Source organism: Helicobacter trogontum (genome assembly GCF_000765905.2).
GTDB lineage: Bacteria > Campylobacterota > Campylobacteria > Campylobacterales > Helicobacteraceae > Helicobacter_A > Helicobacter_A trogontum.
Map to the genome: position 1 here is coordinate 57,672 of NZ_JRPL02000005.1, position 57,671 is coordinate 115,342.

Genomic DNA, 57,671 nt, shown 5'->3' on the forward strand with positions numbered 1-57,671 from the left:
TGTTGAAAAATGTGAAGAAAGATTGAAAAGCATTATAAAATGATGCATGTAAAAGTGTTTTACTTTTACAATCCCTTTGATTTTCATTTAGATTCCATTTGAGACTTGTTTTAAAGCTTTTTTGAGACACTTTAGTATAGATACTTTGTGAGATTTTTGCAGGTCTGTTTAAGAATTTGTGTCCTCTTTTTGATATCTCCTAAAGGCTTCATTTAAAAAAGAGATATGCGAAATCTTTTTAGAATCTCTAGTTAAAATGTCTTATTATTTTCTTTAGAATCTTTGGCTTAAAAGCTTAGATTTCATTACAAAGACTAGAAATTTAGAGCATAAAAGGCTTTTCTTATAAGCTAGACTTGTAGAGCTTTAACAAGTCTTTTTGTGAATTATGCTAGATTCTACTTTTAGATGTCAGTGTAAAATCTTTTTAAATGTCTTTGCAAATCTGCACACATTCTGTGTGAATCTTTTCTCACTTTCATAATTCTTTGGTATTTTTATACGCTTGTTTTGTATTTTCTTGCGATAGAAAACTCTAAAAGCATTTACCAAAAATGCAATTTTTTAGATAATATCGGTCTTCTAAAGATTCTATAAGGTTTTTATTTGGAAAATTTCTTTCGCATTTTTGTTTTTTGTCTAATCGTAGGACTTGGTTTCTATTTTACTTTTCCTTATGGCTTAAGTAGTGCTGATTTACATGCAACCTTTAAAAGCATTGGAATCACATTGATACTTACCACTGGCGGAGTTTTTATAAGTATTATTGTCGGTGTTTTACTTGCGTTTTTACGTATGCTGCAAATACGCATTTTAAACTTTCTTATTGATGAATATATCGATATTTTGCGTGGCACACCTCTCCTTATTCAACTTTTAGTGTTTGCATATATTGTATTTGCAACACTAAATGATAACTTTTTGGCTGCCCTTGTTGCTATCGGTTTAAACTCATCAGCATATATAGCAGAAATAGTGAGAGCTGGAATACAAAGTGTGGATAAAGGACAAATGGATGCTGGTAGAGCTATGGGGCTAACACATTCTGCAACAATGCGTCATATAATTATGCCTCAAGCGATTAAAAATATCTTACCTAGTCTTGCAAATGAATTTATTGTTGTTTTTAAAGAAACCTCTGTTGTTGGGCTAATCAGCGTGAATGATTTGACAATGCAAGCAAAAGCGTTACAAGCCGTTTTATATAATCCAACACCATATATATTTGCAGGGGTATTTTACTACATGTGTGTGAAAATATTTTCATGGCTTACGCAACTTTTGGAGAGGGAGTTACACAAACATGATTAAAGTACATAATCTTGTAAAAAGTTATGGTGAAAATACAATCTTGCATGGAATTACAACGCAGATTAAAGAAGGTGAAGTGGTAGCCATAATAGGTCCTAGCGGTGGTGGGAAAAGCACCTTTTTACGTTGTCTTAATCTACTTGAAACTCCAACAAGCGGACAAATCATTGTTGATGGCATAGATATTATGGATTCTAAAACAGATATTAATAAGGTGCGTCAAAAGGTTAGCATGGTTTTTCAACATTTTAATCTGTTTCATAACAAGAATGTGATAGAAAATCTTATATTGGCACCCATCCAAACAGGAATTATGACAAAAGATGAGGCAATGCAAAAGGCTAGAAGCTTATTAAAGCGTGTTGGACTTTTAGAAAAAGAGAGTATAAAACCATCAAAGCTTTCAGGTGGACAAAAACAACGCATTGCCATTGCTCGAAGCTTATGTATGAATCCTAACGTCATCTTATTTGATGAGCCAACTTCAGCCCTTGATCCAGAAATGGTTGGCGAGGTGTTAGCATTAATGCAAGAACTTGCAAAAGATGGTATGACAATGGTTGTCGTTACACACGAAATGGGCTTTGCAAAAAATGTTGCAAATAGAATCTTATTTATGGAGCAAGGACAAATTATTGTTGATGATACTCCAGATAAGGTTTTTAATACACCAAAAAATGAACGCTTGAAAGAGTTTCTTAACAAGGTTTTAAATCATTAGAAAGGTTGTTTATGAAGAAAATATTGCAGTTATTATGTGTTGGTTTTATATTCTTTTTTGTTGCTTGTAGTAAAGAGAATACATGTGGTGGGAATGATAAGGAGTTACGGGTTGGTTTAAATGCGGAATATCCGCCATTTGAATATAAAAAAGATGCAGAAATTGTGGGCTTTGATATCGACTTGCTTGATGCAATTAGTAAAAAGGTGGGTTTTACATATACCTTAAATCACATGAGTTTTGATGGTCTTATACCCGCATTAAAGGCATGCAAAATTGACATGATTATATCAAGCATGAGTGCAACACAGGAACGCATGAAACAAGTAGATTTTAGTATCCCATATTATGAAGGTGAAACTTTATATATAAAACGAAAAGATAATAATGAAATAAATGATAAAGATTCTATCAGAGGGAAAAGAGTTGGGGTATTCCTTGGTACAGTGCAAGAGCAAGCTGCACAGAAAATGAAGAATGATTACAAGATTAATGTGGTCATGAGTGAAAGTATTTTAGGTGCTATATTAAACCTTAAATCTGGCAAAGTTGATGTGGTATTAGCAGATTATGCAACCGCACAAGGTTATCTTAGAGAGTATGGAGAACTTATAGGATTCTATCGTGAGAAAGATGGTAGCGAGGGATTATCTATCGCATTTGATAAGGGTAAACACGCAGAACTATTGGCTAAAATTGATAATGCTATAAAAGAGCTTAAGGAAAGTGGGGAGTATGATAAACTTCTTATTAAACATAATTTAAAAGATGCAAACTTGAAATAGTTTCATGAGATATTGTGCAGCAAGGATAAATTTGGAAACAAAGCTTAGTGATAATGATTACACGAGAGTATTATTATAACCTGCTTATATGAGAGCCTATTGATGTAGTTGCAACAATAGTGTTTCTTGAGTTAAAATAAACTTATTATTTTTAACTCAAGTTTGCGTGTATATTTGCTCTCCAGTCTAATAGTCCTCTTGTAAAGCTTAGAATTTATTTACTTTAATCTCTTTATCTTGTGTATTGTTTATTATAGACACACCAATTCATTCCTTAAATCTTAAGCTTTTTTCTGCTCACTTTGAAATAAAGTGTTTTATTTTTTATTACAAGCAAGGTAGCTCATTTATTAATTCTTCCCCAAATGCTAATAAATCAACTTGCAACGCTACAAATAACATGCAGAATCCTATATTTATTGCAATCATTGCATTAAAATTGAGTAGTTTGTCACTAAACATAAACAGCAAGGAAGCAAGTAAAGATTCTAATCTATACAAAAAGACTTCTTGTGTATGCCTCACAAATCTATCCATATCCATTTATATGTTATGTTTCATCAGCATAATGGATTATATAAAGTCGTTTAACATCTTGCTTCCTCTATTTAAACTACTTGCAATGTTTCTTCTACAGAGTTTTTCACCTCTGTATCCTTAATCATGACATTCTCTACACATTATATAAAAGTTTATGTTTGATTGCAGAGTAAGTTTAGTCTCTTCATAGCTTTTAGAATCATTTAAAATGTTTTATTCTTTAGCAAAACCACACTACTGCAATCACGCTTTGCCTTAAGAACAAAGCTTTAGCATTTATAAAAGCAAACAAAAAACGGCACATATGCAGTATTTAAGCTTAGCAAGATGGAAGCAATCATAAGCACCTTTAGTAAAAGACTTTTATATAATCCCCACATAAAAATACCCAAGAAGGGTTGGTTTAAAGATAAAACTTTTTACAACAATGTCTCTATAAAAACGTCTTCATACAATTTTAAAAGTATTAGAGGATACAATACGTTTTAATTTAAGCTTATAGAAAGCCTTATATAACATGTAGATATATTCATGCAATCAGTCCTATCTAGACTTGCAATAAGGTATCATAAAATTTTGGTAGCAGGAGAATAGGAATTTATAAGTAAATAACTCTTATATAAATATATCTATTAGGTTAAAAGGGTAATAAATCTTGAATGAAAGGTAAGATTTATTATCATGAAGTTATACATCTGACTCTCAATGCTTACTTAAGTTAAAGCTCATTCAACCCTACCCTACCGCCAAAACACTTATAAGAGAGAATTTAAAAAATCACAAAAAACTCCCCTTCTATTGAATAACCCCGCCATATACAATAAAAAACAAGATATCTTTATTGCTCTATCTTCTCCATTAGCCCATCATCATCAATCGACACCTCAAACATATCAGAATCCTGGGTAAAAATCTTATTTGTTGCAGGCGGAAAATGACGTGTCAGAATGATTTGATTGCTATCTTTCCAGCTTGATTCTGTTGTGAGTTTTGCAATACCTAGCTTTTTTTCTATAGCCTTTCCTTTTTGCATATTTTCTGTGCGTAGCTTCTGCAACTGCGTTGCCATATCTTTTTGTTCTTTTATCTGGCGTAACAAAAGAACATAAAATCCTAATGTCTTTTTTGTCTCTGAATCAAGCTCAAAGCCCTCTTTTTTACTTCGGTCAATAACTGGTCTTAAGTTATCAATGATTGGTTTTAATTTTTGCATTTTATCCGCTAATGCCCTGCAAAATGCCACGCGTGCATTAATATTGTCCTTGAGTAATGTATCAAAATAGATAACACTTGAGAGTTTTTCTCTATTATCAAAATTTGCAAAGACATCAAAACTTATTTGATTTTCATTGCCATTAATCGCCTTTAAATGAAGTTTCTCACAGAATCTAATGTGTGTATTAGAATGCAAGTTAGAAATCACAATGCTATCGCCAACGACCTTTGCCCCTTGTGCATCAAGCACATTAATGCTCCCGCCATATACCTTGCCACCCTCTAATTTATCAATATCAGCCTCTTTTGCGTATAATACCCCTTTGTGGATATTAATACTCGCTTCATCTGCATATAATGTCGCACTTTGATGTGTCTGTCCATTAATTGTTAACTTTTTTGCCTTGATTACGACTTTTTCGCCCACAGTACCTTTAATATTTACCACTTCAGCTTCAATAATTGCACCATTCTGGACAGCATCCTTTGTCTTATCTGGGCAATCAATATCCACTTCTGCCATTTTTTCAACACCACCTAAAATACTATTTGTGCGTCCAATTTGTTGAAAGGTGCCTATGTCAATTAACCTCAACCCAGATTCTGCAAATTCCACAATACCATGCCCATCTGCCTCATATTTGACGACTTGACCTTCTTCTATTTTTCGAATGCCACTACCAGCTTCAGGTGGAGCTTTGTAGCGAAATGTCCCACTTTCAAATTCCTTAGAATCTTGATGTGACTTACCATCTCCACTCTTTGGCGTATTTAAATGCAAGTTCTTCATATCTATAAATTCACCTTGCAAGTTTCTACCAGATGTTGGTATAGAATCTTTTAAAAAAAATCCGATAGGATCACCCTCTACAACTCCATAAAGTGCGTTTGGTAATGGACTTCTATGATTTTCTCTACACCACTTTTCTTCTAAAAGATTGGTAAAGCCCTGCTTTTTTATATCAGCTTTCGAACGCAAAAAAATAAACCTTCGCTCTTCCATAATTGTGCATGGCGGTGTAAAATTCTCATTTATAATCTTATCTACACGCATTTTGATTTGTTCTATATTTGTAATAATAATATCTTTTTGTATAAGAAATGCGACAATATGATCTATGAGTTGAACTTTATATTGCTCTCTATTGTCAATAAAAAAACCCTCTTTCACAATCAAAATGGCTTCTAAATGGCGATAACTAAAAGTAAAATTTAACTTTGAAAAATCATATTCTTTTGGTGTAATTTCAATATCAAATGTCTGATAAATCTCATCACTTGTTTGATTATAAGATTCTTTAAAAAAAGTTGGGGCTAATACTTTATCATCTCTTTTTAGCATTGTATGCACTTGTGCAACGTGAAAGTTGCAATCATTAAAACTCAATTCAGAATCAGCACAAAATTGCGTAAGTTCCTTAACCCAATCACGCACACCCTTGAGTTTCTTTTTCGCAAAAAAAGTCATTGCTTTAACCTTAAAATCAAATTTTGTTTGTTACAATAATCAACCCAAAAAACATCATATATTCTACTATATTTTTGTAAAGAGTATAAAAATGTTAGAAAAACATTCACGAGATATAGATACCAAAATGAAAAACAATAAAAAACAACAAAATATTAAAAAAAATCATACCAAAACAAATAAGCTTAAACGATTTTTTCTTACAAATGCATCTGGAATCTTGTGTTCACGTATTTTTGGATTCTTGCGTGATGCTATGCAAGCAGCAGTTCTTGGAACAAGTATTTATAGTGATATTTTCTTTATTGCTTTCAAGTTTCCCAACATGTTTCGTCGCGTTGTAAGCGAGGGAGCATTCGTGCAAAGCTTTTTGCCATTTTTTCTTAGTGCAAAGAAAAAAGGGGCATTTAGTGTGAGTATTTTTTGGATTTTTATTTTTTTTATTTTGATACTTAGTATGCTTGTCATGTGGTTTACGCCTTTTATTACAAAGGTTCTAGCCTTGGGCTATGATGAAGATAGAATTGCACTTGCCATGCCACTTGTACGTATCCATTTTTGGTATCTCATACTCATTTTTATTGTGACTTACTTAAGCACGCTGTTGCAATATAAAAATATCTTCTGGGTAAATGCCTATAATACAGCACTTTTAAATATTGCTATGATTGTTGCGATGCTGCCCTATCAATTTCAAACGACATTAACAGATAAGGAGCTTTTTCAAGCTGTATATGTGTTAAGCTATGCAGTGCTTATTGGTGGTATATGTCAAATAGTTGTTCATTTTTACCCGCTCTATAAAGCAGGATTATGGAGGTTGCAATACGTTGGCATATTAGCATTAAAAAAATGGTGTAAAGATTCTCATATAACTATAAGTCCTAAGGGTATAAGCTTTAAAATGATAAACGATGAGAGTAAAAACCCTCATCCAAACACATCGACACATGATCATATTGTACATCCCTTAGCATTTTTTGTAAAAGCAAAATATAATATTTTACGCCTACTTATTGATATCAAGGCATTTTTTAAGGCATTTTTTCCCGCTATGCTTGGAGCATCTACTGCACAAATTATTGCAATTATTGATTCAAGCTTAATTACACTTTTGCCAAATTCTGATGGTGGTGTAAGTACATTAAACTTTGCAAATAGAATCTTTCAACTCCCTTTAGCAATCTTTGCTATCGCAATCTCAAGTGCTTTATTCCCAACCATCGCAAAGGCAATTGAACGAAAAGATGAAAAAATGGCTTTATGGAATCTAAAAACAGCTTTTTGGTTTCTACTTATTACTCTTTCAGTTTGTACGCTTGGTGGCATCATGCTTAGCAATGAAATCGTATGGCTTTTATTTGAGCGAAAAAACTTCACACGCGAAGACACTTTACAGGTTGCATGGGCATTTATTGGCTATATGGCTGGACTTTTAACATTTGGCCTAACACGTATCTTCTCTCTTTGGCTTTATGCTAAAAAGCAACAAGCAAGGGCTGCAAAATACTCTGTTGTTGCACTTGCAGTTGGCACACTGCTTTCTGCAATTTTTATTTTTAGTATGCGTTATTTAAATATCACAGATGGCATACTTTGGGATTTGCGTTATTTTTTGGTTGCACTTGCTGGAAGTATTGGGGGGCTTGTACTTTTGGTTTTTAATATAAAAGCATTTGGGATTCACAATTTTTTAGTTATAATTCAGCATAAAAAATACACTCTTTATCTGCTTATTGCGCTTGGAGTAACCTTTATTGTATTGCAAGTCTTCAAGCACTTTTTTTACATTGCATGATGCGAATAAAATGAAAAGATATTAACAAAGGATGATGATAATGAAAGTTTATGATTCAAGGCATAAAGACAAGCTAGAACTCACCCCACTTAACACAAACGAAATACGTATGTATATATGTGGTCCAACCGTTTATGACGATGCACACTTGGGACATGCTAGAAGTGCAATTAGCTTTGATTTACTCGCAAGATTCTTGGAAATACAGGGCTATAAGGTAGTGGTGGCAAAGAATTTTACAGATATTGATGACAAACTTATCAATAAATCATTTCAAACACAAACACCACTCAATGAATTAGCAAAACATTATATAGAAAAATATTTGCAAGATATGGAATCTTTGAATGTAAGAAGATCGCATTTTGAACCTCGTGCAACAGAGTTTTTAGAATCTATGTCAAGCTTCATAGAATCTTTAATGCAAAAGGATATTGCATATCGCTTACCAAATGGAGATATTTGCCTTGAGGTGAGTAAGGATAAGGATTATGGCACATTAAGCAAACATTTTGATGATACAGATTCGATACACAGGGTTGAAGCAGAAGAAGGCAAAAGGGATCAAAGGGACTTTGTATTATGGAAAGCATATAAAGGACAACACGACATAGGTTATGAAAGCATATTAGGTAAAGGGCGACCAGGTTGGCATATTGAATGTTCTGCCATGATTGATTCTGTACTCGCATATAAAGACAAAGAATTTTGTATTGATATACATGCTGGTGGGCAAGACTTATTTTTTCCTCATCATGAAAATGAAGCCTCACAGACTCGTTGCCTTCATAATAAAGAACTTGCAAAGTATTGGCTGCATAATGGCTTTGTGACTATCAATGGCGAGAAAATGAGTAAAAGTTTAGGCAATAGTTTTTTTATTAAAGATGCTCTACAAGTATATCATGGTGAGATTTTACGTAATTATTTGATAGGCACACACTACAGAAGTCCTCTGCATTTTAATGAAGAAGATTTATTGCAATCTAAAAAAAGGCTTGATAAGATATATCGTCTTAAAAAACGACTTGATTATGCAAAAGTGTCTCTGCCAAAGCTCCTACCGCTTAACACTTCTTTTACTAGTAATTCCACATGCAACAAAGATTTCATAAATGCAGAAGAATGGGATCAATTTCTCACTACTTATAGACACAATCTCTTAAAACAAGCAGCAAAAGATTTCAGTGGGAAGTTTATGGAATCGCTTAATGATGATTTAAATATTTCACTTGCTCTAAGCGTAATTGAGGAATTCATAAAAGAAGCAAACGAACATCTTGATAATCAACCAAAAGATAAAATATACAAAGAACAGGCAAAAGCTAATTTAGCTTTAATTGATTTTGTGCTTGGACTTGGTGTGTTGAGTTATAGTGAATATTTTCAGCTTGGTGTAAATGAGGAGGAAAAACTAAAGATTGAAGCCCTCATTAAAGAAAGACTAGAAGCAAAGCAAGCAAAAGATTTCACAAAAGCAGATTCTATTAGGAGTATTTTGGAGAATATGGGTATATCCATAATGGATAAAAGCAAGGATCATACGGAGTGGGAAAAATTTTAATTTATAATGTTTCTTGTATGTGAGGCATATAGCTCCCAGATCGCATGTAAGATCCTTATCTTAGCACTAAAACATAAGGATCATTATATCAAGTCAGCAGCATAGATTAATTTGCAACAAGATTGTATAGGATCATAGAATCTATGTTTAAAGATATTAGCCCTCCCATTACAGGTCATTTCATTGCACACAGCATAGCTGATACATAAAGCTTAGATACCTATAGATATGAAACTAGAAGTTATAAAATCACTAAACCCAAACTAACAGAGCACAATGTTGATTTTTATAAAATCTTATGATACTCTAAAGACTTTTGCAACTTCACCAAATCCCCTAAGAATTCCACCAAATCGCAATAAAATTACATGAGTATAAGCAAAATATGATAAAAGAAATTGCACAAAACTTCCAAACGATACATACAAGCACAGAATCAAACAGAGCAAAACATTCAACACACCAAACGCTAAATCTAACAACAAACTACACACTAAACTCAAAAAACCAACATGAAAATTTACCTAAAACTTCTTTCTATTTGCATCTTGTAAAATTTCTTGCGCGATTTGTTCAACTCCTATGCTAATTTCTTGTGTTTTATATGTGGTTTGAGTGTTGTGGTGTGTTATCTCTTCTAGTTTTATGATACTTTCATTAATATGTGCAATCCCCTCCATCTGCACTTTAATAGACTCGCCCATATCATTAATACTTTGCACAAGTAAATTCACACTCTCTCCTATTTCACCAAGATTTTTTTGTGTGCGTTCAGCCAAATTCCTTACCTCATCAGCTACGACTGCAAAACCTCGTCCATGTTCTCCAGCCCTTGCTGTCTCAATCGCTGCATTGAGTGCTAAAAGATTTGTTTGATCGGCAATTTCAGCAATAAAGCCCAGAATCTTTTTAATATCGCTACCCTGTTGCACAACTTCTTGAGCTTTCGTATCAATACTCTGCATAGATTGAGAAATCTCTCTTACTGCATTTGCTGTTTCTTCCAATGATTTGCTTTGCTCTTCAGAACTTTGACTCATTGTCGTTACAGAATCTTCAAGCTCTTTTGCCTTTAGATTTAGTGATTTTGCAAAACCAAGACTAGTAAAAAGCATCTTGCGTATCTCCTCTCCCAAATGCCCAACCCCCTCATTCATTGCTTGAAGTTCACCCTGTAAATCCTGTGTTATATGATACTCTTGCTCTTGAAAGTTGTTTTCAGTATATTGCCTCAAAATCACAAGCACACGCGAAACATGCTCATCAAGAGAAGTAAGCATTTCATTAAATAAGACACCAAGCTGTGTGAGTTGAGGACCGTTTGCATTTATTTGAATTTGCAAATGTAAATGCCCCTGCTTAATATTCTCAGCAGCCTGGAAAAATTCCTCTAAACTTTTTGCATCTCTTACAATATTTTGTTGAATTATCTTTATATTGTCATTAATTGCTTCTGCCATTTCTTGAAATTCATCACCGCTGCGAAGCTTAAGAAGACTTACACTTTTTTCTTGTGATTTAGGAAGTCAAAAAACTCTAATAAATTATCTTTAATGCGTCCAATAGGCTTGAGCAAATACGCTAAAATCAAATAAAGCACAACAATAAGAATAAGTGCAAAAATACCAAGCATAATAAAAACTGGTCTATTGTTCTTGCTAAGTGCATTGGCGATTCGAGATTCTGGGATAATCGAACAAAGTAGCCATTGTGTTTGCGATTCTAATTTACAGGTGGCAATATTAGTTCCAATTTTAAAGGTTGGCGAATCTGTATTAAAGTCACTCTTTATGGCTCTTGACAACTCATCGCTTTGCAAAATCTTATTTTCGTCATTACGACTCACATAATTACCATTTATATCGACAACAACAATCTCTTGTTGACTTGTATTTTTATCCTGTGAGTGGATATAAGCATTTAGTGATTTAAGTGAAATGTCTGCACCTGCCACACCAATTAAATGTCCATTTTCAATAAGTGGGGAAGCAAAACCAATGACAGGAATCTTATATGAATTTTGAATCCAAGGCACACTTAGTACTTCATCATTCAATGATTTTTTAGGGATTTGATACCAACTCCTTGAGCGTGGGTCATAGCCATCTTGTGGATATTGGTGTTTACCATTACTACGTAGCATTCTGCCATTAGATTCTAAACCAATATAAGCGAGATTAAAGTCTCCTGATTCTTGAATAAGGTGAAGATTTTGTGTCATTTGAGTCTCATCTAAACCACCAACAAGAGATTCTTTTGCAAGTTTATTAACAAGACGCTTTTTCTCATCAACATAAATATTAATGATGTTTTCTAGCTGTGCTACTTGCCTTTTTTGTGTCTCATATTCAATATGAGTAATAGTTTTTTGTGAGTTAAAATATACAAGCCATGCCAAAACACTAAAGCTTACAAGCACCATCAAAACTGTGCTAATTGACACCTTTGCATTAATCCCGAGTTTAAGTCTTGACATCACATACACCTTATAATAAATAGCAATAATAACTAAGATACATAATACACAAAAAAGATAACAAATTGTCTCTTTTATAATATAAAATCACAACTAATTATTAATATTAATTTATTTGACATACTCCAAGCACATCGTAACGACTAGATAGGGTTGTCATATTCTAAAGTTCAAACTTTAACAATACAGCACAAGCACAACCATGAATCCACTATTGATAATAACAGACTATCCAATACATAATAGTAACACTGATAAAAATTTAAAACAAACTCTAAAAAATGTTAAAGATACGCTATAAAACCCCAACTATCTCGTATCTTACATAGCCAAGCTATCATGATACAACTAAAATATAACACAAATGCAGCCCAGCAATGCATGTTTATCTATGATTAATAGTATTTATAGCTTTTATATGCTATGATTCAGTCCTTATAAAGAGCGAACTAAACTAAACTGCAGGGTGCTATAATAAACATAAACATTACAAGAGAGAAATATAAAAATGAAACAAGATTCTAAAATTTATATAGCAGGACACACTGGACTTATAGGCTCAGCAGTGCTTAAAAAACTGCAAAATATGGGATTTAATAATCTCATTACTAAAACGCATGATGAACTAGACTTGCTAGATCAATCTTTGGTTCGTGATTTTTTTGAGCGGGAAAAACCAGAATACGTGTTTTTCTGTGCTGCTAAAGTTGGCGGCATGTTAGCACAATTACATGAGAGGGCAAACTTTTTGTATGAAAATCTCACTATGCAAAACAATGTAATTCACTATGCTGCAAAAAACAATGTGCAAAAGCTGTTGTATCTTGGTAGTATCTGTATTTATCCAGAATTTGCTCCCCAGCCTATAAAGGAAGAATATATTTTTCAAGGTGATTTGCAATATAATAATGAACCTTACGCAATAGCAAAGATTAGCGGTATTAAATTATGTGAATTTTATAGTATTCAATATGGCGTACAATTTATACCTATTGTGCCTGTTAGCGTATATGGTTCAAATGATAATTTTGACTTAGCAACCTCTCATGTTCAAGCAGCCATCTTTAGAAAAATATTTTTAGCAAAACTACTCTACGAGAATAGATATGATGAATTATTGATGGATTTAAGTCTAGAGAGTATCAATGAAGCTAAGGCGTATCTCTCTAAATTTGGCATCAATGATAGGCATGTAACGCTTCTGGGAACAGGAAACACGAGTAGAGAATTTTTGCACTGCGATGATTTAGCTGATGCTAGTATCTATTTAATGCAATATAAAAATTTTACAGATATTGCACAAAATATTAATGGAAAAATAAAAAACTCTCATATTAACATTGGCACAGGAGAGGAAATTACAATTAAAAATTTGGCATTAATGTTGCAAGATATACTTAATTATAAAGGGCAAGTTTTATTCGAAAGCACGGGAAAAAATGATGGAACATTGCGAAAAAGCATAGATTTAAATAAAATACACGCATTAGGTTGGCAGCATAAAATTACATTAAAAGATGGCTTAAATATGATGTATAACGATTATATAAATAGGGTTTATAGCTAAAAGTTTTATATTGCAAGAAAGGAAGAGTATGGTAGGTTATCCATTGGCGTCATCCACTTGGGATGAGCAAGAATTACAGGCAATTAGGGAAGTCATTGACAATGATATGTTTACAATGGGTGAAAAAGTAGCTGAATGTGAAAGAAACTTCGCAAAATTTGTAGGATCTAAGTATGCCGTAATGACAAGTTCAGGTTCAACAGCTAATTTAATAGCGACTGCAGCCTTATTCTATACAAAACACAACAAATTGCAAAGAGGCGATGAAGTTATTGTTCCTGCTGTGTCGTGGAGCACAACATATTATCCTCTTTATCAATATGGGCTAAAATTAAAATTTGTAGATATTGATTTGGAAACACTAAACTATGATTTAGAATCGCTACAAGATGCTATCACAGATTCTACAAAAATGATTATGTGTGTCAACTTACTGGGCAATCCAAACGACTTTGATAAGATACAGGCAATCATAGGTAACAAAAATATCGTCTTGTTGGAAGATAATTGTGAATCAATGGGTGCAGAATATAAAAATAAGCAAACTGGCACATTTGGTATCATGGGGACATTTTCTACATTTTTTTCACACCACATAGCAACTATGGAAGGTGGTTTTGTGGTTACTGATAACGAAGAGTTGTATCACATTTTACTTTGTCTAAGGGCACATGGATGGACTAGAAATTTACCAAAAGATAACTTGGTGGCACCAAAAAGTGATAGTTGGTTTCATGAGTCATTTCGCTTTGTTTTACCTGGATATAATGTACGACCCGTTGAAATGAGTGGAGCCATTGGCATTATGCAGCTAAGAAAGCTTCCTATTTTTTTAGAATATAGAAGAAAAAATGCAGAAATTTTTTGTAGGTACTTCCAAAATCACCCTGATTTTATTATTCAAAAGCAAATTGGACTGAGTTCTTGGTTTGGTTTTTCCTTCATCATTCGTCCAAATTCTTTGATAAAACGAGAACACATACTTCAACGATTGGACAAAAATAACATAGAATATAGACCAATTGTTGCAGGTGATTTCACACAGAACGAGGTGTTGCGTTATTTTGATTATGAGATACATGGTTCTTTAAAGAATGCAAAACATTTGCATAATCATGGATTTTTTGTGGGAAATCATCAAACAGATATTTCTGATTCCTTGCATTTATTAAAAACAGTAATAGATGGGGGGGGGGGTAAGAACACTTTAGTTTTCTGCACCAAACTTTATCCTGTCAATAATTACACGGATAATGAATACTCCTCCCATATAGCACTTCGCTTTACAAGGAGTGCATGAAATGGCAATAGAATTTCATATTACAGAATCCAAACTACTACAAGGTGTACACATTATTACTCCTAATAAATTTAGAGATTTACGCGGTGAGATTTGGACGATTTTTACAGAAGATTGTATAGGTAAACTAATACCAAATAATATAAAGTTCAAACATGATAAAATCATTACCTCATGTCATAATGTCTTGCGTGGTATACATGGGGATGTAAAAACATATAAACTAGTCACCTGTGTGTATGGTGAGGTGCATCAAGTTGTAGTGGATTGCAGAAAAGATTCACCCACCTATCTCAAATGGGAAAAGTTTATTATTAACGAAAATAATCAACAAATAATTTTAATACCACCAAACATGGGAAATTCATATTATGTAAGCTCAAACAATGCAGTCTACTACTATAAACTTGCTTATGATGGAGAATATCTTGACGCACAAGACCAATTTACATACGCATGGAATGATGAAAAAATAGGGATTAGCTGGCCTACAACACAACCAATTTTATCTGAAAGAGATATCCTAGCAAATAGCCACAATAGATAAGTAGAAGGTTTGCCATAGTACTTCTAATTGCAGAACAAGTCTTAATAAAGATGACAAGTGCAATTTGTATCTTATAGCAACCACTACTATTTGCAAACACAAATACTTACAAGAATTTTTATCTATGTAAAATACTTTATACAACTTCAATATGCCATAGCAAGTATTGATGTTATAACAAATATAAATCCTAGAACTTATATATTCAACACAAGCCATATTTGAAAATCACCCTACCCTCAACTATTAAAAATTAGCCCCTACTTGATCATGCCTTAAGATTGTAATTTCTATACATCTGATAGCCAAAGTTTTCTCTCAAGTTCTACACAATGAGTCGGCATTGATACAAGATGTTACCTCTCTTTTTCACCCATTAGTCAAGTATTTTTTTGTATATTTTTTATGTAAATTGTATAATAGATTCTAAGTTCATGTTTATTAATAATATATCTTATCAAATATAACATAAACCCATTTAATAATATGATGACACGGATATAGGTAGGCTAAAAAGTGATACCTATGATACAGATGATTACTTTTAGGATTAAAATTTTATACATGCAATAGCTATCTTAGACAAAAACGCTGCTAATTGCTTTTTTAGCTACATGTCTTACACTAAAGTATAAAATATCAAACTTGCAACAAAGATGATTTAATTTCTCTTGGCAAACTCAATTAAGGTTTGTATCCTTTTGATACTCTCATCTTTATCCAGGATACAAAGACATGCACCTAGATCAATACCACCCTTTTGCCCTAAAAGCCCAAGTCGCAAAGCCTGCATGAATACACTAGGCTTTATTGTAAGTGTATTCGCATATTCTTGTATAATGGCTTTTATATTGTTTATATCTAGCGTGATGTTATTGAGCTTATCTACAAACTGACTTAAAGCCTGTTCTAAAACTGCTTTATTTTCTTCTACAAATAGCTTTCTGTATAATGAGATGTCGTAACACGCTTGTTGCGATTTTTCTATATCTTCACCCTCATAAGGCAATGGTGCATGGATAATCTGTTTGATTGCATGTCTCATGCTTACAAGCTCAGTTACACGCGTTTTTAACTCATCTAAGAGTATATTTTTTTGCCCACATGACATAGAATCTAAAATCTCTACATTAAGTATTTGCATTAATCTCTCATTATCCATTGCCTTAATGTATTCTGCGTTTAACCAATATAGTTTCGAAAAATTACATCCAGAAGGATTGCTATTGATTCTATGTGGATCAAAGCACTCAATCATCTCCTGCAAACTGAATATTTCCTTATCACCATGCCCATATCCAAGCTTGAATAAAAAGTTAAGTAAAGCCTCTGGTAAAACGCCATTGTCTCTATATTCCAACACAGATAATGCACCATCCCTTTTGCTTAGTTTTTTACCCTGCTCATTACAAATCATTGGGATATGATAGAATCTTGGTATATCAAACCCTAATGCTTTATATACAAGTAGCTGTTTTGGCGTATTTGAAATGTGATCATCGCCACGTATAATATCTGTAATTCCACTTAACGCATCATCAATTGCAACGACAAAATTGTATGTTGGTGTCCCATCACTTCGTAAAATCACAAAATCATCAAGCTCACTAGCTTGAAAACTAATCTTACCTTTAACACCATCATCAAAATCAATAACACCCTCTAGCGGTGCCTTAATGCGAACGCAAGGAGTTATGTCTTTTGGAATCTCACCAGTGAAATCCCTGTATTTACGACTACAATTTGCATGATTTGATCCCTTATTTTGTAATCGCATATCAGCAAGTTCCTCTTTTGTAAGATAGCAGTAATACGCGTGTTTAGAATCTAGGAGCTTTTGTGCGTATTGCTGGTAAATCTCTGTTCGCTGACTTTGAAAAAGCATTGGCTTATCATATTCTAGCCCCACCCACTTAAATGCTTCTAGGATTCCATCAAGCGCTTCTTTACTATTTCTCTCTATATCTGTATCCTCTATACGCAACAAAAACTTACCACCCTTGGCACGTGCGTGCAAATAGCTGTATAATGCGGTGCGTAAGCCGCCAATATGTAAATGCCCTGTTGGCGATGGTGCAAATCTTGTTGTAACCATATCTTTCCTCGTGTTTTATAGAATCTCTTTAATAATAAATGCAAAATTATAATTAATTTTTGATAAATAAAGATGTGCTAAGTTTATTTTGAGTTGCTCATATTTCGCAGTATAAAAAACAAGATATTAGATGTATCTTATTATTTATAGAGGGTTGATTGCAGAGTTTTATGTTAACAACATGTTGTAAATAGATGAGTAAAAATATAGTTATTAAAAATGCTAAAATGATTGTATATGAGATTTTGCTCTTAGTCTTCTTACTAAATTACTACATGTCAAATAAGGTTTTATAACTCACATTTCAGTGCGTATTATCTCTAACAATGGGTTTAAATTCGCGTGTAATGAGGTTGTAGTTTAGAATCTGCCCATTCATAATATTGTAATACCAACCATAAATTTGCAACTCCCCTCGATTAAAACGCTCTTCAACAAATGGATAGCTCAACAGATTATAGAGTTGTTGCTGGATATTTTGAAGTTCTGTAAGCCAAATGCGTTTATGCTCGCTTTCTGGCTGCATAGTCTCAACTTTTGCAATCGTTGGATTAAGGAGTTCAAGCCATTTTTTTACATAAGGCATCTCATTAAGCATATCATGATTATACACTGCTGCACATGCTCCACAATTACTATGTCCACATACAATGATGTTTTTTACCTTGAGCTTACAAATAGAATACTCAATAGAGGACGTAGTAGCAAGATATCCTTCCATCATTTCATCATTTTCATCCTTAAATGGGGGTATCAGATTACCTATATTACGTACCACATAAAGTTCACCTGGTTTTGAATGTGTGAGTCTATTTGGATCAATTCTAGAATCTACACAAGTAATAAACAAGGTGTGTGGTTTATTTTCTTGCAAACTTTTAAAAAAGGCTTTTTCATTATTATAATCTTCTTCATAAAATTTTATTGCACCTTGAAAGAGTTCATTCATATTCTTGCCTTCAATTAAGAGTTATTGCCTATTTGCAATTATACAAAATGTTTATATATAATGCAATTTTTAGTTTAATAAGCAAAGAATAACAATGATACATACTATTATACACTTCATTCTTGATATTATAGAATCTTTTGGCTATCTTGGTATTTTCATTTTTATGGCAATAGAATCAAGCATATTACCTATGCCTAGCGAAGTGGTTATGATACCTGCTGGATATTTGGTATGGGAAGGCAAGATGAATCCTATATTGGCTATTCTTGCAGGGACTTTTGGCAGTCTTGCTGGTGCATTGTGTAATTATTTCATAGCAATAAAAATCGGTAGAATTTTTGTTATAAAATATGGTAAATATTTTTTTATGAAAGAAAAAAGTCTTGTGACAACAGAGAAATTTTTTGATAAGCATGGAGAAATTAGCACCTTTGTGGGTCGCCTCATTCCTGTTGTGAGGCAGTATATTTCTGTGCCTGCTGGACTTGCAAAGATGAATTTATGGCGTTTTAGTATTTTTACACTCATTGGAGCATGTATTTGGGTGAGCATTTTGACTGGATTTGGATTTTGGCTTGGTGATACTTTTAGTGGCATTGATATCAATGAAATTATAGAGACATTTGGTAGAGGTGAGCTTGATTCTATACAACAAGACATTAAAACAAAAATGCGTCTCATTGTGATCGCAGTACTCATTTTTGTGTGCATATGCACTTTTATATACATATGGTTTATGCGTAAAAAGAAGCAAAAATAGCACTTTAAGCTTATACATCAAAGATGAAATAGGTGCGACATAACTAGAATATTCATGTAAAATACATGGTAAAAAGTTCTTAAATATTTTCATATTAAAATTATCTAAAAGATAAAGAACCTTTAAAACATGCCTATGAAATAGTTTTTTGCGTATAGATTTTATGCATAATTTCAAAAATATTAAAAGAATCTTTCAATACATTTACAAGCTAAGCCCTCTGCAAACATAATCTTCAATAATATGTCAGACAATAAGTCTAGCTCTTTCTTCTTATTATAAATGCCATCTTGTCTCTTGTGTACTCTAGCTACAACACCACACATAATACATCATAATAAAACCAGCACAATACAATCCTCTTTTGCCTACTACATGCTTAACATAGACATACAAGGAAGACTAAATTACCATAAAAACAATATAAGATATTCAACATTATACATAATATTATATATATTGGCTAAATAAATGTTATATTAATATACTAATTAAACTTAATACTATTAACTAAAGGTTATATTTATTTATCAAACTTATGTTATAATTGCTAACTCAAATATTTTAATATGAAATTAGGAGTTTAATATGGCAAAACAAGCATTTCAAACAGAAATCAAACAATTGCTTGATTTAATGATACACTCTCTTTATTCCAACAAGGAGATATTTTTACGCGAACTTATTTCAAATGCAAGCGATGCACTCGACAAGCTTAACCACCTTACACTAAGCGATGATGCATACAAAAGTCTCACATTTCAACCAAAAATTACCATTAGTTTTGATAGTGAAAAAAAGATATTAAAAATTGCTGACAATGGCATTGGTATGAATGAAGCCGATTTAAATAACCATCTTGGCACAATCGCAAAAAGCGGTACAAAAAGCTTTTTAGAGAATCTAAGTGGCGATAAGAAAAAAGATTCTAATCTCATTGGGCAATTTGGCGTTGGTTTCTACTCAAGCTTTATGGTGGCTGATAAAGTGATTGTTAATACAAAAAAAGCACTCGACACAAAAGCATATACATGGATAAGCAATGGCGATGGCGAATATGAGATTCTAGAATCAAGCAAAGATGACTATGGTACAGAAATCACACTATATCTTAAAGATGATGCAAAAGAATATTGTAATCGATGGAGCATTGAGGATGTGATTAAGAGATATTCAAATCATATTCAATTCCCTATATTTTTACAATACACAGAAGAAAAAAAAGAAGAGGGTAAAGAAGAAGTTATCAAGGAAGAAAAAGAAGAGCAAGTAAATAAAGCAAAAGCACTTTGGACTATGTCAAAAAGTGAGTTAAAAAAAGAAGACTATGAAGACTTTTTTAGCACACTTGCTTATGACAAGGAAAAGCCTATAAGCTATATCCACACTCATGCTGAAGGCAAGTTGCAATATAAAAGCTTATTCTATATTCCAGCTACACCGCCATTTGATATGCAAAGGATGGATTACAAATCACATGTTAAACTCTATGTAAAACGCGTATTTATAACAGATGATGATAAAGAGCTATTGCCCTCATATTTGAGATTTATTCATGGTATTATTGATAGCGATGATTTACCTTTGAATGTAAGCAGAGAAATATTGCAAGAAAACAAGATTCTAGAACAAATTAAGAGTGCATCAGTCAAAAAAGTATTAAGCATGATAGAATCTGTTGCAAAAGATGAAGCCAAATATAAAGAATTTTACACAAAATATGGCAAGGTGCTAAAAGAAGGGTTGTATGGTGATTATGAAAATAAAGAGAAATTATTACAACTTGTGCGCGCATATTCATTGAAAAAAGGTGAGAATATAAGCCTTAAAGCATATAAGGAATCAATGGGTACAGAACAAAAAGGTATATTCTATGCTATAGGCAAAGATTTGGAAACCTTAAAAAATAATCCTGTGCTTGAAAAATTTAAAGACTATGATGTGCTCTTGTTTGCTGATGAGGTAGATAGCTTTGTTATTCCTACAATCGGAGAGTTTGATGGCACAAAACTACTTGATATTAACAGCAAAGAGGCAAGCGAGGGTATCAAAAGTGAAATTAGCGAGGAGCAAAAGAAAGCATTTAAACCACTTATAGAATCTTTCAAGGGCTTAGATGGCGTAAATGAAGTAAGTCTTAGCGATAGTCTTACTTCACCTTTAGCACTCACTGATGAAGGTATGCAAAATAGTTATATGGAACAAATCATGCGGCAAATGGGGCAAGAAATGCCAGAACCAAAAAAGAATGTAGAACTCAATATAAATCATGAGCTTATCCAAAAAATAAACAACATGGATAATGATCTACGTAATAAATATTGCCTCATTCTTTTTAATGGTGCAAAAATACTTGAAGGGCATAGCCTAAAAGATTCTAAAAGCTATGTTGATAGTGTGCATGAAATATTACTTAAAAGCATCTAAGAAATATAGAGTTTTGTAATTGAAATGTAGGAAGAGGTTTTGCTATTTCAGTGTGTTGTAATCTAATAAAATTATGAGATTATGCACACAAATATATTTATTTGTGTGACATAAATCCTGTATGCAAATCTCTTACACATTTTGCAAAATACCCAAGAAATAAAAATTCTATTTATCTCATTAAGATTCTACCTTATATAAAACATCATACATTTTAACCTACTCTATTTACTCGCATATCCAAAAGAGGTCTATCTCTTATATACATACTTTGCTTCCACTTGAGAAATTACATACAAGTGCCTATTGAAACATACATAAGCAAAAGAGATTAATATGTAATTTAGAAGAATTATATTGCTTGGTATTATCACATAATTAGATTGTATAACCAAACAGATTGACACACAAGCCAATACAACAAAGGATAGAAGATTCAACTTGTAATCAAATAGATATAGATCAAATGCATATCTACATATATACACACTTTGGCAAACACAAGTATCTGAAATATAAAGTATTCTAGGTTTCTAAACCTTTAATCTATCTATAAAAACACAAGCAACAAACAAAAGCTACTCTTTATTAATCATACTAGATGCAACAATCCTTCAACTATCTTTTTGGAAAAATCCTCTTTTACCTATTCCTATATACAAACAATTATTGCTAGATAGAATCTTGTATTGGTTTTATCTATTTTTATCTTTAGAAAGTGATGTATTTTTATTTATAAATACTCTATTACTAACCAAAATACTAAATACTTACAAAAAACCTCAATATTTTAAATAATTTTTCATAATTTCTAAATTTATAATCTCTAGGATATTAACCATGGCAACACTTTTTATTGTTTTGCTCTTTTGTCTATATTGAGAAATTATATTGTCTTGTTAATAGCTCCTAGAAAGATTCTTTTAGTATATAAGTTTAAAAACAAGTATTCTCACATTCATATTTATCTTAGTTATCAATGTCGCAAACGCATTAATGTCATCAACACACTTTGGCTAAACCAAAAAGCTTCTATTGAAATCAAATTGAAATTATACAATATTATAGAATTATAAAATGAGGAGTAGTATACGTAAATTATTGGTGTCAAGGGGGGGACTTGAACCCCCGACCTCCGGCTTATGAGACCAGCGCTCTAAACCAGCTGAGCTACCCTGACATTTAGAGAAATCTTATTGTAACACAATACATAATAAAAGTCAAGTGGATTTACTTTAATAATGGTGAAATTTATCCACCCTGTTTGTTCTATACAGAAACAAACTTTATTTAAGATAGTACGCATGTTTGAGCCACATTTACAATCTAAAGTCCTAAAGAGTATTAAGGCTTCTTTAATATTTTAAAGACTATGCACAAAGCTATTCAACAAAGCATGTCTAAAAATTTTATGTTTGTGAAATCTTTTACATGTTTTTAGTCGCTTATTATATCGTTTTATGTTTGTATTAATTCTTTAGCCTAGATGTTGTTGTTTGACTAATGCATAAAATAGAGGCTTATTATATTAAAGCCTATAGTCTTTATTGTTGTGCTTATTGATATTAATGAGGTTATGTAATGGTTTGCAATTAATGCAATCAAAGCAATAAGAGCAAAAGCCTTAACCTTTCACAATATGGTATAAACTGGCAAAAAAACAACAAGATCTTCTTGAATTAAGCATAGTTATACTGCAAAAAAATATATGAGTATTGTGATACAAACTGCCTTTTAGAGCACATACTACACTTAATCTAATTGATGCAAATTAATACAAGATTGATCAAGCTTTTATATATTGATGATTAAGAGATCGTTTATGACTCATTTGTTTCTCTTATAAATACTAATTTCATTCTATAAGTTTAAACAATACGCCAATCCATGGCACTTTTGCCCATATCCTGCAATGCTTTATTGGCTTGTAGAAAAACTCCACTACCCACAAAACCCCTAGCAAGTGGACTAGGATGTGGAGCTGTAATAACTGCATGTTTTGTTGTATCAATCAAGGATATTTTCTTTTTAGCAAAATTTCCCCACAACATAAATACGATACCATCATAGTGCGTTGAAAGAGCATGAATAACAGAATCTGTAAACATCTCCCAACCAAAATGTTTATGCGATCCTGCCATACCTTTTTGCACACTAAGTATTGCATTAAGCAGCAACACACCCTTACTTGCCCATTGTGTCAGATCTCCATGATTTGGCATACAAATCCCTAAACTACTTTCAATTTCCTTGTAAATATTTTTTAGACTAGGAGGTATTGGCACATTCCTTGGAACGCTAAAGCTTAATCCCATAGCTTGTGGGATTTCCCTATCCTGTGTAAAAATACTACCATGATAGGGATCTTGCCCCAAAATTACAATACGAACAGATTCTGGGGGTGTTAGATTAAAGGCATTAAAAATAAGTTCATTTGGTGGAAAAATCGCATTCTTATGTGCTTGGAGTGCTTGTCTATAATGTTTAATAATCTCTAAAAAGTAGGGCTTACTAAATTCATCTTTAAGTAAATCAGCCCATTTTGGCGAAAGTGTCTTTGGTATTAACATGCTTAGTGATTGGAGTTTAAAGAGCCATTATAGATATACTGCACTGGTCGCCGAAATTCCATTCGCGACACAGTATCATTGATGAGATTTGTAAAAACTTGCAGATCTGTATATTGTCCGCTATCTACTGCTGCATTTCCTGCCACGTATAAAACTCTAGTCTTTTTATATACATCATACCAATCAAACGCTACACGATAGGCATCACGCACAACACGCCTTGTCTGCTTTTGCGTGGATTCTCCATTTTTTGTATCAATACTGCATGAGGGCACACCATTAATTACATTGCAAACCCCTGTTGCATTAAAAGTATATTGATAATTACTTGATGGATCTAGACGCTCTTTGGCAACGCGTATGTAGATGACATTTCTAGCATATGAGGTATCAATTTGCCCTTGCATATAGATATTATTGAATCCTCTTTTCTTAAAAGCTATTAATGCTTGTCCAGCGTAATATTTTGATGAAAGATCCCACGGATCTGATATGATAATAGTCGGTGCATTTGTGTCAAAATCATAGGTTGGCAACACCGTGGAGTAATACTCAGCTCTATAGTTGCCCTGAGAGCAAGCCGTCAATGCAAATGCAACTAAAAGCAGTAAAACAAATCTAATTGAAATAAAAAATCTTAACATCAAAATCCCTTATAGACAAAATCATTATTAAGTCTAAAAATCATAAAAGCAAAAAAGATTCCATGCGATTACAACATATAGCCATTAGAAATATAATAACATAAATAGAAAGATTTTTCTTGCAATACTTAAGCTATTGGTATCAGATGTAGTTTTATTCAAAGTTATTATCTACTAAGTCAGTACTCTCAAAAACCATTTCTAACGCTTACCTTAATAAAAAAATATGAGATCATCCACATACAACAATGCTTAATAACAAACAAAAAGCATCAAGCCCAGTTAAGCATCATACATAGTAAACTTTACGCTTCTAACTTATAACCAACCCCGCGTACAGAAATAATATACTGCGGATTTTTAGGATTCTCCTCTATTTTTGATCTTAATCTACCAATGATAACATCAATACTTTTATTCGAACTTTCTGGATTAATAGATTCAGATTCAATAGCAATTGCCTCCCGACTAAAGACATGCCCCTTTTTGCTAATAAGTAAAGTTAGAATCTCATATTCTGCTCGAGTTAAATCAAGTTTTTTATCTTTAAAGAACACCTCTCTTGTATCCTTGTCGATAGAAAATATCACTGACTTATCTGCCACCCTCTCTTCTGCCATTTTTTGCGAATAGCGGCGGAGTAGAGATTGGATACGAGCTACAAGCTCTTTTGGATCATAAGGCTTTGGGATATAATCATCCGCACCACTATCAAGTGCTTTTACTTTATCGTTCACATCGCTACGTGCCGATGAGATAATTATAGGAATATTTTTTTGCTTTGCTACCTTCTTACATACCTCCAATCCATCAAGATTTGGTAAAGTAAGATCAAGTAATAAAAGATCAAAATGTTTTGTTGCAAGTGCTGACATGCCTGTGTATGGCTCATCATAGTTTGTCACATGGATATCATGTTGCTTCAAATAATCACTTAACACTTCTGCTAGTTCAACATCGTCTTCAATCATCAAAATTTCTAACATCACACACCCCTGTTATTTTTAGGTTTAAATGGCTCCAATCAATGATTTATATTGTATAGTATGTTTCATAAAAACCGCCTTAATTCCGTAGAAACAGAATCTAGCACACACTAACGCTCAAATGATTCTCAATAAAACTTCGCCTTATTATTTTGTTGTTCTTCTTATAATGTAGGGCACACCTTGCACACCTGATGCAAGCATATCTTCTGAAATACGTGTCACAAGATCATTATTACCAACTTTTGGTGCATATTCAGCACGAAATACTTTTTTTAATAATGCAATCTTTTGATCTCTATTCTTTACACCTTGCAATTCTTGATAATAACCAGCAGCTCTATTATGTGCTTTCTGTCCTAATATACCCACCATAAGCACTTCAAGATTTGCTTCTTTCAGATAATCATCAAGATGCATGACTTCTTGCAAACAATAAGGACAAGTAGTGTCCAAAACCATGTATATTGTCTCTTTTGAAGGTTTTGAAGATTCTATCTTCAACACCGAATTTGAATGTTTTTTAAATAAGGTTAATACATTAGAATCTTTCATATCTTTATTATATTTATTAACCCCATCAATACTAGTACGCAAAGCACTATTACCATTATTTATTGCAATACCATCTGTTAAAGGAATAATATAGCTGCCATCTTTACTCACAAGCAACGTTACTCTCTCTTTGCTTGGAGATTCCAAGACCATAATTGAAACATCTTTTAATGGCTCTTGTGTATTAGATATAACCTTAAAATCTTGCTTTGTATTCTCCTTTAAGAACTTCTGCACCACTTTGCTAGAATCTTGTGCTAACAAGCTATAAGAAGTGAGGCTCAAGCCAAGCAGATTCAACATGATAAAATGAGGGATTTTCATAATCTTCCTTTTTATAGGTTTAATAATCTACATATTGTATAATTCTTTTGTTAATTATCTAAAATGTTTTCATAATCTAGGGATACTAAATTTCATTATAACTACTTTCTTAAAAACCCTTGCATCCACCAAAAATCCAACCTATGAAAGTACTTAAAAGGTTATTATTGCTTAAAAAGGTTATACATAAAAATGATTAAATAAAAAGTATGTTTTTAAATTTTGTCTTTGCAGAATCTTTTGAATATTTCTGGATAAGGAATACACAATTATGCCATTTCATGTTTGTATCAACTCTTAGAGCTTAAATGTTGAGATGTATTATACTGGGGCTTAATGCATAAAAACTTTTAATCTTTGTGTTTTTATTTATTATTAATACTTAATATGATCACCATGGAAATAAGTAGAAATATTAATTTTCTGAAAAACAACATAAACCAGTAAAAGAAGAGACAATTATTATTGTGTGCAACTCAAAAAACAATGGGTTTAAAGAAATTGCACATCATATAGTTTGTTAGTCAGCTGCTAAACTTATAGGTATCCAGCCGCTAGAACTAAAAAATATCCCGCTACACACGAACTAGACACGCCGATTAATCCAGGCAAAATAAAGCTGTGATTAATAACAAACTTTCCTATACGTGTTGTCCCGCTTCTATCAAACTGAATTGTCGCAAGATCGCTTGGATATGTTGGTAAAATATAATAGCCATAACACGCTGCCGCAAATGCTACCACAACTCCTGGCTCAACGCCAATATCTAATGCTAAAGGCACAAATGCTGTAATCGCTGTTGCTTGAGAATTAACAAATTTTGAAATTAAAAGCAGCATAATTGCATAAGCCCAGATATGTCTTGTTACAATACACTCATCACATCTTTCATCATTGGAGTATGAACAGCAAACATTGTATCTGCCATCCATGAGATTCCAAACACCGCTACAAGTGCAATCATACCAGATTTAAAGATCTCATTGCTACCAATTTTTTTTACATCGGTGTTCGTAAAAATAATAATAAGTGAGCCAGCAAGTAACATAAACATTTGAATTACTGCCACCATTGAAAGAGAATCCATTTTGGGATTTCCTAATTCATCCACTTGTGCTACACCATCTTTCATAACTTGCCCCCAATTTGGTCGCAAAGAATCAAAGATTCCAAACAAAGCTACACAAACAATCGCTCCCAAAAAGATCCACATCGCAATCCAACTACTTTGTGGCAAATTAACATCTAATAGCGTTTTGCTATCTCCATAGACATATTTCTTAGTTTCAGGATTGTTGATTCTAGCTTGAAATTCAGCATCTTTATCTAAATCTTTGCCTCTAAACCATGAAAATATACCTATACACAACACACCAAAGAGCGTGCTAGGAATAGTAATTTGAAGTAAATTAATATAGCCATCAAATCCTGCAAGCTTATGATCAGCATTAAGGAGCAATGCGGTAAGACTTACAACCGCAACAGACACAGGCGAGGCAATAATTCCCATTTGTGAGGCAACAGACGCAGCTGCCATGGGACGCTCAGGACGAATATTATTTTTAATTGCAATATCATAAATAATTGGCATGATTGTATAGACTACATGTCCAGTTCCACACAAAATGGTAAGAAAGCAGGTGACAAATGGAGCAAAAATTGTTAAAAGTTTTGGATTGCGTCTTAATATTTTTTCTGCAATTTGCAACATAATATCTAGCCCACCACTTGCTTGAAGTGTCGCACTTGCTACCACAACTGCTAGAATCGTAAGCATAACATCGATGGCAGGCTTTCCAGGTTTAATGTGAAAGAAAAAGACGAGCATTAAAATCCCAATGCCGCCTAAAAGCCCAAGCGCAATGCCACCTTTTCTTGCACCATAGAACAAACATATAAGCACAACCAAAAGCTGAATGCCAAATTGATAGCCCTCGCTTAAATTTGTGAGAAAATCCATATAACGCTCCTTAAGATAAAATACACAAAAGTGTATCAAAAAGCCTTAAATTATATACTAACTTCCTATGAGGTTGCATGGTTTAATGTCATTGGATTGTCACTATTACGAAGTGTTGTAAATAATGAATTATCACTCATAAAACTAGGCAGTGCAACTACTTCTATCACCACACACAAGCAATAACCCATTATAAATTCTTATAATCTTTAGTAATATATCATTACATAGTATAAAAAGCTATTGCAATGAAGCTTCGCACACAAAAGATAAACAGATTATTTAAAGCTTAGTGCATTGAAATACACATTGTAAGCTTAAGAGTGCTTGTGTATAAGTTTTTAAAATCTCAAAGAAAATTCAATATATCTATACATCAAGCCCTAAATATTCAAAGTAAATCAAGAAGAATGCCTTAATATATGTTGTATAAAAATAAGATAGCATTATCGAATTTCATCTTCTTATGCATTCATTTTCTAATCACCTATTTTAAAGTCAGTGCATAATTGCCTAAAAACTCCTTTGCTGGATGACCACTCCTAAAGCTCATCAATCGCATTGGATTGTAGATTTCTATTAGACTTTGCAAGGCAAAAAACACCAAAATCCATGAAAATCTATCCATGATAAACAGCACTAACACCATATAAGCTAGTGAAGGCAGCTAAACATACATACTTTTTACCAAAAAATACAATAAACAAGAGAGATATATGAGATAGAAAACTGCACAATCAGCCTATTCTTTTAAAGCATAGCTTTCCCAATCAAAAATCGTCTTTACTTTCTTACATTCATCAAGTCGTATGACATGCGTTCTTGTATCTTGTGGAGTCTGCTGTTTTTTCTTTGTCGGTTTAAGAATCTCTTTGATTGTTATCTCTTCTGTATTATAAGATTCTAGGATACCAACTATAGTTGTTTTATCTGATAGGGTAACTGCGACTTGCTGTCCTATACTGCATAAAAAATGTTTTGGTTTTTTCAAGTTTCGTTCAATACCTGGCGAACTTACCTCTAGGTGGTACGCCTCCAAACTAGTAAGCTCTACATCTAAAAGTGGGGCAATAAGTGCACTCACATTTTCACAATCATCCAGACTAACGCCATCTTTCTTAAAGATTGAAATACGCAAAATCATATTTTCATTTTCTTTTAACAGCTCGATATCATAAAGCTCTATGCCTTTTTGCGTAATTAATGCTTCAATTTTATCATGTAAATCTTTTGTTATCATGTCTTATCCTTATTTGATTGATTATGAATTTGTGCAAAGATTTTATCAAGATTATTTTGGATTTGTAAACTATCATCAAACACCAACGTAAGCTTTGGTGCACTGTGCCATGCAGTTGTGCTTAAAATATATTCTTGCACGATTGGACGTGCTTTTTTGAAAGCTTGTAGAATCTTTGTTTGCATATCTTTATCTATATTGCTTGATTCTATAAATATCTTAGCATCATGTTTGCCTCTTGAGCATTGCACTCTTGTAACCTCTAGTGTATTTAGCATACTATCGCCCAAACTCCCTAATGCTTCATTTATTATTTCATGTAAAAACGCTTCTCGACGTTCTTGCATGACCTTACCTTGTGTAATTTTATTTTGCATATTCTCTCTCTTGTGATTTTAGATTCTTTATATATAAACTATACATAAAACTCAATTATATTTTAGAATCTAAGAGTTAAATAAATGTAATATTTTATTAAGATTTGCTCTCTTTGCCTTTGGCAAGATAAAAAACATATCAAGACCCCACCATATTGCAACACCAACTAAACCAATATAACCCGCAACAAGAAAAATAAGAGAAATCAGTGCTAAATCGGATAACTGCACAAAAACTACACTAATCATCAATAATGCATATGATATGAGCAAAAGGCTAACTTTTAGTGCACCAATAACTCTATCGCCAATCATAAAACGACCGACTCCAAAGATACCAAGTATAACACTCCCAACCCAGAACACCATTTGAACATTATGGAGCTTTAATAATGGTAAACCTATGACAATTTTTGCAAGCCCAACCTTATCCAATTTCCTTAGCTTGTCTTTTACAAGCGTAAAACTCTCGTTTGGAATCTTATCATATAGATGCAGCATAATCAATGATGGAACCATAATCTTCCTTTTATTCTACAAGATTTTTCAATTTGTTTTTAAAAAGCAAACCAAGAATCTCCTCTTCTTTGATTTGATTTGCATGAATTGCACGCTTATGTTTCGCACTCAAAATCTCACACAATTCTGCTATACATAAAGGGCAAATACGTAGGGGATGCTCATAGAAAAGTCGCGTGTCAACACCACCAGAGCGAACGCGGTAATCAAAAGCATTCTTGGTTGGCACACACACTCTTATTAATTCTTGTGATGTCTTTTTTATCGCTTCACACCGAATAAAATGTAAATGTGGCGAATCCTTTTTTGCAAATGTTCGTTCATCAAGAATATAAGTGTAAGCACATGCTAGATGAAGTTCTGCACCAATGTATAACTCAAAAAATTTAGAATTGCTACTAGATAAATCAATTTTCATTCCTTTTTGCAGACTCTCACTATCAAAAACGCTTAAATTAGATAAATATTGCAGAATTTTTTGTGTTTTAGAAAAAAGTTGTGGTACTTGTGCCATTTTCCCATCTTTTTGCACTTTATCTATGGTACTAGGCTTTATATGTGTTGTCTCCTTGGTGTCTTGTTGCATATTATTTAAACCTTGATGTATGTTAGAATTCATGGTATTTTGCATCACATCTTGTGTTAAGTCTGCATCCGATATTCTTATTGGCTTGATTGGATTTTGAAAGGTTTTCACAAAGGCATACCGCACATCATCTTGCACTGCCATAGCCCCATTTGTCTGTATATTTTCTGTTTGCATTTTCATCCTTATCTATCTTAATAGAATACACAACAAGATATTTGATTACCAAATTTCATAGCTAAGATGGAAAAATAGTGATAGCTAACTTAAACTCCCTTCACCCTTAAAAACCAAGCAAGGATACGCACACTTGCAAATACATGTGATTTGATATTACTCATTGTGGTAATTGTAAGGTTTCTATCTTTGGTCTTTTTGCTTGATAAGGGGCAATCTCTTTATCACTCATTTTTCGCCACGATAGAGTTTTACCAAATGTGCCTCTTTTGTCTTTACTCACACGCAATTTCAACACCCCATCATTCCATTCTGCACTGACATGATAGGTATCACCATTTTGAAAGTTATAGAGCTTACCACCATGATATTTGTTGTCTTTTTTGTGTGTAAGATTCCATAAAAATACACTTCCACCAACCTTTCTATCACGCAGCCTTGGATCTGGATTTTTCACATCATTACCAGAATCTTTGCCACTTTTATTTGCAAACCCCACACCATAAAACTTGCCATTTTTTTGAAAGATCTCAACATAAGATTCATCACCCTTTGAGGCTACCGCATACACACCAGTAATATCACTTGCAAACACCACAGCACTAAAACATAAAATAAAAAGATAGAAAATAAAACGCATAAACAACCTTTAATAAAAATAGCTGGATTATAACACACAAAAAAACTATATTATAAAAATATGACGCGTCATAACATATATTTGAAGCAGTCTTATCCATCATGACATAAAAATTCCATAACTGCCATGCGAATCTTAACGCCATTTTGCACTTGTGTAAGCACTTTGCAACATGGACTTGCCAATACATGATCATCAATATCAATATTACGATGCACGGGTCCAGGATGCAACACAATAATATCACGATCTTTTATTAATTCTTTAGTAACACAAAATCTATTTGCATAATCTTTAAGGCTACCATAAATTTGTGTATTATGCCGCTCTGTTTGTGTTCGCAAAGCCATAATGACATCAACCTCATCAATCACCTCTCTTAGATCATGTGCAGTTTGCAATCGTGTTTTGTAAAGAAAATGTGGCGGTGCAACAAGCACAACATTAACACCAAAACGAGTTAATAGTTCAATGTTGCTATTTGCAACCCTTGAATTTTTAATATCCCCAACAATTGCTACTTTTTTATTTTCCAGTACAGATAACCCACGCAAACAATCATTATTGCCAAAATGATTTGCCATTGTATAAAGATCAAGTAGAGCTTGTGTTGGATGTGCATGTGCACCATCACCCCCATTAATGATTGGACAAGAAGTAAAGTGTGCTAAGAAATTTGGTGCTCCAGCACTTTTATGTCGCACAATAATTCCATGTGGCTGCATAGCATTAAGCGTTGCAGCAGTATCCGCCATGCTTTCACCTTTAGCAGTAGAGCTTTTTGCTACATCAAGACTTATAACTTCTCCGCCAAGATTCTTAATGGCTATTGAAAAGCTACTTAATGTGCGAGTGGAGTTTTCAAAAAATATGGTAATAAAGCGTTTGTTTTTTAATGTCTCTTTATTATCAGTCATATTTGCGGTACGTGCAAATATATGTTTAATTTCTTCTACATGTAAATCAGTGGTTTGTATGAGATGCCTTATACTCATGTTTTACCTTCAAATGTAAATTAGCTGACTATTATAACAAATTTGCTAGAATACGCAGTAAATCTTTATTAATGAAAGCTAGGTATGCAGTTATTCTTTAAGAAGTTTTTAGGTTATGTCCCATTATTTTTTTATGTGTTTTATCTTGGTTGTTCATCATATTTCTCAAAATCTGAATTTTTGGATACACCACCTGAATTATTAGCACAAAATAGTCGCATGATTTTACTCTCGGGTGCAGATGAAAAGTTAAAGATTGCTGCAAGATTAACACACTTAAATAGTCTTGATAGTAGTATCTATAATGGCAGAGAATATTTTTTTTTAGAAATATTTAATGATGACGAATATACAGTAATGCCAGATTCTATGCAGCTTAGCATGTTTGGCAGAAAGCCCTTATGGATACGCCCTATAGAGGCTAGGGAGCTTGATGACTTACTAACCCTACAAAACAATTTATCTAGCGGCTATCTTATTGCTTTCAGATACCCATCTGTATTTGAAAAAAAGAATATGAAGGTGCAATTAAGCATAGAATCTTTTGAACCAGCTGTGTTTGATTTTTCTTATATTATATTAGACTCAAAGTTATAATTTTTACATGGTTTTCATCTCACCTATATCTTAAGTGCAAACAATATCCATAGATATAGTTCCGCATACAGCAATAACCTAAAATTTGATAATTTAACAAAACTTTGTAGTAAGACATACCTTCTTGTAATCAAAACCTCTAAAAAACACTATAAATAATGCTTTAATATCCTTCATTGATTTACATGTCCCTATTGTGTATAGTTTGTAAGAGGTATCAAAAAACCAAAGCATATCATAGGCTAAAAACCTTGCAAATATGGCTTAAAATAATACGTATTATAAAAAAGATATTTTTATATATTACAAGAAAATAAGAATAAGTATAGAATCTTGGGCGAGGTTATAAAACCAAAATGTTTTATAATAGAATAATTACGAGTTTATTAAACATTGAATAAAAGCTAGTGTAAATATAGCATGTTATTATCTAGATTCTATGTGATTCAATACCTCTTAGTTTTCATATTATTAACACATAATTACAGAATATTTTAACACAAGGTTTTTTATATTGATTTTAGCTTAAGTGCAATATTATTCTTATTGTGTTAGCATTACAGACTTAAAAGATTCTATCAAGGATAACAATATGTGTCTAGCAATCCCATCTAAGGTCATAAGTATAAATAAAGAAACAAATATGGCAACACTTGATACACTTGGCGTCCAACGCGAAGCAAGCCTTGATCTCATGCAGGATAATGTAGCTATTGGTGATTTTGTTTTATTGCATGTTGGCTATATTATGGGCAAAATTGATGAAGAGGATGCAATCGAAAGCCTAAAGCTCTATGCAGAAATGGTAGCAGCCATGCAAGAGGAAGATGAAGAGTTGCACATGCTAGAAGAGGCAAATAGATCATAGCTTTATAGACTATAATTGATACTATTACCGAGTTTATCACATCTTAAATGTAGTGAGCAGTCAATAAGAGCCATTCGTGCAGCCAAGATCAATCTTGGCAAATAATCGGATGTGTGGTTTTGCTATACTTTATTTAAGCTTTCAATATCACAAAATTGTGCATGACAAGCCCTAATCACTCATACCTCTTATCCTTAGATTCTTAGTTGTTTATTTTGATAGCATTATATAAATACTGCAAACCCAAATACTCTTATGCACAAAAATACAAATTATCTCTTAATTACATTCCTTGTATCTTCATGCAATCTACTCTTCTAAATGTGTAAAATCAATCCACAAACTGCTTAACAATCTTACACAGCATATAAAATCTCATAGATTATATGAATATTTTTAGTCAAGATATATTTATTTGCAATATACATAAGGAATAGATTTATAATAATTCGTCATTTATACCAGCTAGGAAGCCTTCTCATACCAGAATCTTTAAACATATCCATCTTGCTTTTTGCATTTACTTCCCAATAATCTAAATCCTGATTAAAACTTATAGCACCCTCAAACATACGATCCATATATCTTATATTATGTGTACGCCAGAATCTCAACGCCTGATTAAATGAAGTTGCATTTCTAAACATCTCACTTGTATTCCACACATCCGCAAGATTCCATTTATCAATTTCTTGATTAAAAGCCTTTGCATTTTTAAACATAGAGCTCATGCTTGTTACACGACCTACATTCCACTTATTTAAAGGCTGATTAAACCTTAACGCTCCTTCAAACATCGATCGCATTTCACGCACCTTTGATACATTCCAAGATTCTAAGGGTTGATTGAAATTCTTTGCATTCTTAAACATAGCAAGCATACTTTCTACCCGAGATACATTCCAAGATTCTAAAGGTTGGTTGAAACTTATAGCATTCTCAAACATATTCTCCATATATTTCACTTTGCTGACATTCCATGTATGAATGTTTTGATTAAAAGAAGTCGCAAAAGCAAACATAGCATTCATGTTTATTACATTTTCCACATTCAAAGAATCTAATGCGCCATTAAAAGATTTTGCACCATAAAACATTTCACGCATACTTTCAACACTTCTAGTATCCCATTTATTAAGACTCTGATTGAAACTTTCTGCTTCAAGAAACATGGCATTCATGTAACGCACATTGGCTACATTCCAAGATTCTAAGGGTTTATTAAAAGCCTTAGCCCTTGCAAACATATTATTCATGCTTTCCACATTACTTACATTCCATTTGGAAATATCTCTATTAAACTGCGCAGCATCAGCAAACATGAAATCCATGTTTGTCACATTTTTAACATTCCATCTAGAAATATCATGATTAAAAAACTTTGCACGATCAAACATAGCATACATGTTTGTCACATTTTCTACATTCCAAGATTCTATGCCGCTAAAATCTTTACGTATTGAGTTTTTAAATAAGGCACTCATATCGTTAATAGCACTTGTGTCAATTTCACTTAGTTTTATAGATTCATCATCCACAAGAGCCTTTAATTCACTTTTTGTCTGTGGCAAATACTTTTTCATAGTCTTAGATTCTGTATGCATTGCAGTTGTTTTAGCAACTATCTCTTTTTCCTGCATATTGTTATCAGATTTTATATTCTTATGTGTTGTTGTTTCATTTGTATCTACAACACTCTTAGAATCTATCTTACCTTTTTCTACTTCATCTACATGTGATTTTGGGTGCATTTTAGAATCTTGATTTGCGTTAGAAATAGCTTCATGACGGGTTTCTTTTGTGCTTGTTGTTGCGGCTTTGGCATAACATGACATGGCAATAAAGCAACACAACAATAGTGTGATAAATGTAGATTGCATATTACTCCTCATTAAATTAGATCTAGGTTATCATCATATTTCTAGTGTTTAGAAAGTCTGATCCATAGCATAACATATTAATGGCTTAACATAAAACCTTTTGTCTAAATAATCTCTTGCTTTTGTTTTTGTATATCAAACACAAGGGCATTATTCTTCACGTTAATATGTGCTATCCCACCTTTACGCAACTCACCAAACAACATAGCATTGCTTAAAGGCAACTTAATAGCAGAATCAATAGTCTTTTTAATCTCTCGTGCTCCAAGTGTCTTATCAATAGATTGCTGTGCTATAAATTGTGCAGCTTTTGGGCTAAGTTTTAATATAATGTGTTTTTCCTGTAGTGTTGCATTAAGATCAGCAATATATTTTTGTGCAATCTTTTGCAGTTCACTCACGCCAAGTGGCATAAATGGAATAATAGCATCAAGCCTACTCCTAAACTCTGGGCTAAAGGTATCTTTAATAGCCATATTTGCCCTATGTTCACCCGTATCAAGGAATCCTACCGCATTTCCCTCTTTGCTCCCTGCATTGCTGGTCATAATAAGAATTACATTTTTAAAATCAGCCTTATTATTTTGATTGTCTGTTAATGTTGCAGAATCCATAATTTGCAACAAGATATTATACACATCACTATGTGCTTTTTCAATCTCATCAAGCAGTAACACACAATGTGGGTTTGTGCGAATTTTATTAATTAAAAGTCCACCTTCTTCATAACCCACATATCCTGCAGGCGATCCAATAAGCTTACTAATGCTATGAGATTCTGCATACTCACTCATGTCAATTCGTTCAAACTTAATACCAAGTGTTTTTGCAAGCTCCTTGCTCAACTCCGTCTTTCCAACACCAGATGGACCAGTAAATAAGAAACTCGCGATAGGACGATGTAGTTCGCCCAAACCAGCCTTATTAATCTTTATTTTTTCTACGATTTTTTCAATAGCTTTATCTTGCGAGAAAATGCGTTTTTTAAGTTGAGATTCTAGATTCTTTAACAACATGCTTTCATCAGCATTAATAGTTGATTTTGGAATGTTTGTAATTGTTGCCATCAGCAATTCAATATGCTCTTTAGTAATAACTTTATGCTGTGACTTAGAATCTTTTTTTGTTTTCTTTGTGTTCGTGTTTAATGGTATCTCTAGAGTATCATGTTTGTTCTCATTGTTACACAAAAACTCATTTAATTGTGCTTTTGCACCCACTTCATCCATAAGATCTATGGCCTTATCAGGCAAGTGCCTCTCGGTAATATACTTGCTTGATAGGCTAACACAAGCCTTTATCGCCTCATCTTCATAAATTACATTATGAAACTTCTCATAGAGTGGTGCAATCTTTTGAAGAATTAATAAACACTCTTCTTCGCTTGGCTCTACAACTTTTATCTGTGTAAAACGACGTGCCAACGCTTTATCTTTATCAAATGAATTCTTATAATCATGATTTGTAGTCGCACCAATACAACGCAATCTACCACTAGCAAGCATAGGTTTTAAAAGGTTTGAAAAATCCATACCTCCACTATTTGACTGACCTGCTCCAACAATCATATGAATCTCATCAAAGAAAATAATAATATTTTTATCTTTTTCTACTTCTGCTAAAATCTTTTTAATACGCGTTTCAAATTCACCGCGATATTTTGTCCCAGCAACAACAGAACTTACATCAACAGCATAAATCACGCTACTAAGCAATTTTGCAGGCACCTTACCCTCTACTATACGTAATGCTAAACCTTCTACAATAGCACTTTTGCCAACTCCAGCCTCACCTATTAATATGGGGTTATTTTTCTTGCGACGACAGAGCACTTGTGCAATCTGATTAATCTCTAAATCTCTACCTACAAGCGGATCGATCTTACCATCAATAGCCAATTGATTAAGATTTTTCGCATATTTTTCAAGTTGGCTTTGAGAATCTTTTGTCTTCTCTTTAGGCGTATGCTCATCAAAATCTACAACAACACGCATTACATCTTCAATCCGAATACCTTGTGCACGTAGCAATCTTGCACAATAACAATCCTCTTCTTGCATAAGAGCTACAAAAAAATCGCCAACCCCAACACTTGCCTTTTGTGCATTTTTTGCATGTGAAACCATATGATCAAATACACGCATAAATGCTGGTGTTTGATGTGGAGCTTCTAATTCCTTTAAAGCACGTCCTTTTGGTATATGTTTTTCTAAATAACTACCAAGAGAATCCAATAAAATCTTTATATTTGCTCCAGTTGCCTCAACAAGTTCTCTACCCACTGGATTTTCAAGTAAAACATAAAAAGCGTGCTCAATAGTTAAAACATCATGACGCATATTCTCTACAAAATGTAAAGTCTTTTGAAAAATATTTGATAAATTTGAATTCAACTCACCCATCTCTACACCCTTATACAACATCACGTAAAACAAGGCGTAATGGCATACCACTCTCACGTATAAAATTCGTCGCTATACTAAACTTTAATTCCGCAATATCATAAGGATACACACCACAACTTCCCTCACCCGTATTATGCACAAACTGCGTGATAGTTTGTGCATCAAGCATACTTTTGTTAAACACACGCATAAGCAATGTAATCACAAAATCAACACTTGTATAATCATCGTTGAGAAGAATAATTTCTTGTAATCTAGGTTGTGCCACCTCAACCTCGTGCAATGTTTCAAAATTAGTAGAATCTAAGTAATCATTGTATCTATTATCTGGCATATCATAAACTCCATATTTTGGCTAGATAAAGCTTTATTCTATCTAAAATTCGCTTAGTTTTTGCAATTATTTTACATTATATGACAATAAGTCTAAGCAGTATATCTATCTAGCACATTAGATATCCATACGCTACAATAGCTGGATTTAAACTTTCAATTCTTGAAATGGGTGTAAAGCTAAAATACGAGAAACAAGATTCTATTTAAATGTTTGTTGTATTGTTACATAACAACGCTTTTATTTATACTAAAACAAGAGTAGAACATCTTGAGGCTAGGTAGGTTTGCTGCATAATTATTTATTATGATTTAAAAATACTTTCTTAAAACTGCTTAAAATATGTATTTATTGTCATTAAAAACCTACATAAAAATATTTAATACAGCATATTCTAAAGATTTCATAATCTTTTTAATCATTCACAACGACGCAACCCCTTGTAACTTCAACATAAATCTATTAGTAAAATTTAAACCTTTGCAAAAATAAATGCAATCTCATCAAGACTTTTACATACATAATTATGTAATAGCTGCATTTGCTACTTCTTTACATAGCTTTTGATATTCATCATAATTTATATTCCATATTATCCAAAATATGCACTTCAAATAACATATTATCTCTTCTTAAAAATTCTTTTGCATAGTTACAAGAACATGTCAATCTATCCCTAGCTTCATCTAAGTGATTTAAATCCTCTTTCTTTGCACCCTTGTTTAATAGATTCTTATATAAAAATCTCCAATCTTTATACACATGCAAAAACGCTTGTGATTGGACGCATATTTACCACTATAGCAAAAACATGATGAAGCATGTATGTCGCCAAATAAAAAGCAGGTTAAATCATTTTCCTCATTTATTCGCATTCTTTAACTATCAAGATAGACTAGATGCTCATCAATAAAACTCTATCCGCACTATTTCAAAGTTAAGTATCCTTAGCAGCATTTATGATTTTAGTGTAAAAAATGTCTTTTACCTGAAAAATAGAGTGCGATATTATGCTTATCTGCTTCTTGTATAACCTCATCATCCCTAATGCTTCCACCAGGCTCTATAATCGCACTCACACCAACACTTGCAGCAAGCTCTATGCTGTCTTTGAACGGAAAAAATGCCTCACTTGCAAGCACACATCCCTGTAAATCTAACCCCATCTCCTTTGCTTTTTTAATGGCTGCATGACTCGCATCCACACGACTTGTCATACCCATACCAATAGCTACAAGGCTACCATTTTTCACATAGGTTACGCAATTTGACTTAGTAAAACTTGCAATTTTATAGGCAATTTCTAAATCAAGCATTTGGGAATGTGTTGCTTTAGTCTTACTCACACATTTAGAATCTTTAACTTCATCTGATGTAATAAAATCACTATTTTGATATACAAAACCCCCCTCAATATGCTTAAAATCCCACATATCTCTTGGAAAATAAAGTCTAGCTTTTGCCTCTTTGTTTTCCGCATGGCTAACACAAGTAAAGATCTTAATCCGCTTTTTATGGCTAAAAGATTCTAGTGCTTCTTGTGTGACACAACTTGCAACAACAACCTCGATATAACTTTTTAATATCTCTTTAGCAAGTTCTAAATCTAGCACTCCATTAATTGCTACAACACCGCCATACGCACTTACACTATCACATTGCAAGGCATGGCGATATGATTCTATAAGATTTTCTTTTAGTGCAAAACCACAGGGATTCCCATGCTTCACAACGCACACACAATCCTTATCTCCAAATGCACTTGCAATTTTTATAGCAGCGTTCATATCTGTAAGGTTATTAAAACTTGCAACACCTTTTAAGCTTTTAAAGCACTTTGAATAAAACTCTCCATATTCATATAAACTACCTCTTTGGTGCGGATTCTCACCATAATTTGTATCCATCACCTTTTTACCTGCAATAAAAACAGAATCACCAAATCCATTATTAAAACGATTATTCATATAGTTTGCTATCATGCAATCATATTCTGCAGTATGACTAAAAGCCTTTATCATTAAATTACGGCGAAACTCTAGTGTATTATTTCCTTTTAGATTCTCTAAAACATTATCATAATCCTTGGAATCTACGACAACAACCACATCATTAAAATTCTTAGCCGCAGCTCTTATCATGCTGGGACCGCCAATATCTATATTTTCTATTATCGTGTCAAAACAATCAGTTCTTTCTATCGTTGCTTTAAATGGGTAAAGATTCACACATACAAGAGAGATATTAAAGATTCCGTATTTGTCTGCAACCACACTATCTTCTTTATTATCTCTCCTGTGCAAGATTCCACCATGAATCTTTGGATGCAATGTTTTTACCCTGCCATCAAACATTTCTTCACTTTGCGTATAGTTACTGACTTCAATAGCTGAAATACCATTTTCTTGTAGCACCTTTAATGTCCCACCTGTGCTTAGAATCTTGTAATCTAGATCTATCAATCCCTTTACAAAAGGAATAATCCCCGTTTTATCGCTCACACTTACAAGTGCGTATTTTTGTGTCATTGTCCATCCTTATGAATTAATTATTGTGTAGAATAGCGTATTTTAGCCTAGTATCAATAAAGTTTTATAAACAATGAATTGTTTAAGCCCTTCTAAATGCAAATACAAAATCAAGCTACTTAAGATTCCTAGAATCTATCATACTCCACATTACCAAATATCCAAACTATTTATATATAACAATGGACGTATTCTTGGTGGAATATTTTGGATTCTATATTTTTCTCTATCTTGCTTTGGAATCTTTATGAAGGGTTTTTCATGATCATATTTTACCAAGCAATATAAGCTTTTCATATCACAAGGAAAACGCACATAATGATCTCGCACATTATATAGATATGCCTGTATAAAACATTGCAAAAACCATGGGCTATCCAATCCGACAAATACAAGAGACTGATTTTTTGCAATCACAATTTTACCACCCATAACACAGGAATCTTGTTTTATTAATATAACTTGCAATTCATCTTTTTGCTTACTACTCATAATATATCCAAGCCGTTTTGTAAGCATATCTATTGTATGAATCTCATGTCCATGTGTCTTACATATAAACAGATTATGATCCATGCACACAACAACATTTGGGTAAAGTCGTAGTTGCTCTTTTTCTAAAAATGCAAAGCTTTTTTTTATACCACTTGCAAAATGCTTGCTCATTGGCATCGCAATATGCTGTCTAAAAAAATTACGTTTATAGCTCGTATCAGTATTGCTTATATCAATGAAGTATTGAATCTTATTTGCATGATTATAATCTAGAATCTCTTGTTTTGTATAAGTGATAAATGGACGTACAAGATAATACTCTCTTTGTTCTATAACACGTTGTGTTATGTCGCTAAAACCCAACAATGTATTTAACCCAGCACCACAAGAAAGCTGCATAAGAAACCACTCAAGTCTATCATCAAAATGATGTGCTGTGATAAGATTTTTATAATTATGTGCAATGATGAGTTGATGAAAGAACTCATAACGAATCTTTCTTGCATTACATTCAAAGTCTTTTGTGATAGGCTCTGCAATAAGTGTGTGGCATGCTTTTTTATACTGCATTGCAAGTTCTTTGGCATAACATATTTCATCTTTACTTTGTGGACGCACACAATAATCAACAATCGCGATATCAAAAGTTATCCCATGCTGCATTAACACAAAAAAAAGCGCGCTAGAATCTATACCGCCAGAAAAAGCAAGTAGATTTCTCCCCTTGCTTAGATGTGCGTGTATATGTGGTGAGATTGGGAGAGGATGAGTATGTTGTACGTGCTTCATTATTATTCTTTATAATACTGCCATTTGCATATATTCAACCTTGATGACTTCATATTGCATGCATACTTACTTTGTCTATCTCTAGATTCTGCATATCACAATATATAGCTTTCCATAAATTTGGATATAAACAATCAGGGATTATTGTATAAAAATTATAACCAAATAACTTCATTTTAAGATATATTTTTAGTTTGACATAAACCTTACAAGAATGATGTTTTGTTATACAGATGTCTAAAATCATTTCTTTAACATGTTTGTATATCAAGGTTTCACAAAATATAGCGATCAATAACCTAGAATTCGATTAAAGAAGCAATTTGGCATTGCTTTGACACAAGAGATCAGAGTATGGCACCAGGCTCTTTATCCCACTATGTTATTATTTTGTGCTATAATGCTTAGCGCATTCGCACACAATGAAGGACATAACAATGGGATTAAAAAATCTTATAAAAGAAACTCGTCTCTATAAAAAGTATCGAGCAGTGAAAAAGTCAGCAATGGATAATGAAAAATACTTTGCTGCGAAACTTAATGACTATCTAGCCGTGCATAAAGATCTAAAACCCCTACCACAAGATCACAAAGAAGCGGTATTAGCATACTGGAGCAGATATCTCAAACCACTTATGGAAAAGAGGGGGGGGGGTAAAGATTAATCGTCGACTAGAACATACACTTGGTTGGCACACCGCCATTTATAATACCAACAAACATTGTCCACTTGATGTGCGTTATCTTGATAACCCATTTTATTACCAGCATATCTTGCCATACTTCAACCCTCGTGCCTACACCCCAGCATTATCAGACAAAAATCTTTTTGATGCACTCTTTGCGCAAGTCAAACAGCCAAAAACTTTGGCACGCCGTATCAATGGCATATATTATTGCACATTTACAAGCTCTAATACCTTAGTACACAATAAACTCGCAAATATTTCAGAAATTGTAAATCTTATCAAAAATCATGAACGCCTTATTATTAAGCCCACGCGTGAGCTTGACACAGGCTCTGGCAAAGATGTTAAGGTTATTAATTCGAGTGAGGAAGTTCAAATGTTATCGCAACTTCTAAGTTCCTTTAGTGGCGATTTCATTATTCAGGAGTTTATTGCCCAACACCCATGGTTGGAAAATCTTAATTGTAATTCTGTAAATACTTTTCGAATTATGACTTTTTTGTATAAAGGAAAGGTACACGTTTTGCCTTGCTCTTTGCTTGTGGGTGGTGAAGGTGTTACCTCAAATGGCGGACATTATCGCATAGGCATCACAGAGAATGGAACGTTGCGAAACTTTGTTATTAAAGGTAAAGGGGAATTTGCACCTGCTTTACCAAATATTAAAATGCCCTTTAACAAAACGATACCACATTTTTCTGATATTGTTGACACAGCATGTGCGCTACATCTACGTGTGCCATTTTTTGGACTTATTGGGTGGGATTTTACTCTAGACATAAATTCCAATCCGTTGTTTATAGAATTTAATCCTGGGTGGCCAAGTGCTGAAATTCCAGAGAACACAAATTCTCCGCTCTTTGGAGAATTGAGTGAAGAGATTTATGCCATAGTCGCAAATTTTTACAAATAGTGCTGGAAAGGACATAACTATGATAACCCTTGACAAAAGAGAACATGACATTGCGTCAAAAATATGGGAACTTAAAAAAGCATCAGGCACACATAGCCCAAGTATTTTTACTATAGCACAGAAGATTCCAGAGATTGATATCAGAATAGACGCTTGCTTTTTATCAAACCCATATGCTACAGAACTTTTTATGAAACATGTAGAATCTGAATTAATCCAAACAAAAAAGATTAGAGAGGTTATGGAATTCTATCCATCTCAAAATGGTGTTATTGCTGATGTTATAAGCAAAGGCATCAATATATCAAAGGAGAACATATTTGTGGGTAATGGGGCAATTGAAATTATTCAAGCCGTGTTGCATAATTTTGTATACAAAAAACTTGTGGTTAACATCCCAACCTTTTCGTCATACTATGAATTTGCCAATAGTGATACGCAGGTTGTATTTCATGCACTAAAAAAAGAAAATAATTACCTGCTTGATGCAGAAGAGTATGTAAAGTTTATTAAAAATGAAAAGCCTCAAAGTGTGGTTATTATTAATCCAAATAATCCAAATGGTGGTTACATAGATTACAGCAGTCTATTTTATATACTAAGTGAACTCAAGGAGGTTGAGAATATAATTATTGATGAGAGTTTTATACATTTTGCATTTGAAAATGTGGAATATATACCAATATCATACAATAAGCTTTTTGAACAATTTTCAAACATTATACTCATTAAAAGTATGTCAAAAGACTTTGGTATTGCAGGAATTAGAGCGGGGTACGCCATCATGTCAAAACAAAAAATTGCAAAGTTGCTTAAAAATGGGTATTTGTGGAATTCTAATGGTTTGAGTGAATATTTTTTCAGGCTTTATAGCACAGAATCTTTTAAACAAAAATATGAATGTGTCAGAAAAAAATACATTAAACAAACACAAGATTTTTTTACTAGGCTCTCACATATTAAGCAAATCAAAACATATGAAAGCAAGGCTAATTTTGCTTTGATAGAACTTACTGATGGTTCTAAATGTACAGATTTTGTAATTAAAATGCAATTATTACGTTAGCAAGAGAAAAAAACATCATGGGAGGTTAAGATAAAATTTCTGACAATATTCTTACATCAACATGCTTAGAATCTAATGTATTTTTCACATGAAAATCTTTTAGTTTTTCTGCAATATAGATTCTAGCTTTTAGTTTATCGGCTAGGGCTGTATATATTGGATTTCTATCAAATAGGATTCTATGAATAATTTTCTCATTAAAGGTTTGAGGATTTCTAAAATTTGGTGTATAGCCAAAGATTTTCTTATGTCTATAAATAAAATATTCCTCATCATTCATTTTTGCTTCCCTCTTTGCTTGATATTTTTTTACAGAGAGAAGTCTTTCTTACAAGGCTTCGCAATCCCATTATATATCCTTTACTACATGGTGTAATTATAGAGATATTATAACATAAAAATAACTTCTATAATTGTTATAAAAACTCTTATGTAACAACAGATCTTTGATGTTTGCAAAGTTTTAACTTGAAGTATGCTCTAAGATTCTTTGTGATCCCTTACAAAAAACTTAATATATACAATCAGATATGAGGTTATTTTTGAGAATATTTTCGATATATTTCACACAAGCTGATTTATGTAATTTTATTGGCATACGACAGTATATCACATGGTAATAAATTATGATACAACCTACTAAAAAAGCAATCTCAAAAGGAAGTCCTCAACAAAGCTTGCAAAATACCGATTTAAATAGTAAAAATGCAAAAAAGGAAAAGAATGAAGGCATACATAGCACTCGCACTCTCTCTGTCATTATGTGGATACGCCCAAGTCTATAAACGCACCACGCCGCAACCTCCAAAAGAAAAGTCACCTATAAATGCACAAAGTAAAACAGGCTTTATGTTGGGCTTTGAGAATGCATATATCCTACATACCCATCATGATGCAAGTCAGATGAATATAGCATTAGGATTAAATTTAGGTTATAATGTCTATTTCAACGATAAGGTAGGTATGCGTATATTTGGCAATTACACACGCTTTTTAAGCGACTTGGCTACAGGTAATGCAGGGACAGATTACGCAGGGACAAATCGCTTTGGTTTTGGGCTAGACTTCCTATATGATTATTTTAATAATAATGATTTGGGGCTTAGCCTTGGAATCTTTGCAGGACTTGGCTTTGGGTATGATTTACAATCCTATATGTTTGTAGATTCGCAAAAAAGCTTTGATAGAAGTGGATTTTATAGTTATGCTACCTTAGGATTAAATATCATCTTTGATTCAAGCAATAGAATAGACATAGGATATCGTTATACATTTTTAAATGCAAATTGGATAAATCACGCTAACAACGAAAAGGGCTCTATAGCTTCTCCTTTTGCTCTTGTCATAGGGTATAGTTATATTTTTTAGAGCAATAATTCTTCATAGTATATTATGAAAATATGCTTTATAATGCTTGTGATTGTGCAGCACAAATAAACATATTAATAAGGTAGTGTATTGAGATACCTTATAGTAGGTGTCTCTTGTATGAACGCTAGGTGTGTCCTATCCCCATCCACAAAGAGCTCTACCTGCTTATTAAGTATGCTCCCTCCGCAAAAAGAGTTCTCATGTTATCAAGCATAAATGCATTCAAGTATACATGGGCAGCATAAATAACAAAGAATTTAGCAATAAAGAGTTGAATAGACAAGGCAAATACCAAAGTGGGCTAAAAATGATTTTATATATTTATGTCAAATCATAAACTAAACAAATTATAAGAAGTTTTGGTTTTTGTAGTTTTGTCTCTCTGTTAAAAAATTAGGAACCCAAACTCTAATGATATGTCTATATACCTATGTTGACTCTCATTTATAATAACAATACCCATATCTTAAAAGTCTGAGCCCAACGCATTTAAAAAGATTTGCTATAATGCAGAGGCTTTTTTAGTTGTGTTCTTTTGCTATTATAGTCGCATATATATCTTGACAAAAAGGTACTTAAGCCACAACAAGTCTACAAAGCATAATATAGAATCCAACCTCCAAAAATATGCTTGGTTGTGCTGCATCAAAATAAGGCAGGTTTGAATTCCTAATTATGAGCGTTAAGCAAAAAATTCTTTTAGAAATTAGGCTAAATACTTTGCTTCGCTAAATTATGGTAATCAATTAGATTTTAAGAGAAAATATAATCTCTATAAAACAAAATTTTTCACAAGTAAAGGCATCCAATGTTAGTTGATAGATTAAAGCCAATTATTGAACGCAATGACGCATTAGCAGCGATGTTAAGCACAGATGAAGTCATAAACGACATTGCAAAACTTACTGCATTAAGCAAAGAAAAAAGCGAAAGTGATGAGATAGCCCAAAAGGCAAGAGAATATCTTAAAGTTCTTGAGGACATTATTAGCAATAAAGCATTACTAGAGGATAAAGAATTAGGTGAGCTTGCCAAAGAAGAACTAAAAGAACTTGAAATAGTGCAAAAAAATCTTGAAGATGAAATTAAGATTTTATTAATCCCAAAAGATCCAAATGATAAAAAGAATATCTATCTTGAGATTAGAGCTGGTACAGGTGGGGATGAGGCAGGCATTTTTGTTGGTGATTTATTTAGCGCGTATTGTCGTTATGCAGATTCCAAACAATGGAAAGTAGAAATTATGAGCAGTAGTGAAAACTCTGTTGGTGGCTATAAAGAAGTCATCGCATTAGTAAAAGGTGATGGTGCATACTCGAGATTGAAGTATGAAGGTGGAACACACAGAGTCCAACGAGTCCCAAAGACAGAATCTCAAGGCAGAATTCATACTTCTGCAATAACTGTTGCAATTATGCCTGAAGTAGATTCATTAGAAATCAATATTAATCCAAATGATTTGAAAATTGATGTTTTTCGTAGCGGTGGACATGGTGGGCAAAGTGTTAATACAACCGATTCTGCAGTGCGTATCACACATATTCCAACAGGCATTAGCGTATCTATGCAAGATGAAAAATCACAACATAAAAACAAAGATAAAGCATTAAAGATCTTACAAGCAAGGCTTTATGAGGCTGAACTTGAAGCGCAAAATGCACAAAATAGGGAATCTAGAAAAAGTCAAGTGGGCAGCGGTGATAGGAGCGAAAGAATACGCACTTATAACTATCCGCAAAATCGCATGAGTGATCATCGTATAAATCTTACACTTTATAGTCTTGAAGAGATTATGTTGAGCGGTGATTTAGACAAAGTGATAGATCCGCTGATCGCACATGCACAAAGCCTTGCTTTATCTAATGCAAATGAAGAATAAAATTAGAAAAATTTATTCTATAATATCACTTGTAAGCATTAATTTTCTTATTTACTTAAATGCGATAATGCCCCACATTCACACCACGCAAATGATATGAAAATGAGATTACAAAGCCTTATAAGAAAGACTTCTCTCTATAAAAATATCAAGCAAAGAGGGAAGCACAAATGAATGATGAGGAATACTTTATCTATAGACATAAGAAAATCTTTGGCTATACACCAAATTTTAGAAATCCTCAAACCTTTAATGAGAAAATTATTCATAGAATCCTATTTGATAGAAATCCAATATATACAGCCCTAGCCGATAAACTAAAAGCTAGAATTTATATTGCAGAAAGACTAAAAGATTTTCATGTGAAAAATACATTAGATTCTAAGCATGTTGATGTAAGATCTCATGTAACAACTTCTTTTCATTTCAATGTGACAAATCATAATGACGATAGTTGCAACAACACGAGTGTAGAGGGGGGATAGATTGTTGCATTTTATATGAAATCAATAGGCATTACACCACAAAATCTTTTGCAGTATTGCAATATTCTCACCCCTCCTCAATAACACCAATCATTCACCATACATAGATCTTTTAATGTGATAAAACGAATGAACAATCATTCTGCTATATCACATCATATCCCTAACCATTCGATAAAACAACTCTTACATCATAGCAACATGCAATATTGCTACTATTTATCCTCTAAGATGTCATCATTATCTGGCTTGTAAAACCTCTGAATTTTCTCATCCAGTGGAGCAATCATTCTATAAAATATTGGAACAACAAGTAATGATAGAAACATAGACACTAAAAGCCCGCCTATCATAGAGATACCAATAGGACCCTTCATAGCACTACCATCACCTGCTGCAAGAGCGAGTGGCAACATACCTGCCACCATTGCAATAGTTGTCATAAGAATTGGTCTAAGTCTTAAATGTCCAGCAAATTGTATAGCCTCTGTTATGCTTTTACCTAGCTTCCTTTGCTCATTTGCTACATCTACAAGCAAGGTTGCATTTTTTCCAACCATACCAATGAGCAACATTAACCCCATCATAGAAAACATGCTTAAAGATGCATCCGCACCACCTGTAATCTTGATTGCAAAAAATGCACCACTAAAGCTAAGCGGCATTGTTACCATAATGATTAATGGTTGGATAAAACTCTCATAAAGAGCTGCTAGTATAAGATAAATAAGTACCAAAGCCATTAAAATTGCTGTACCAAATGCTGCATTGCTTTCTACTTGACTATCTGCTTGCCCCATAAACCTATACCCTGCCCCACTTTCAAGCCATTTTGCTCCTTCTGTTGCATTATCCTGTATAGCCTTTGTCATATCGCCAACACTAAGCCCACTATTCTTTATAGGTTCTACCGCAAGAGTTACGCTCCTTTGTCTATTATAACGATTGATTGTTGTAGCAGTAAAGCCATCCTCAATCTCTACTAAACCATCAAGGAAAACCAGATTGCCATCACTTGTTCTTACCTGAATTCTTTGTAAATCTTTAGAATCAATACGCTTAGAATCTGGGGCTCTCAAAGTAATATAATATTCCTTTCCAGCTTCTTTATAATAGGCAACCTGTAATTCCCCTGAAAAAGCACTCGATAAAGCTCGTCCCACATCGGTTGCACTTATACCATATTGAGCTAAATTCTGCTTGATTGGTCGCAGTATATATGCTGGCATGGAATCTGAAGTGTTTTTATGATAATTTGTGATTTTGCCTTGAAAACTTGCTTCTGTTTGAGTAATAAATCTCTCGAGGTTTTCTACACTCTTTTGCATAATAGAATCTACTGGCGAAAAGACTACAACTTGCACTGGCGTATTATCTTGCCCACCGCCAACAAGCGGCACTTCAGAGCCATAAATATCAAGCCCCTTTGCCTCTTCATGTGCATTCAACTCTGCTAATATCTGTTTTAGAATCTCATCTTGACTATTATTGCCTTTTTGCTTTTTTCTCTCTTTGAGTGGTTGCAAGGCAACATATACTTGTGCAAAGAATGCTTGTTGTAAATCACCTGGTCCAACTTGAAGTGTGGTGAATCTAACAAAAGGGTTTTTTTCTATAATGCTTGTAAAAATCTCTGCTTTGCGTTTCATGTCATGTATTGAGATTCCAGGCTTTGCTTTCATTGAGATTTGAAACTCACTTTTATCTTCTTTTAGCATAAACTCATTGCCCAATGTGCTTGCTACATAAAGTGAGAAAATAAATATTCCAAACACACAAAGTGTGGTAAGAAACATATTCTTCTTACTTCGCATAAGAAATGCTAGGGTATTTGCATAAAGCTTATCAATCTTTTCAAAAAAAGGTTGAGTTGCATAATAGAATCTTGATTGTTCTGCTTTTACAACAATGGAGCTACACATAGGGATAACAGTTATCACGACAACATAGCTTATCGCAACCGCAGCTGCAACAGTCAATCCAAAGCTTGAGAGAAACTTCCCTGCAATGCCACTCATCGTCCCAACTGGGATAAATACTGATAAAAGCATCGCAGAAATTGCAACAATAGCAAAGCCAATCTCTTTTACACCCTCATAGGCTGCCTGTCTTTTTGTCATACCATGCTCTAGTTTTTTATGTATATTTTCAATCACAACAATCGCATCATCAATAATTATCCCAATTGCAAGTGTGAGGGCTAACATCGTAAGCATATTGAGAGTAAAACCCATAACATGCACAAAAAAGAAAGTTCCTAACACCGATACAGGCAATGAAATAGCAGATACAAGTGTAATTGTCGCATTACGTAAAAATATAAACACAATAAGGACTGCAAGTATCCCACCTAATGCTAAGTCAAACTGAATATCCTTAATTGATGAACGAATATATTCTGTCGTGTCCCAAAATGTTTCTATATTATACCCTGGACTTACAAGCTTTATTTGCTCTATTGCTTCTTTTACTCCATCTGCTATATGAATCTCATTTGCGCCTGTGATTTTTTGTACTTCCAAAATCACACCTTTTTTGCCTTTATAGGTTGCATAAGACTTTTCTTCTGCGAGTCCATCTTCAACTAATGCTACATCGCGAAGCTTCAAACCATCTTTAATGGTGATATCGCCCACCTCTTCGACACTCATACTATTGGAATCTGTGATAATATAGTATTCATTCGTGCTAGATACAAGCCTACCACCATCCATTTCTTTGTTTTCTTGACCTATTATGCCTGACAAATCTGTAAAAGTGATTCCATACTTATTCATTAGGGTTGGATCCGGAAAGATCTTAATCTGTCTTTCACGGTAACCACTAAGCTGCACATTGCCCACACCACCCACACGTTGTAAAATAGGGGCTACTACATTATTTGCATGTTGCATAAGCTCAGGTGCACTTTTTTCTGTCGATAAAAAGAGTGAAATAATTGGTGTGCTACCTGTATCTAGTTTTTGCACAGTTGGTTTGTCAATCTCTGAATCAAGCACAACCGCATTAACTTTATCACGCACGTCATTTACTGCTACTTCAAGTGGTTTTTCCAACTCAAACATAACGGTTACTAAACTAATATTCTTCGCAGATACAGATGAAACGAATTTCAAGCCATCTATAGCTAATACCGCTTGTTCTATTTTGTCTGTAACTTTTGTCTCAATTGTATCTGCACTAGCCCCCTTATAAGTCGTTTTTATAATAACAACTGGAAAATCTACATCAGGAAACAATGCCTTTGCCATATTATTTAGTGCATAGAATCCAAATAGGATTAAAGCCATGGCAAACATAAAGGTTGTAACTGGTCTTTGTATCGCAATTTTATACATAAAGATAGCCCTTTGTGTTCTAAGATTTTAACATGATAAAAATCACAGATGTATTATAATAAATGTGTTATCAAATAGTGTAAAAAATATTTGCTATTGCAAATATTTTTTACAAATTATTGTCAAAAACTACCCATTATCATGTCTCAATAGCGTATTATCATAGAATAAATCCATAGCTAGTTTAAACATTTTGCAGTGTATTAACATATTTACAAACAGCTAAGCTCCCCCATATTAAAAACACTTGTGTCGAAGAGGTATGAAGCTACATTATTTATGCCTGTTTATTAGTTTCTTTTACTCTCACTTCTATTAGTAGAGTAAAATATTCCCTTTTTCTTCAATAACTTTTGTTTTACTAGCTTTGTTATACCTCCCCCCATTTTCTTAATCTCCAATTATTAGGATTATATGTTCTCTTATATTTACATTTGCATGAATACTAATATAGCTTCATAATTTTAATGATGATAAGGTTTAATATAAGACAGATTCCAACACCACAAGAGCATTATTTATTTAAAAACAAAGCAAAACTATATCAACCAAAAGCGAGTATAATATCACAAAAAAATATCACTGAATCATAAGGAAAGCCATGCTGCCACACTTTCTACAGAATACAGAGATTAATGATGGGTTTGATTTGCTTGTGATTTTACGTAGGCATTATTGTGTTGGAAATAGACAAAGTTGGTGGTGGCCTAACTTTTTGTCTCTACGCGTAGAAAATGGCATAGAGATAGAGGGAGCAACACAGGCGCAAGCTGATTTAAGTCTTTGTTTTGCTACTATATTAGGGCAAAACACAAAGTATGAATATGCGGTTACTAGCCTTAGCAATTTATACATGTTTTTCTATGATAATATTGCAAAAAACCCAAACGATGACTTACAGCTATATAGCACCTACCCAAATCCACATCTAGCACAGATTGCTCAACCATATTATCAAGATTCTATATTGCAATTACTCGCACAACTTTTACCACAAGATATTATGCCTCTTATTAGAATCTCTGGATTCTATCAGCAAAAGGCTACACGTTTAATCACACTAGCACAAAAAATTATAAAAGATTTTGAAACCTTTCATAATTTTTCTACACAAGTTACAAAAGAATGGCTTTTGTCTCAAAAAGGTATTGGGCTTGAGAGTGCATCAAGCATATTAAACTATGCGTTAAAACGAGAGGAAATGGTGGTTGATAGCTACACCCAACGCTTACTTGGACATTGTGGTTTACTTTTTGATGATTATTATTCTATACAGAATTTTTTAACGCAAAATCTTTACAAAGCACATGATTTGTATGGTGATATGCCATTGGCGCAAATTATGGCAAGGTTTCATGGAAAAATAGTTGAATGCAGTAAGCAATATAAAATAGCAAAGCTTGCTTATTAGAGTAATGTAGGCACAAAAAATTATAAAATATCATTCCCATTTACAAGCAATCTTGTAGCCTGTCGTGCATGCAAGATAAAGCTTTGAGCAATGTTGTCCAAACGATTGAATGGTAGTTTAAAGAGTGTAATATCAGCACATTTATCTTCTTCAAGACTACCATTATTTAGTCCTAAAGCCTTTGCACTATTACGCGTAATTGCATAGATTAATTGTTGACTTAAAGCTTCTATATTATTTTCTTCTTCTTGACTTAATGTTGCAAACAATGCACATCGAAGCTCCTCTAAGATATCAACATCAGCATTCGAGCTTTTACCATCAGTCGCAATAATATGGTTTAATCCCATTTTACCTTGCAGCAAAAGATTAGAACGAGGACAAGAGACAATATGTCCATGCTTCAATAAGCGCTCTTTAAGAGAAGAATCTGCATGGAGACAATGGACAAAAAGAGTCTTTGCATCACCCAATAAATCCAAGAAGCTATCTATACTAAAATGTGCTTTTGCTTCCTTTACTTGAAAATTCTTCGCATAAAATTCCTTAAAATATCCTTTGCTTTCATTAAGCCACTCTAATTCTTGCCTAGATTCTAAGAGATGTGTTGAAAGCAAGAGATTATAACGCATGGCAAGCTCAACAACATAATGTGCTATTTTTGGATTCACAGAATAAGGTGCATGTAATGCCAATGCAGGTGTAAATGTAGGGCTTTTTAAGGCTAATGTCTTCTCAAGGCGATTTGATATATTAAGAGCTTGTTGTGTAAAATCACTTTCCATTGCTCCCAACACCTCATGACAATAAATTACTTTGAGTTTAGAATCTAACAAGAGTTCTAAGTCTAAATCATAACTACTAATAGCACAAACACTACCCACCCCACTACGCTTTTGTGTCTTTATTGCTTGCTGAATTGCCTGTGTATTATGCTTTAATACCTCACCGCGGTTTGCCATAACACTATCAAGCCATATATCAAAATCCCCATAGCAAAAACTTGTATCATTTTTACTAAACTCAAAATGTATGTGAGAGTTGATAAAGGCGGGCAATAAAACATGATTTTTATAAAACACAAAGTCACAATTATTGTATTTTTGCATTAAAACATCAAAGTTACCCACCTCTTTAATAACACCAGAATCAATAATAATGCCACCATGCTCTACAACTTCCCATATCTCACGACAAGGAAGCATTATACTCGCACCTATGAGCTTCATATCTACCCCTTCTTGTTCTTTTTTGAATCTCAAATATCAGAATCTTTATACATTATAACCATGTATAAAAACAACATATGCTCTTTTGAATCACATCTGATTTTTTGAATAATTTTACCAAGCTTTGTGTAATACATGCAAGTTTCATTATTTATTTTGCAGAATTGATATTTATTGTTTATCTATTACCATATAGTAATTTCTATAATAATTTATAGGATTTTAAAATGCAAAGCCTAACTTTAAGCATAGTTAGATTATGTTTGATATAATTAAAATGTCATTTAATAAGGATTATTATGTATAAAAATACTATGCGAGGCATTTTAATGATGTTTGCTGCCTCAATTGCCTTTTCTTTAATGAATGCATGTGTCAAACTCCTCGATTCCTTGTCTCCCATGGAGCTTATATTTTTCCGTCATGTTTTTACCGCTATATGTATAGGTATTTGGTGGTTCTTTTACCCACCTTACAAAATAGATTCTAAACCACATAAAAAAGGTGGCTACTTTAGATTACTCGCCCGTTCTCTTACGGGCGGACTGGCTATGCTTGCCATGTTTTACAATATCGCCACCATCTCTCTTGGCACCGCTTCAGCTTTTGCACAGACAATGCCCATCTATATTGTCTTATTCACACTTCTTTTTACAAAAGAACATGTGCGATTGCCAATCATATTGGCGACAATGTTGGGCTTTATCGGTGTGATTTGCATTTGTGATATACGTACGGAGAGTTTGGGTATTGATAACATTATCGCAGGTGTTATTAATGGAATCATGATGGCATTAGCTTATATGAGTTTAAAAGATTTAAAAGAATATTTTTCTGAATCAAGTATTATTATGGGATTTGCCATGACTATGGTTGTGGTTGGTGGAATCTTTATGTTTATTGATATACCTTATTTATCTGGTTTTGTCATGCCAAATATGTATGAATGGCTAGGCATTCTCATTTTAGGGATACTTGGGACAATAGGACAAATGTTTTTAACAAGAGCTTTTATGTTAGCCCCGGCAGGACTCATATCGCCAATTGATTACATGCGTATTGTATGGGGTGTCCTTTTTGGAATTATATTAGGAGATTCCCTGCCAAGCATGATGACACTTACTGGTATTGCGCTGATTATTGTCTCTGGTATTTTGATTGCTATGCCTGTATTTTTGCAAGATTATAAAAAATATAAAAGCAAATTCTCCCACCACAACCCCAAATAATGTCTTTAACACATCTACACATACAATCTTCAAGGTGCAACATAGCACTTTCTACATCTGATGTTTATTTGTGAGTATAGAATCTACACTGCATTAAAAATGATGTTAGAAGCATGTTGTTTTACTTCATCGCAAAATCACATTAAAATACAACGCAAAAAAGTTTTATAACCTTTGGACTAACCGCCCTTACATTCTTACTAGCTAACCATTCATTACAGACCTTATATCTATATCTGCGATAATATCAACATAACATACAAATCATTCATCATCAAAATCTTAGATAAGCAGGTTTTCATATTGTTCAATGTAATATATTTACATTTATTTTTATACTTGTTTTTGTTTTTATCTCTAACATCTAAGAGTTGCAAATATTCCTTTAGATTTAACCCCTTTTGCTTGTATTCAACACTTTCAATAATATTGTTATATCTCTTTGCTATCTCTCTAGCGTTATTTAAGTCGCATTGTGGATATTGCTAATGCTTTGCTTACTTGGTTTTATACATATGTATCAATGATAAATCATTTAAAAAAGAATAGCATGTAAAATATGATGCTCTTATATTTTAAGATTACATGAGTATTTCTAGATTCACTTATACATATATGAATACACTTTAAGCTTTTTAATTTACAGCATAAATTTACAATGGTAAAGTAAATAAAAACATAGCTAAAAACAATTAAAAATAGATAAAAATAAAGCAAAAACATCACATATAAATTTAAACTTCGATAGTTAATATAATTATGAGATAACATTATAAGAAGCTTTAATGTATGTTTTACATGATATGTAAGAAATTTTATTATAAAAAATATTTAAATGCTTATTTCAAATCTTTATATATATCTAAAAAGGTTGTTTAAGAAATTTTTACATAAGATAAACATTAAAAGATTATTCCAATATACAAGCTTTTAAAATAGATTTTACACAATATTCTAGTTTCTATCTGCCCTTAAAAACCTTCAAACAAAAACTACCCAAATAGCAAATTTTTAAGTATGTAAAAAATATTGAAAGTGTTATATATAAATTGTGTAGAAATTTTA

Annotated in this window: 47 protein-coding genes, 1 tRNA gene and 1 pseudogene; 21 read left to right on the plus strand and 28 right to left on the minus strand. The window is 33.1% G+C overall.

Features of this window, described 5'->3' with window-relative positions; all coding sequences use genetic code 11:
* The first annotated feature begins 606 nt into the window (after positions 1–606).
* From LS81_RS03510 to LS81_RS03520, 3 genes are read left to right on the plus strand one after another with little or no spacing between them, the layout of a single operon-like run.
* Positions 607–1,311 carry an amino acid ABC transporter permease gene (locus LS81_RS03510; RefSeq protein WP_034345311.1) on the plus strand — a complete coding sequence of 235 codons (705 nt, stop codon included), beginning with the start codon at positions 607–609 and terminating at the stop codon, positions 1,309–1,311.
* The gene (locus LS81_RS03515) at positions 1,304–2,032 is read left to right on the plus strand and encodes an amino acid ABC transporter ATP-binding protein (protein WP_034319167.1); all 729 of its coding nucleotides are present in this window, start codon (positions 1,304–1,306) and stop codon (positions 2,030–2,032) included. The genes LS81_RS03510 and LS81_RS03515 overlap by 8 nt, the downstream gene beginning before the upstream one ends.
* Positions 2,033–2,043: 11 nt before the next feature.
* Entirely contained in the window at positions 2,044–2,817 is a 774-nt protein-coding gene (locus LS81_RS03520) for a transporter substrate-binding domain-containing protein (protein ID WP_034345314.1), read from the plus strand.
* A 327-nt stretch (positions 2,818–3,144) separates the two neighbouring features.
* Here the strand turns inward: LS81_RS03520 and LS81_RS03525 are convergent, their stop codons facing one another.
* Together LS81_RS03525 and LS81_RS03530 are read right to left on the minus strand one after the other, a co-directional pair.
* The gene (locus LS81_RS03525) at positions 3,145–3,354 is read right to left on the minus strand and encodes a hypothetical protein (RefSeq protein ID WP_161976741.1); all 210 of its coding nucleotides are present in this window, start codon (positions 3,352–3,354) and stop codon (positions 3,145–3,147) included.
* Positions 3,355–4,195: 841 nt separating this feature from the next.
* Positions 4,196–6,040, minus strand: a complete 1,845-nt coding sequence (locus LS81_RS03530) for a hypothetical protein (RefSeq protein ID WP_034345319.1) — start codon at positions 6,038–6,040, stop codon at positions 4,196–4,198.
* A gap of 91 nt (positions 6,041–6,131) precedes the next feature.
* On the opposite strand from LS81_RS03530, the gene murJ reads away from it, so the two are divergent.
* Both murJ and cysS read left to right on the plus strand, forming a co-directional pair.
* Positions 6,132–7,838 carry a murein biosynthesis integral membrane protein MurJ gene (gene murJ, locus LS81_RS03535; RefSeq protein WP_052096486.1) on the plus strand — a complete coding sequence of 569 codons (1,707 nt, stop codon included), beginning with the start codon at positions 6,132–6,134 and terminating at the stop codon, positions 7,836–7,838.
* A gap of 40 nt (positions 7,839–7,878) precedes the next feature.
* Positions 7,879–9,402, plus strand: coding sequence for a cysteine--tRNA ligase (gene cysS, locus LS81_RS03540; protein WP_081955895.1), 1,524 nt, complete (start codon positions 7,879–7,881; stop codon positions 9,400–9,402).
* 524 nt (positions 9,403–9,926) lie between these two features.
* On the opposite strand, the gene LS81_RS12305 is transcribed toward cysS, so the two are convergent.
* A complete protein-coding gene (locus LS81_RS12305) occupies positions 9,927–10,862 on the minus strand; it encodes a methyl-accepting chemotaxis protein (RefSeq protein WP_052096487.1) in 936 nt (311 codons plus the stop codon).
* A gap of 38 nt (positions 10,863–10,900) precedes the next feature.
* Positions 10,901–11,878 carry a cache domain-containing protein gene (locus LS81_RS11850; protein WP_233715873.1) on the minus strand — a complete coding sequence of 326 codons (978 nt, stop codon included), beginning with the start codon at positions 11,876–11,878 and terminating at the stop codon, positions 10,901–10,903.
* A gap of 508 nt (positions 11,879–12,386) precedes the next feature.
* On the opposite strand from LS81_RS11850, the gene LS81_RS03555 reads away from it, so the two are divergent.
* The 3 genes from LS81_RS03555 to LS81_RS03565 are packed head-to-tail and all read left to right on the plus strand — an operon-like array spanning position 12,387 to position 15,292.
* Complete coding sequence (locus LS81_RS03555; protein WP_034345323.1) at positions 12,387–13,445, plus strand: GDP-L-fucose synthase family protein; 1,059 nt, start codon at positions 12,387–12,389, stop codon at positions 13,443–13,445.
* Between the two features lie 28 nt (positions 13,446–13,473).
* Positions 13,474–14,745, plus strand: coding sequence for a DegT/DnrJ/EryC1/StrS family aminotransferase (locus tag LS81_RS03560; RefSeq protein ID WP_081955896.1), 1,272 nt, complete (start codon positions 13,474–13,476; stop codon positions 14,743–14,745).
* Position 14,746: 1 nt separating this feature from the next.
* Positions 14,747–15,292, plus strand: a complete 546-nt coding sequence (locus tag LS81_RS03565; protein WP_034345325.1) for a dTDP-4-dehydrorhamnose 3,5-epimerase family protein — start codon at positions 14,747–14,749, stop codon at positions 15,290–15,292.
* 661 nt (positions 15,293–15,953) lie between these two features.
* Here LS81_RS03565 and gltX read toward each other — a convergent pair.
* Both gltX and LS81_RS03575 read right to left on the minus strand, forming a co-directional pair.
* On the minus strand, positions 15,954–17,387 hold the full coding sequence (gene gltX / locus LS81_RS03570) for a glutamate--tRNA ligase (protein ID WP_034345327.1): 1,434 nt from the start codon (positions 17,385–17,387) through the stop codon (positions 15,954–15,956).
* Positions 17,388–17,691: 304 nt separating this feature from the next.
* Positions 17,692–18,336, minus strand: coding sequence for a carbonic anhydrase (locus LS81_RS03575; protein ID WP_034345329.1), 645 nt, complete (start codon positions 18,334–18,336; stop codon positions 17,692–17,694).
* 94 nt (positions 18,337–18,430) lie between these two features.
* On the opposite strand from LS81_RS03575, the gene LS81_RS03580 reads away from it, so the two are divergent.
* Complete coding sequence (locus LS81_RS03580; protein WP_034318727.1) at positions 18,431–19,099, plus strand: DedA family protein; 669 nt, start codon at positions 18,431–18,433, stop codon at positions 19,097–19,099.
* 588 nt (positions 19,100–19,687) lie between these two features.
* Positions 19,688–21,526: a molecular chaperone HtpG gene (htpG, locus tag LS81_RS03585; RefSeq protein WP_034345331.1), complete on the plus strand. Its 1,839-nt coding sequence runs from the start codon at positions 19,688–19,690 to the stop codon at positions 21,524–21,526.
* A 1,102-nt stretch (positions 21,527–22,628) separates the two neighbouring features.
* On the opposite strand, the gene LS81_RS03590 is transcribed toward htpG, so the two are convergent.
* The 6 genes and pseudogenes from LS81_RS03590 to LS81_RS03615 form a co-directional block, all read right to left on the minus strand.
* A tRNA-Met gene (locus LS81_RS03590) sits at positions 22,629–22,706 on the minus strand.
* A gap of 688 nt (positions 22,707–23,394) precedes the next feature.
* On the minus strand, positions 23,395–24,096 hold the full coding sequence (gene ung, locus LS81_RS03595) for a uracil-DNA glycosylase (protein ID WP_034345333.1): 702 nt from the start codon (positions 24,094–24,096) through the stop codon (positions 23,395–23,397).
* A 2-nt stretch (positions 24,097–24,098) separates the two neighbouring features.
* Positions 24,099–24,740, minus strand: coding sequence for a hypothetical protein (locus LS81_RS03600; RefSeq protein ID WP_034345335.1), 642 nt, complete (start codon positions 24,738–24,740; stop codon positions 24,099–24,101).
* Positions 24,741–25,045: 305 nt separating this feature from the next.
* The gene (arsR, locus tag LS81_RS03605) at positions 25,046–25,726 is read right to left on the minus strand and encodes an acid response regulator transcription factor ArsR (RefSeq protein WP_034345338.1); all 681 of its coding nucleotides are present in this window, start codon (positions 25,724–25,726) and stop codon (positions 25,046–25,048) included.
* 147 nt (positions 25,727–25,873) lie between these two features.
* On the minus strand, positions 25,874–26,605 hold the full coding sequence (locus tag LS81_RS03610) for a thioredoxin domain-containing protein (RefSeq protein ID WP_034345341.1): 732 nt from the start codon (positions 26,603–26,605) through the stop codon (positions 25,874–25,876).
* Between the two features lie 537 nt (positions 26,606–27,142).
* Positions 27,143–28,566, minus strand: a pseudogene (locus LS81_RS03615) (anaerobic C4-dicarboxylate transporter).
* 30 nt (positions 28,567–28,596) lie between these two features.
* Here LS81_RS03615 and LS81_RS11215 point away from each other — a divergent pair.
* Positions 28,597–28,752, plus strand: coding sequence for a hypothetical protein (locus LS81_RS11215; protein WP_161976742.1), 156 nt, complete (start codon positions 28,597–28,599; stop codon positions 28,750–28,752).
* 301 nt (positions 28,753–29,053) lie between these two features.
* Here LS81_RS11215 and LS81_RS11495 read toward each other — a convergent pair whose 3' ends face one another.
* The 7 genes from LS81_RS11495 to LS81_RS03645 form a co-directional block, all read right to left on the minus strand.
* Positions 29,054–29,215, minus strand: coding sequence for a hypothetical protein (locus LS81_RS11495; RefSeq protein ID WP_162549626.1), 162 nt, complete (start codon positions 29,213–29,215; stop codon positions 29,054–29,056).
* A 93-nt stretch (positions 29,216–29,308) separates the two neighbouring features.
* The gene (locus tag LS81_RS03620) at positions 29,309–29,806 is read right to left on the minus strand and encodes a ribosome maturation factor RimP (protein WP_034345343.1); all 498 of its coding nucleotides are present in this window, start codon (positions 29,804–29,806) and stop codon (positions 29,309–29,311) included.
* The gene (gene rbfA / locus LS81_RS03625; protein ID WP_052096488.1) at positions 29,803–30,183 is read right to left on the minus strand and encodes a 30S ribosome-binding factor RbfA; all 381 of its coding nucleotides are present in this window, start codon (positions 30,181–30,183) and stop codon (positions 29,803–29,805) included. Before rbfA ends, LS81_RS03620 begins: the two co-directional genes overlap by 4 nt.
* Positions 30,184–30,252: 69 nt before the next feature.
* The gene (locus LS81_RS03630) at positions 30,253–30,702 is read right to left on the minus strand and encodes a hypothetical protein (RefSeq protein WP_034345346.1); all 450 of its coding nucleotides are present in this window, start codon (positions 30,700–30,702) and stop codon (positions 30,253–30,255) included.
* A 10-nt stretch (positions 30,703–30,712) separates the two neighbouring features.
* Positions 30,713–31,465 (minus strand): hypothetical protein, encoded by a 753-nt coding sequence (locus LS81_RS03635; RefSeq protein WP_233715872.1) that lies wholly within the window; start codon positions 31,463–31,465, stop codon positions 30,713–30,715.
* A 160-nt stretch (positions 31,466–31,625) separates the two neighbouring features.
* Entirely contained in the window at positions 31,626–32,105 is a 480-nt protein-coding gene (locus LS81_RS03640; protein WP_034345349.1) for a DUF2147 domain-containing protein, read from the minus strand.
* A gap of 92 nt (positions 32,106–32,197) precedes the next feature.
* Positions 32,198–33,100 carry an aspartate carbamoyltransferase catalytic subunit gene (locus LS81_RS03645; RefSeq protein WP_034345352.1) on the minus strand — a complete coding sequence of 301 codons (903 nt, stop codon included), beginning with the start codon at positions 33,098–33,100 and terminating at the stop codon, positions 32,198–32,200.
* Positions 33,101–33,184: 84 nt separating this feature from the next.
* Between LS81_RS03645 and LS81_RS03650 the strand changes: the two genes are divergently transcribed.
* Complete coding sequence (locus LS81_RS03650; protein WP_034345356.1) at positions 33,185–33,697, plus strand: hypothetical protein; 513 nt, start codon at positions 33,185–33,187, stop codon at positions 33,695–33,697.
* Between the two features lie 592 nt (positions 33,698–34,289).
* The gene (locus tag LS81_RS03655; protein ID WP_034345359.1) at positions 34,290–34,565 is read left to right on the plus strand and encodes a HypC/HybG/HupF family hydrogenase formation chaperone; all 276 of its coding nucleotides are present in this window, start codon (positions 34,290–34,292) and stop codon (positions 34,563–34,565) included.
* A 452-nt stretch (positions 34,566–35,017) separates the two neighbouring features.
* On the opposite strand, the gene LS81_RS03660 is transcribed toward LS81_RS03655, so the two are convergent.
* The 6 genes from LS81_RS03660 to tilS all read right to left on the minus strand — a co-directional run bounded on the left by LS81_RS03660 (position 35,018) and on the right by tilS (position 42,996).
* A complete protein-coding gene (locus LS81_RS03660; RefSeq protein ID WP_052096489.1) occupies positions 35,018–36,445 on the minus strand; it encodes a BspA family leucine-rich repeat surface protein in 1,428 nt (475 codons plus the stop codon).
* Positions 36,446–36,549: 104 nt separating this feature from the next.
* Positions 36,550–38,847, minus strand: a complete 2,298-nt coding sequence (locus LS81_RS03665) for an AAA family ATPase (protein ID WP_034345362.1) — start codon at positions 38,845–38,847, stop codon at positions 36,550–36,552.
* Positions 38,848–38,857: 10 nt separating this feature from the next.
* Complete coding sequence (locus LS81_RS03670; RefSeq protein ID WP_034319036.1) at positions 38,858–39,184, minus strand: ATP-dependent Clp protease adaptor ClpS; 327 nt, start codon at positions 39,182–39,184, stop codon at positions 38,858–38,860.
* Positions 39,185–39,757: 573 nt separating this feature from the next.
* Positions 39,758–39,946 carry a hypothetical protein gene (locus LS81_RS11220; RefSeq protein ID WP_034345365.1) on the minus strand — a complete coding sequence of 63 codons (189 nt, stop codon included), beginning with the start codon at positions 39,944–39,946 and terminating at the stop codon, positions 39,758–39,760.
* Between the two features lie 203 nt (positions 39,947–40,149).
* A complete protein-coding gene (purH, locus tag LS81_RS03675; protein ID WP_034345368.1) occupies positions 40,150–41,712 on the minus strand; it encodes a bifunctional phosphoribosylaminoimidazolecarboxamide formyltransferase/IMP cyclohydrolase in 1,563 nt (520 codons plus the stop codon).
* A 150-nt stretch (positions 41,713–41,862) separates the two neighbouring features.
* The gene (gene tilS, locus LS81_RS03680) at positions 41,863–42,996 is read right to left on the minus strand and encodes a tRNA lysidine(34) synthetase TilS (protein WP_034345371.1); all 1,134 of its coding nucleotides are present in this window, start codon (positions 42,994–42,996) and stop codon (positions 41,863–41,865) included.
* Positions 42,997–43,433: 437 nt separating this feature from the next.
* Here tilS and LS81_RS03685 point away from each other — a divergent pair, with 437 nt between their 5' ends.
* The 3 genes from LS81_RS03685 (at position 43,434) to LS81_RS03695 (ending at position 45,664) form a co-directional block, all read left to right on the plus strand.
* Positions 43,434–43,661: a hypothetical protein gene (locus LS81_RS03685; RefSeq protein WP_034345374.1), complete on the plus strand. Its 228-nt coding sequence runs from the start codon at positions 43,434–43,436 to the stop codon at positions 43,659–43,661.
* Between the two features lie 70 nt (positions 43,662–43,731).
* Positions 43,732–44,598, plus strand: a complete 867-nt coding sequence (locus LS81_RS03690) for a sugar-transfer associated ATP-grasp domain-containing protein (protein WP_158659400.1) — start codon at positions 43,732–43,734, stop codon at positions 44,596–44,598.
* 19 nt (positions 44,599–44,617) lie between these two features.
* Positions 44,618–45,664 carry an aminotransferase class I/II-fold pyridoxal phosphate-dependent enzyme gene (locus LS81_RS03695; protein ID WP_052096490.1) on the plus strand — a complete coding sequence of 349 codons (1,047 nt, stop codon included), beginning with the start codon at positions 44,618–44,620 and terminating at the stop codon, positions 45,662–45,664.
* Between the two features lie 25 nt (positions 45,665–45,689).
* On the opposite strand, the gene LS81_RS03700 is transcribed toward LS81_RS03695, so the two are convergent.
* Positions 45,690–45,944, minus strand: a complete 255-nt coding sequence (locus LS81_RS03700) for a hypothetical protein (RefSeq protein ID WP_233715871.1) — start codon at positions 45,942–45,944, stop codon at positions 45,690–45,692.
* A gap of 425 nt (positions 45,945–46,369) precedes the next feature.
* On the opposite strand from LS81_RS03700, the gene LS81_RS03705 reads away from it, so the two are divergent.
* The 3 genes from LS81_RS03705 to LS81_RS03715 all read left to right on the plus strand — a co-directional run bounded on the left by LS81_RS03705 (position 46,370) and on the right by LS81_RS03715 (position 49,399).
* Positions 46,370–47,032 carry an outer membrane beta-barrel protein gene (locus LS81_RS03705; protein WP_081956003.1) on the plus strand — a complete coding sequence of 221 codons (663 nt, stop codon included), beginning with the start codon at positions 46,370–46,372 and terminating at the stop codon, positions 47,030–47,032.
* A gap of 811 nt (positions 47,033–47,843) precedes the next feature.
* A complete protein-coding gene (prfA, locus tag LS81_RS03710) occupies positions 47,844–48,914 on the plus strand; it encodes a peptide chain release factor 1 (RefSeq protein WP_034347771.1) in 1,071 nt (356 codons plus the stop codon).
* 170 nt (positions 48,915–49,084) lie between these two features.
* A complete protein-coding gene (locus tag LS81_RS03715; protein WP_233715870.1) occupies positions 49,085–49,399 on the plus strand; it encodes a hypothetical protein in 315 nt (104 codons plus the stop codon).
* A gap of 215 nt (positions 49,400–49,614) precedes the next feature.
* On the opposite strand, the gene LS81_RS03720 is transcribed toward LS81_RS03715, so the two are convergent.
* Positions 49,615–52,737, minus strand: coding sequence for an efflux RND transporter permease subunit (locus LS81_RS03720; protein ID WP_034346116.1), 3,123 nt, complete (start codon positions 52,735–52,737; stop codon positions 49,615–49,617).
* Positions 52,738–53,338: 601 nt separating this feature from the next.
* On the opposite strand from LS81_RS03720, the gene LS81_RS03725 reads away from it, so the two are divergent.
* Positions 53,339–54,148 carry an endonuclease III gene (locus LS81_RS03725; RefSeq protein WP_034346113.1) on the plus strand — a complete coding sequence of 270 codons (810 nt, stop codon included), beginning with the start codon at positions 53,339–53,341 and terminating at the stop codon, positions 54,146–54,148.
* Positions 54,149–54,168: 20 nt separating this feature from the next.
* Here LS81_RS03725 and mqnF read toward each other — a convergent pair whose 3' ends face one another.
* A complete protein-coding gene (gene mqnF, locus LS81_RS03730; protein WP_034346112.1) occupies positions 54,169–55,377 on the minus strand; it encodes an aminofutalosine deaminase family hydrolase in 1,209 nt (402 codons plus the stop codon).
* A 299-nt stretch (positions 55,378–55,676) separates the two neighbouring features.
* Here mqnF and LS81_RS03735 point away from each other — a divergent pair, with 299 nt between their 5' ends.
* Positions 55,677–56,606, plus strand: coding sequence for a DMT family transporter (locus LS81_RS03735; protein WP_034346110.1), 930 nt, complete (start codon positions 55,677–55,679; stop codon positions 56,604–56,606).
* Positions 56,607–57,671 lie beyond the last annotated feature (1,065 nt).

Excerpts from the sequence above, each read along its gene's own strand:
- cysS (WP_081955895.1), top strand. The coding sequence starts at position 7,879 with ATGAAAGTTTATGATTCAAGGCATAAAGACAAGCTAGAACTCACCCCA.
- LS81_RS03645 (WP_034345352.1), bottom strand. The coding sequence starts at position 33,100 with ATGAGTATAAGGCATCTCATACAAACCACTGATTTACATGTAGAAGAA.
- LS81_RS03635 (WP_233715872.1), bottom strand. The coding sequence starts at position 31,465 with ATGCAAACAGAAAATATACAGACAAATGGGGCTATGGCAGTGCAAGAT.
- prfA (WP_034347771.1), top strand. The coding sequence starts at position 47,844 with ATGTTAGTTGATAGATTAAAGCCAATTATTGAACGCAATGACGCATTA.
- LS81_RS03620 (WP_034345343.1), bottom strand. The coding sequence starts at position 29,806 with ATGATAACAAAAGATTTACATGATAAAATTGAAGCATTAATTACGCAA.
- LS81_RS03560 (WP_081955896.1), top strand. The coding sequence starts at position 13,474 with ATGGTAGGTTATCCATTGGCGTCATCCACTTGGGATGAGCAAGAATTA.
- LS81_RS03575 (WP_034345329.1), bottom strand. The coding sequence starts at position 18,336 with ATGAATGAACTCTTTCAAGGTGCAATAAAATTTTATGAAGAAGATTAT.
- LS81_RS03555 (WP_034345323.1), top strand. The coding sequence starts at position 12,387 with ATGAAACAAGATTCTAAAATTTATATAGCAGGACACACTGGACTTATA.
- LS81_RS03520 (WP_034345314.1), top strand. The coding sequence starts at position 2,044 with ATGAAGAAAATATTGCAGTTATTATGTGTTGGTTTTATATTCTTTTTT.
- LS81_RS03650 (WP_034345356.1), top strand. The coding sequence starts at position 33,185 with ATGCAGTTATTCTTTAAGAAGTTTTTAGGTTATGTCCCATTATTTTTT.
- ung (WP_034345333.1), bottom strand. The coding sequence starts at position 24,096 with ATGTTAATACCAAAGACACTTTCGCCAAAATGGGCTGATTTACTTAAA.
- LS81_RS03580 (WP_034318727.1), top strand. The coding sequence starts at position 18,431 with ATGATACATACTATTATACACTTCATTCTTGATATTATAGAATCTTTT.
- LS81_RS03660 (WP_052096489.1), bottom strand. The coding sequence starts at position 36,445 with ATGCAATCTACATTTATCACACTATTGTTGTGTTGCTTTATTGCCATG.
- LS81_RS03705 (WP_081956003.1), top strand. The coding sequence starts at position 46,370 with ATGCAAAAAAGGAAAAGAATGAAGGCATACATAGCACTCGCACTCTCT.
- LS81_RS03685 (WP_034345374.1), top strand. The coding sequence starts at position 43,434 with ATGGGATTAAAAAATCTTATAAAAGAAACTCGTCTCTATAAAAAGTAT.
- LS81_RS03700 (WP_233715871.1), bottom strand. The coding sequence starts at position 45,944 with ATGAATGATGAGGAATATTTTATTTATAGACATAAGAAAATCTTTGGC.
- LS81_RS03530 (WP_034345319.1), bottom strand. The coding sequence starts at position 6,040 with ATGACTTTTTTTGCGAAAAAGAAACTCAAGGGTGTGCGTGATTGGGTT.
- gltX (WP_034345327.1), bottom strand. The coding sequence starts at position 17,387 with ATGGTTACAACAAGATTTGCACCATCGCCAACAGGGCATTTACATATT.
- murJ (WP_052096486.1), top strand. The coding sequence starts at position 6,132 with ATGTTAGAAAAACATTCACGAGATATAGATACCAAAATGAAAAACAAT.
- LS81_RS03695 (WP_052096490.1), top strand. The coding sequence starts at position 44,618 with ATGATAACCCTTGACAAAAGAGAACATGACATTGCGTCAAAAATATGG.
- arsR (WP_034345338.1), bottom strand. The coding sequence starts at position 25,726 with ATGTTAGAAATTTTGATGATTGAAGACGATGTTGAACTAGCAGAAGTG.
- tilS (WP_034345371.1), bottom strand. The coding sequence starts at position 42,996 with ATGAAGCACGTACAACATACTCATCCTCTCCCAATCTCACCACATATA.
- LS81_RS03600 (WP_034345335.1), bottom strand. The coding sequence starts at position 24,740 with ATGTTAAGATTTTTTATTTCAATTAGATTTGTTTTACTGCTTTTAGTT.
- LS81_RS03630 (WP_034345346.1), bottom strand. The coding sequence starts at position 30,702 with ATGGTTCCATCATTGATTATGCTGCATCTATATGATAAGATTCCAAAC.
- rbfA (WP_052096488.1), bottom strand. The coding sequence starts at position 30,183 with ATGCAAAATAAAATTACACAAGGTAAGGTCATGCAAGAACGTCGAGAA.
- htpG (WP_034345331.1), top strand. The coding sequence starts at position 19,688 with ATGGCAAAACAAGCATTTCAAACAGAAATCAAACAATTGCTTGATTTA.
- LS81_RS03670 (WP_034319036.1), bottom strand. The coding sequence starts at position 39,184 with ATGCCAGATAATAGATACAATGATTACTTAGATTCTACTAATTTTGAA.
- LS81_RS03640 (WP_034345349.1), bottom strand. The coding sequence starts at position 32,105 with ATGCGTTTTATTTTCTATCTTTTTATTTTATGTTTTAGTGCTGTGGTG.
- LS81_RS12305 (WP_052096487.1), bottom strand. The coding sequence starts at position 10,862 with ATGGCAGAAGCAATTAATGACAATATAAAGATAATTCAACAAAATATT.
- LS81_RS03525 (WP_161976741.1), bottom strand. The coding sequence starts at position 3,354 with ATGGATAGATTTGTGAGGCATACACAAGAAGTCTTTTTGTATAGATTA.
- LS81_RS03720 (WP_034346116.1), bottom strand. The coding sequence starts at position 52,737 with ATGTATAAAATTGCGATACAAAGACCAGTTACAACCTTTATGTTTGCC.
- LS81_RS11495 (WP_162549626.1), bottom strand. The coding sequence starts at position 29,215 with ATGGTGTTAGTGCTGTTTATCATGGATAGATTTTCATGGATTTTGGTG.
- LS81_RS11850 (WP_233715873.1), bottom strand. The coding sequence starts at position 11,878 with ATGTCAAGACTTAAACTCGGGATTAATGCAAAGGTGTCAATTAGCACA.
- LS81_RS03515 (WP_034319167.1), top strand. The coding sequence starts at position 1,304 with ATGATTAAAGTACATAATCTTGTAAAAAGTTATGGTGAAAATACAATC.
- LS81_RS03565 (WP_034345325.1), top strand. The coding sequence starts at position 14,747 with ATGGCAATAGAATTTCATATTACAGAATCCAAACTACTACAAGGTGTA.
- purH (WP_034345368.1), bottom strand. The coding sequence starts at position 41,712 with ATGACACAAAAATACGCACTTGTAAGTGTGAGCGATAAAACGGGGATT.
- LS81_RS03725 (WP_034346113.1), top strand. The coding sequence starts at position 53,339 with ATGCTGCCACACTTTCTACAGAATACAGAGATTAATGATGGGTTTGAT.
- LS81_RS03715 (WP_233715870.1), top strand. The coding sequence starts at position 49,085 with ATGAATGATGAGGAATACTTTATCTATAGACATAAGAAAATCTTTGGC.
- mqnF (WP_034346112.1), bottom strand. The coding sequence starts at position 55,377 with ATGAAGCTCATAGGTGCGAGTATAATGCTTCCTTGTCGTGAGATATGG.
- LS81_RS03735 (WP_034346110.1), top strand. The coding sequence starts at position 55,677 with ATGTATAAAAATACTATGCGAGGCATTTTAATGATGTTTGCTGCCTCA.
- LS81_RS03665 (WP_034345362.1), bottom strand. The coding sequence starts at position 38,847 with ATGGGTGAGTTGAATTCAAATTTATCAAATATTTTTCAAAAGACTTTA.
- LS81_RS03610 (WP_034345341.1), bottom strand. The coding sequence starts at position 26,605 with ATGAAAATCCCTCATTTTATCATGTTGAATCTGCTTGGCTTGAGCCTC.
- LS81_RS03655 (WP_034345359.1), top strand. The coding sequence starts at position 34,290 with ATGTGTCTAGCAATCCCATCTAAGGTCATAAGTATAAATAAAGAAACA.